The organism is Pseudomonas sp. X4, assembly GCF_040784925.1.
Taxonomy (GTDB): Bacteria; Pseudomonadota; Gammaproteobacteria; order Pseudomonadales; family Pseudomonadaceae; genus Aquipseudomonas; species Aquipseudomonas putida_Z.
The window spans coordinates 230,687-288,357 of the sequence record NZ_CP160798.1; the positions used below are offsets into that span (position 1 = coordinate 230,687).

49 protein-coding genes and 1 tRNA gene (2 of these 50 running past the window's edge) are annotated in these 57,671 nt (G+C 60.9%); 32 read left to right on the forward strand and 18 right to left on the reverse strand.

Annotated elements, in window-relative coordinates:
* From ABX298_RS01025 to ABX298_RS01040, 4 genes are all read left to right on the forward strand, one after another.
* On the forward strand, positions 1-1,301 hold the 3' portion of the coding sequence (locus tag ABX298_RS01025; RefSeq protein WP_367393949.1) for a TonB-dependent receptor family protein. The gene continues 811 nt to the left of window position 1, outside the view; only the last 1,301 of its 2,112 coding nucleotides appear in the window; its start codon lies beyond the left edge, outside the window; its stop codon occupies positions 1,299-1,301.
* Positions 1,302-1,500: 199 nt separating this feature from the next.
* Complete coding sequence (locus ABX298_RS01030; protein WP_025339888.1) at positions 1,501-1,812, forward strand: hypothetical protein; 312 nt, start codon at positions 1,501-1,503, stop codon at positions 1,810-1,812.
* Between the two features lie 171 nt (positions 1,813-1,983).
* Positions 1,984-4,230, forward strand: coding sequence for a putative bifunctional diguanylate cyclase/phosphodiesterase (locus tag ABX298_RS01035; protein WP_367393950.1), 2,247 nt, complete (start codon positions 1,984-1,986; stop codon positions 4,228-4,230).
* Positions 4,227-5,816, forward strand: coding sequence for a methyl-accepting chemotaxis protein (locus tag ABX298_RS01040; RefSeq protein WP_367393951.1), 1,590 nt, complete (start codon positions 4,227-4,229; stop codon positions 5,814-5,816). Before ABX298_RS01035 ends, ABX298_RS01040 begins: the two co-directional genes overlap by 4 nt.
* Before the next feature lie 43 nt (positions 5,817-5,859).
* Here ABX298_RS01040 and tssM read toward each other — a convergent pair whose 3' ends face one another.
* The 3 genes from tssM to vasI are packed head-to-tail and all read right to left on the reverse strand — an operon-like array spanning position 5,860 to position 11,553.
* On the reverse strand, positions 5,860-9,468 hold the full coding sequence (gene tssM / locus ABX298_RS01045; protein ID WP_367393952.1) for a type VI secretion system membrane subunit TssM: 3,609 nt from the start codon (positions 9,466-9,468) through the stop codon (positions 5,860-5,862).
* The gene (tssA, locus tag ABX298_RS01050) at positions 9,443-10,933 is read right to left on the reverse strand and encodes a type VI secretion system protein TssA (RefSeq protein WP_350012573.1); all 1,491 of its coding nucleotides are present in this window, start codon (positions 10,931-10,933) and stop codon (positions 9,443-9,445) included. Before tssA ends, tssM begins: the two co-directional genes overlap by 26 nt.
* Positions 10,921-11,553 carry a type VI secretion system-associated protein VasI gene (gene vasI / locus ABX298_RS01055; protein WP_367393953.1) on the reverse strand — a complete coding sequence of 211 codons (633 nt, stop codon included), beginning with the start codon at positions 11,551-11,553 and terminating at the stop codon, positions 10,921-10,923. The genes tssA and vasI overlap by 13 nt, the downstream gene beginning before the upstream one ends.
* A gap of 298 nt (positions 11,554-11,851) precedes the next feature.
* On the opposite strand from vasI, the gene tssB reads away from it, so the two are divergent.
* The 15 genes from tssB to ABX298_RS01130 all read left to right on the forward strand — a co-directional run bounded on the left by tssB (position 11,852) and on the right by ABX298_RS01130 (position 29,885).
* On the forward strand, positions 11,852-12,355 hold the full coding sequence (gene tssB, locus ABX298_RS01060; RefSeq protein WP_085590459.1) for a type VI secretion system contractile sheath small subunit: 504 nt from the start codon (positions 11,852-11,854) through the stop codon (positions 12,353-12,355).
* 17 nt (positions 12,356-12,372) lie between these two features.
* The gene (tssC, locus tag ABX298_RS01065; RefSeq protein WP_025339894.1) at positions 12,373-13,863 is read left to right on the forward strand and encodes a type VI secretion system contractile sheath large subunit; all 1,491 of its coding nucleotides are present in this window, start codon (positions 12,373-12,375) and stop codon (positions 13,861-13,863) included.
* A complete protein-coding gene (gene tssE / locus ABX298_RS01070; protein WP_025339895.1) occupies positions 13,860-14,270 on the forward strand; it encodes a type VI secretion system baseplate subunit TssE in 411 nt (136 codons plus the stop codon). Before tssC ends, tssE begins: the two co-directional genes overlap by 4 nt.
* 3 nt (positions 14,271-14,273) lie before the next feature.
* Positions 14,274-16,040, forward strand: a complete 1,767-nt coding sequence (gene tssF / locus ABX298_RS01075) for a type VI secretion system baseplate subunit TssF (RefSeq protein ID WP_367393954.1) — start codon at positions 14,274-14,276, stop codon at positions 16,038-16,040.
* A complete protein-coding gene (tssG, locus tag ABX298_RS01080) occupies positions 16,004-17,020 on the forward strand; it encodes a type VI secretion system baseplate subunit TssG (protein ID WP_075045712.1) in 1,017 nt (338 codons plus the stop codon). The genes tssF and tssG overlap by 37 nt, the downstream gene beginning before the upstream one ends.
* The gene (locus ABX298_RS01085) at positions 17,017-17,574 is read left to right on the forward strand and encodes an FHA domain-containing protein (protein WP_350012577.1); all 558 of its coding nucleotides are present in this window, start codon (positions 17,017-17,019) and stop codon (positions 17,572-17,574) included. The genes tssG and ABX298_RS01085 overlap by 4 nt, the downstream gene beginning before the upstream one ends.
* Positions 17,571-18,365 (forward strand): type VI secretion system lipoprotein TssJ, encoded by a 795-nt coding sequence (gene tssJ, locus ABX298_RS01090; RefSeq protein ID WP_367393955.1) that lies wholly within the window; start codon positions 17,571-17,573, stop codon positions 18,363-18,365. The genes ABX298_RS01085 and tssJ overlap by 4 nt, the downstream gene beginning before the upstream one ends.
* Positions 18,366-18,417: 52 nt before the next feature.
* A complete protein-coding gene (gene tssK / locus ABX298_RS01095; RefSeq protein WP_025339900.1) occupies positions 18,418-19,755 on the forward strand; it encodes a type VI secretion system baseplate subunit TssK in 1,338 nt (445 codons plus the stop codon).
* 1 nt (position 19,756) lies between these two features.
* A complete protein-coding gene (gene icmH, locus ABX298_RS01100) occupies positions 19,757-20,626 on the forward strand; it encodes a type IVB secretion system protein IcmH/DotU (protein ID WP_367393956.1) in 870 nt (289 codons plus the stop codon).
* Positions 20,627-20,760: 134 nt separating this feature from the next.
* Entirely contained in the window at positions 20,761-21,276 is a 516-nt protein-coding gene (locus ABX298_RS01105) for an Hcp family type VI secretion system effector (RefSeq protein ID WP_025339902.1), read from the forward strand.
* A 73-nt stretch (positions 21,277-21,349) separates the two neighbouring features.
* Positions 21,350-23,335 carry a type VI secretion system Vgr family protein gene (locus tag ABX298_RS01110; protein WP_367393957.1) on the forward strand — a complete coding sequence of 662 codons (1,986 nt, stop codon included), beginning with the start codon at positions 21,350-21,352 and terminating at the stop codon, positions 23,333-23,335.
* 48 nt (positions 23,336-23,383) lie between these two features.
* Entirely contained in the window at positions 23,384-23,815 is a 432-nt protein-coding gene (locus ABX298_RS01115; protein WP_367393958.1) for a DcrB-related protein, read from the forward strand.
* Between the two features lie 52 nt (positions 23,816-23,867).
* Complete coding sequence (locus tag ABX298_RS01120; RefSeq protein ID WP_367393959.1) at positions 23,868-28,496, forward strand: RHS repeat-associated core domain-containing protein; 4,629 nt, start codon at positions 23,868-23,870, stop codon at positions 28,494-28,496.
* A 6-nt stretch (positions 28,497-28,502) separates the two neighbouring features.
* A complete protein-coding gene (locus tag ABX298_RS01125; protein ID WP_139833460.1) occupies positions 28,503-29,108 on the forward strand; it encodes a hypothetical protein in 606 nt (201 codons plus the stop codon).
* A 345-nt stretch (positions 29,109-29,453) separates the two neighbouring features.
* Entirely contained in the window at positions 29,454-29,885 is a 432-nt protein-coding gene (locus ABX298_RS01130) for a hypothetical protein (RefSeq protein WP_317409953.1), read from the forward strand.
* 440 nt (positions 29,886-30,325) lie between these two features.
* On the opposite strand, the gene ABX298_RS01135 is transcribed toward ABX298_RS01130, so the two are convergent.
* The 7 genes from ABX298_RS01135 to ABX298_RS01165 all read right to left on the reverse strand — a co-directional run bounded on the left by ABX298_RS01135 (position 30,326) and on the right by ABX298_RS01165 (position 35,058).
* Positions 30,326-30,401 (reverse strand) — tRNA-Gly (locus ABX298_RS01135).
* Between the two features lie 64 nt (positions 30,402-30,465).
* On the reverse strand, positions 30,466-31,026 hold the full coding sequence (gene pgsA, locus ABX298_RS01140; RefSeq protein WP_025339908.1) for a CDP-diacylglycerol--glycerol-3-phosphate 3-phosphatidyltransferase: 561 nt from the start codon (positions 31,024-31,026) through the stop codon (positions 30,466-30,468).
* A 32-nt stretch (positions 31,027-31,058) separates the two neighbouring features.
* Positions 31,059-32,882 carry an excinuclease ABC subunit UvrC gene (uvrC, locus tag ABX298_RS01145; RefSeq protein WP_013973365.1) on the reverse strand — a complete coding sequence of 608 codons (1,824 nt, stop codon included), beginning with the start codon at positions 32,880-32,882 and terminating at the stop codon, positions 31,059-31,061.
* Positions 32,883-32,888: 6 nt separating this feature from the next.
* Complete coding sequence (gene uvrY / locus ABX298_RS01150; protein ID WP_015271036.1) at positions 32,889-33,527, reverse strand: UvrY/SirA/GacA family response regulator transcription factor; 639 nt, start codon at positions 33,525-33,527, stop codon at positions 32,889-32,891.
* 63 nt (positions 33,528-33,590) lie between these two features.
* Positions 33,591-33,980: a helix-turn-helix domain-containing protein gene (locus tag ABX298_RS01155; protein WP_025339909.1), complete on the reverse strand. Its 390-nt coding sequence runs from the start codon at positions 33,978-33,980 to the stop codon at positions 33,591-33,593.
* A gap of 117 nt (positions 33,981-34,097) precedes the next feature.
* A complete protein-coding gene (locus ABX298_RS01160) occupies positions 34,098-34,529 on the reverse strand; it encodes a GNAT family N-acetyltransferase (protein ID WP_075045798.1) in 432 nt (143 codons plus the stop codon).
* 142 nt (positions 34,530-34,671) lie between these two features.
* On the reverse strand, positions 34,672-35,058 hold the full coding sequence (locus tag ABX298_RS01165; protein WP_286100211.1) for a DUF488 domain-containing protein: 387 nt from the start codon (positions 35,056-35,058) through the stop codon (positions 34,672-34,674).
* Positions 35,059-35,183: 125 nt separating this feature from the next.
* Between ABX298_RS01165 and ABX298_RS01170 the strand changes: the two genes are divergently transcribed.
* Entirely contained in the window at positions 35,184-36,800 is a 1,617-nt protein-coding gene (locus ABX298_RS01170; RefSeq protein WP_367393960.1) for an inorganic phosphate transporter, read from the forward strand.
* A 132-nt stretch (positions 36,801-36,932) separates the two neighbouring features.
* Here ABX298_RS01170 and ABX298_RS01175 read toward each other — a convergent pair whose 3' ends face one another.
* From ABX298_RS01175 to ABX298_RS01185, 3 genes are all read right to left on the reverse strand, one after another.
* Positions 36,933-37,628: a glutathione S-transferase N-terminal domain-containing protein gene (locus ABX298_RS01175; RefSeq protein ID WP_317409951.1), complete on the reverse strand. Its 696-nt coding sequence runs from the start codon at positions 37,626-37,628 to the stop codon at positions 36,933-36,935.
* 87 nt (positions 37,629-37,715) lie between these two features.
* Positions 37,716-38,213 (reverse strand): PaaI family thioesterase, encoded by a 498-nt coding sequence (locus ABX298_RS01180; RefSeq protein WP_015271042.1) that lies wholly within the window; start codon positions 38,211-38,213, stop codon positions 37,716-37,718.
* A 60-nt stretch (positions 38,214-38,273) separates the two neighbouring features.
* Positions 38,274-39,656: an amino acid permease gene (locus tag ABX298_RS01185; RefSeq protein ID WP_286100214.1), complete on the reverse strand. Its 1,383-nt coding sequence runs from the start codon at positions 39,654-39,656 to the stop codon at positions 38,274-38,276.
* A 255-nt stretch (positions 39,657-39,911) separates the two neighbouring features.
* Here ABX298_RS01185 and gcvA point away from each other — a divergent pair, with 255 nt between their 5' ends.
* Both gcvA and ABX298_RS01195 read left to right on the forward strand, forming a co-directional pair.
* Positions 39,912-40,808: a transcriptional regulator GcvA gene (gene gcvA, locus ABX298_RS01190; RefSeq protein ID WP_367393961.1), complete on the forward strand. Its 897-nt coding sequence runs from the start codon at positions 39,912-39,914 to the stop codon at positions 40,806-40,808.
* Between the two features lie 235 nt (positions 40,809-41,043).
* Entirely contained in the window at positions 41,044-42,297 is a 1,254-nt protein-coding gene (locus tag ABX298_RS01195) for an aspartate aminotransferase family protein (RefSeq protein ID WP_075045802.1), read from the forward strand.
* A 13-nt stretch (positions 42,298-42,310) separates the two neighbouring features.
* Here the strand turns inward: ABX298_RS01195 and ABX298_RS01200 are convergent, their stop codons facing one another.
* On the reverse strand, positions 42,311-42,613 hold the full coding sequence (locus ABX298_RS01200; RefSeq protein WP_013973376.1) for a hypothetical protein: 303 nt from the start codon (positions 42,611-42,613) through the stop codon (positions 42,311-42,313).
* 244 nt (positions 42,614-42,857) lie between these two features.
* Between ABX298_RS01200 and ABX298_RS01205 the strand changes: the two genes are divergently transcribed.
* Complete coding sequence (locus ABX298_RS01205; protein WP_367393962.1) at positions 42,858-43,283, forward strand: hypothetical protein; 426 nt, start codon at positions 42,858-42,860, stop codon at positions 43,281-43,283.
* A 73-nt stretch (positions 43,284-43,356) separates the two neighbouring features.
* A complete protein-coding gene (fusA, locus tag ABX298_RS01210) occupies positions 43,357-45,468 on the forward strand; it encodes an elongation factor G (protein ID WP_075045804.1) in 2,112 nt (703 codons plus the stop codon).
* Between the two features lie 112 nt (positions 45,469-45,580).
* On the opposite strand, the gene ABX298_RS01215 is transcribed toward fusA, so the two are convergent.
* Entirely contained in the window at positions 45,581-47,023 is a 1,443-nt protein-coding gene (locus ABX298_RS01215) for a SulP family inorganic anion transporter (RefSeq protein WP_286100215.1), read from the reverse strand.
* 84 nt (positions 47,024-47,107) lie between these two features.
* Positions 47,108-48,814 carry a S8/S53 family peptidase gene (locus tag ABX298_RS01220; protein ID WP_367393963.1) on the reverse strand — a complete coding sequence of 569 codons (1,707 nt, stop codon included), beginning with the start codon at positions 48,812-48,814 and terminating at the stop codon, positions 47,108-47,110.
* 155 nt (positions 48,815-48,969) lie between these two features.
* Here ABX298_RS01220 and ABX298_RS01225 point away from each other — a divergent pair, with 155 nt between their 5' ends.
* Both ABX298_RS01225 and aceA read left to right on the forward strand, forming a co-directional pair.
* A complete protein-coding gene (locus ABX298_RS01225; RefSeq protein WP_367393964.1) occupies positions 48,970-49,734 on the forward strand; it encodes a secretin N-terminal domain-containing protein in 765 nt (254 codons plus the stop codon).
* Between the two features lie 489 nt (positions 49,735-50,223).
* On the forward strand, positions 50,224-51,549 hold the full coding sequence (gene aceA / locus ABX298_RS01230) for an isocitrate lyase (RefSeq protein ID WP_013973380.1): 1,326 nt from the start codon (positions 50,224-50,226) through the stop codon (positions 51,547-51,549).
* Positions 51,550-51,795: 246 nt separating this feature from the next.
* On the opposite strand, the gene ABX298_RS01235 is transcribed toward aceA, so the two are convergent.
* Entirely contained in the window at positions 51,796-52,059 is a 264-nt protein-coding gene (locus ABX298_RS01235) for a DUF3077 domain-containing protein (RefSeq protein ID WP_023660664.1), read from the reverse strand.
* A 156-nt stretch (positions 52,060-52,215) separates the two neighbouring features.
* On the reverse strand, positions 52,216-52,458 hold the full coding sequence (locus ABX298_RS01240) for a hypothetical protein (protein WP_286100219.1): 243 nt from the start codon (positions 52,456-52,458) through the stop codon (positions 52,216-52,218).
* A gap of 494 nt (positions 52,459-52,952) precedes the next feature.
* Here ABX298_RS01240 and ABX298_RS01245 point away from each other — a divergent pair, with 494 nt between their 5' ends.
* From ABX298_RS01245 to nuoF, 6 genes are all read left to right on the forward strand, one after another.
* Positions 52,953-53,615, forward strand: coding sequence for a lysoplasmalogenase (locus ABX298_RS01245; protein ID WP_286100220.1), 663 nt, complete (start codon positions 52,953-52,955; stop codon positions 53,613-53,615).
* A 383-nt stretch (positions 53,616-53,998) separates the two neighbouring features.
* Complete coding sequence (locus tag ABX298_RS01250; RefSeq protein WP_003251427.1) at positions 53,999-54,412, forward strand: NADH-quinone oxidoreductase subunit A; 414 nt, start codon at positions 53,999-54,001, stop codon at positions 54,410-54,412.
* Between the two features lie 9 nt (positions 54,413-54,421).
* Entirely contained in the window at positions 54,422-55,099 is a 678-nt protein-coding gene (locus ABX298_RS01255) for an NADH-quinone oxidoreductase subunit B family protein (protein ID WP_003251429.1), read from the forward strand.
* Positions 55,100-55,177: 78 nt separating this feature from the next.
* Positions 55,178-56,959 (forward strand): NADH-quinone oxidoreductase subunit C/D, encoded by a 1,782-nt coding sequence (gene nuoC / locus ABX298_RS01260; RefSeq protein WP_013973384.1) that lies wholly within the window; start codon positions 55,178-55,180, stop codon positions 56,957-56,959.
* 2 nt (positions 56,960-56,961) lie between these two features.
* Positions 56,962-57,459: an NADH-quinone oxidoreductase subunit NuoE gene (gene nuoE / locus ABX298_RS01265; RefSeq protein WP_003251433.1), complete on the forward strand. Its 498-nt coding sequence runs from the start codon at positions 56,962-56,964 to the stop codon at positions 57,457-57,459.
* Positions 57,456-57,671: the beginning of an NADH-quinone oxidoreductase subunit NuoF gene (nuoF, locus tag ABX298_RS01270; protein WP_085602199.1), read on the forward strand. Its footprint extends 1,149 nt past the window's final position; only the first 216 of its 1,365 coding nucleotides appear in the window; the start codon lies at positions 57,456-57,458; its stop codon lies off the right edge, out of view. The genes nuoE and nuoF overlap by 4 nt, the downstream gene beginning before the upstream one ends.

The window sequence follows — 57,671 nt, forward strand, 5'->3', positions numbered from 1 at the left end:
ACCACCCGCGCCGCGCCAGCGCCACTGCCGAGAGCAGCGGTGCCGGTGCACGCCGCCCGGGCAGCATCTGGGTGGGCAGCAAGACCACTTATACCTTTGACGACGATGCACGGCTGACCTTCGGCCTGTCGTATCACGACTATCGCCACACCAACAGCCCGCGCAGCCCGAGCAATCCCAGTTACTGGGACTGGCACGACCTCGGCCTGCTGCTGGGCTACGACCGGGTCGACTACCTGTTCGGCCACGAAAGCCGCAGCAGCATCGCCTTCACCTCCACCCAGCACCTGCGTGGCGGGGTGAACTCGGCCAACGACGACAAGCTGTCGCTCAAGCAGGTCAACTACAAGGATTCGTTCGACCGGGTGATCGCACTGGGCAACGATATCAACCTGGTCGACAACCTCTGGCTTACCAGCGGCGTGTCGTTCATCAACGTGCGGCGCAAGATCAACATCGACCACGCGGTGAACCCCAACACCACCAACTTCCCGCAGCACGTGGACTACGACAACTGGAGCGTCGCCCCGCGCATCGGCCTGCGCTACGAGTTCAGCCCGAACCTGCAGGTATTCACCAACTTCAGCCGCAGCATCGATCCGCCTGCTTCCTGGGAATACTCGGGCTCCGGGCCGACCCTGCCTTACATCCGCCCGTTGGTGGAGCAGAAGGCCAACACCTTCGAGGTCGGTATCAAGGGCTCGCACGGCATCTTCGATGGCAGCCTGGCACTGTACCGCTCGTGGATCCACGACGAGCTGCTGAATGTGCAGATCATCCCCGCCACATCATCGTCGGCAGCGGTCACCGGTGCCTTCAACGCCTCACCGACCATCCACCAGGGGGTCGAGGCCGGCCTCAACACCCGTCTCTGGGAAAACCCGCAGGGCGACCTGGTACGCTGGCGCCAGGTGTACACCTATAACGACTTCTACTACCGGCATGACGACACCTTCGGCGACAACCAGTTGCCGGGCGTGCCCAAGCACATCTACCAGGGCGAGCTGCAGTATCAGGACCACAGCGGCTGGTACACCGGAATCAACGTGCAGTCGGCCTCGCGCACGGCAGTGGACTATGCCAATACCCTGTATGCGCCGTCGTACACCATCTGGGGGGCGAACCTGGGGTATGAGGCACCGAAGGGCAACTGGAAGGTGTCGCTGGACCTGAAGAACCTGGCGAACAAGGCGTACGTGACGGCGGTGACGCCGGTGTACAACGCGCGCGGGCAGGATACTGCGTCGTTCTGGCCGGGGGATGGGATTGGCGCGTACGTGGGGGTCGAGTTCAGGTACTGACCACGCAGCAACGTGTTTGATGGCGCGTCCATTACGCATTCGAAATCGAGCGCCGCCCCACGGCGCTCGGTTTCCAGGAGCGCCATTCGCACCGAAGGGCTTCACAGGGCAAGTGGAAGGTTTCAGCATTGACCTGAATCAATCAAACGCCATAGGCGGTGTTGTAAACAGCACACCAAACATATGGGAATGCAGTTTGATGAGCGAGTCCAACCCGGCAACCAGAATTATCTGCAACAATCTTGAACTGGCCGATCAATTGCGCCAGCTGTTGGCGCCTATAGCACCTGATTGCGAGGTACTGAGTACGCCTGGCAATTGCAGCGCCGTACCGCTTTGCCGCTGGCTCGGTGAAGCAAAGTTGGGCTCGGCTGGGCAGGTACAGGCCGCTTTGCTGGATGCCACCGAGGTTCTCGAACAAACCCGACACGCCTTCAAATCCCGCGAACTGGGGCTGCTGCGGCGACGCTTGGTTGCATTGCTGGATAAATTGTCGGAAGATCCTCAATGATGTGAATGTGCCATCACCAGGTTCCGCCCTGCGGGAACCGGCTTTGCCGAGCAGGATAATAGGCCTGAAAGACGAAGCGCCGTGGCAACAAGTTCTTGAACAGAACTTGTTGCCACGGCGCTTTTTTTTGGTTCAGCGGAAAGGAATCTTCAACAACACCGGGGGATGCGAATGAAGGTGACAAAAGACCTCGAGGAATTGCTCAAGCGTATCCGTCTCGATCACGCAGAGATTGCCGAACGCTTTCGCTTTCTCGACTGGAGCGCCGAAGACGCCAGGCGACTAGGTGCGGCAGCTCAGTACATGGCCCCGTCCCAGCAGGCTTTCGTCGACCATCTGTACCGTCACCTGGCGGAATTCTCCACGCCGTCTGCATTGCTTCGCACACCGGAGGTCACCGCCCGTTTGAAGCAGAGCCAGGCCGAGTACTACCAGTGCCTGTGGGGCGGCCCCTACGATGAAACCTACGTCAACGGCCGCCTGCGTATCGGCGTGATCCACCAGCAGATCGGCCTGGAACTGAAGTGGTACCTCGGCAGCTATCGGCTGTACCTCGACGACATGCTGGAAAGCGTGTTTGGCAACAGCCCGGATGCCACGCTCTATTCAAGCCTGTTGAAGGCGGTGTTCTTCGACATGACGCTGGCCATCGATACCTATAGTGCGGCCCAGCACAAGGCGCTGGAAGACAGCGAGGCTCGCTTCGCCCGCGCGCTACGCGGTGCCAACGACGGGCTGTGGGACTGGCACGTCGACCAGGATCGGCTTTACGTCTCGGAGCGCTGGGCCAGCATGCTCGGCCTCAGCCGCGATAGCATCGGCGAGAGCAGTTCCAGTTGGTTCGGCCGCGTGCACCCGGATGACCTGCCGGATTTTCGCCATGCCATCGATGCCCATCTACAAGGGCAGACATCGTCCGTTCACCATGAGTACCGTATCCGCAAGCACAACGGTGACTACATCTGGGTCCTCGTGCGGGGGGTCGCCGAAATGACCACCCCTGGCGAGCTACGCATGGCTGGCTCGCAGTCCGATATCAGTGCACGCAAGGATGCCGAGCAGCGCCTCCAACATACCGCCCAGCACGACCCGTTGACCGGCCTGGCCAACCGCATCCGGCTTGACGAGCAGATGCAGAAGACCTTCAGGAAGCAGCGCAAGGGCGGTGACTACGAGGCGTTGCTGTTCATCGACCTGGACCGCTTCAAGCTGATCAACGATAGCCTCGGCCACAACGTCGGTGATCGCGTGCTGGTGGAAGTGGCTGTGCGCTTGAAAGAATCCCTGCGCCCCACTGACCAACTGTTCCGCTTCGGCGGCGACGAATTCATCGTCCTGCTTCACGACCTCACCTGCGACCGCGACGCCGAGCAGATATCCCAGCGCATCCTCGACAACCTGCATCAACCGCTGCACATGGACGGTCGTACCCTGGTGGTCAGCGCCAGCATCGGCATCGCTCCATTGCACGACAATGGCAAAGCCCTGGATGTGCTGCAGGCTGCCGACCTTGCCCTCTACCGAGCCAAGTCTGCCGGCAAGGCGCGCTTCGCCCACTACGACGAAACATTGCAAGACACCGCACAGCAGCATCTGGAACTGGAGTCCGCGCTAGGCCAGGCACTGCAACAGAATGAATTCGAACTGTACTACCAACCGATCTATCGCCTGGACCAAGGGACACCGCTGGTGACCGGGGTCGAAGCGCTGCTGCGGTGGCGCCATGGCGAACGCTTGATCTCGCCACTGGAGTTCATCCCTGCGCTGGAGGAGTCGGGAGAGATCATCCGCGTCGGCGAATGGGTACTGCGCCAGGCTTGCCAGCAAACCCGAGCCTGGCAACTGGCCGGGCATGAGCGCCTGCGCTGTTCGGTGAACATTTCCAGCACCCAATTGCAACAAGCCGACTTCACCCTCCGGCTGATCGATATCCTGCAAGAAAGCGGCCTGCCTCCCGCCAGCCTGATCCTGGAGATCACCGAAAGCCAACTGATGCATGACGACATGGACACATTGGCCTGCCTGCATGAGTTGACCAGCCTTGGTGTTCTGCTGGCGCTGGACGACTTCGGCACGGGTTACTCCTCGCTTGGCTACCTCACACGCTTTCCGCTGCACATCCTCAAGCTCGACAAGAGCTTCATCACCGGCGTTCCTTACGACAACAAACAGAGCGCGATCAGCCAGGCGATCATCGTTCTCGGCCGTAGCCTTGGCCTGGAAGTAGTGGCCGAAGGCATCGAGAGTTCGGCACAGCTCGAATTCGTGGTGGGTGAAGGCTGCCATTACGCCCAAGGCTACTGGTTCAGTCGGCCACAACCTGCCGCCCAGATACAACATCTGCTCAGCACAGAAGACCGTTTCGAGGGGAGCGCAGTTACCCGGCGGGTACCCATCAGTTCAGGAGAAAAACAATGAAAACCAATCTTCCGGTCAGTGGTCGTGCCGTCGAATTCAGCGCAAACGCGAACATTCTTTCAACAACCAACCCAAAGGGCGCCATCACCTATGTCAATCCCGACTTCATCAACATCAGCGGGTTCAGTGAAGCCGAATTGCTCGGCGTCAATCACAACATCGTGCGCCACCCGGACATGCCCCCAGAAGCTTTTGCGCATATGTGGCAGACACTCAAGGATGGGCGCTCGTGGATGGGGCTGGTAAAGAATCGCTGCAAGAATGGTGACCACTACTGGGTCAGCGCCTACGTCACGCCGATGCAGCGCAATGGCGAAACAGTGGAATACCAATCGGTTCGCACGCTACCCGCCAAAGCGCTGGTGGAGGCTGCTGAACATCTCTATGCACAGTTGCGTAGTGGTAGAAAGACCAACTGCCTGCGTATGTCACGGCTGTCCGTCGGCATGCGCCTGGCACTTGTCAGCACTGGCGTGAACTTGCTGTGCTTTGCGGCCTTGGGCTTGCTGGGCGCGTTGTCCTGGAGCCATGCTGCCCTCTCCATGCTGCTATCGAGCTTGCTGCTCGGCGGCCTGTTGCGCTTCAGCCTGCGCCCCCTCGACGCCCTTGCCCGAAAAGCCAGGAATATCGCCGAAAACCCTCTGAGCCAGATACTCTACAGTGGCCGCCGCGACCAATTTGGCCAGATCGATTTCACCCTGCAAATGCTAGAAGCCGAGACCCGGGCAATAGTCGGACGCATTGCCGATTCGTCCCGCCAGTTGAGCAAGGAAGCCGAAGAGCTCGTGTCTGCTGTGGACAACAACAATTGCGCGACACTCCGCCAGCAGGGGGAAACTGCCCAGGTAGCCAGCGCCATAACCCAGATGGCCAGCAGTGTGCAGGAGGTGGCGCGCAACGCTCAGCTCACTGCCAGCGCCGCGAACCTGGCCAACCAGGAATCCGACCGCGGCCACCAACTGGTCGAGCAGACCCGCCAGCACATTGATAGCCTCGCCAGCGAGGTGCAACAGACCAGCATGGTGATTCATCAACTGGAACAGCATGGCAATGAAATTGACCGCGTACTCGAGGTGATTCAAAGCATCGCCGAACAGACCAACCTGCTTGCCCTCAATGCCGCCATCGAGGCTGCCCGCGCCGGCGAGGCCGGCCGCGGTTTTGCAGTGGTCGCCGACGAGGTGCGCGGGCTGGCTTCGCGAACCCAGCAATCTACCGCGCACATCCAGGGCACCATCGATACCTTGCGACGCTCCACCGGGGATGCCGTACTTGCGATGCAGCGCAGCCACAGCAAGGCCGGCGTCAGCGTCGAGCAGGCACTGCTGGCCGCCCGGGCGCTGGACGGGATCACCCAGCGCGTCGATGAGATAAGCGGCATGAGTGTGCAGATCGCTGCCGCTGTAGAGGAGCAGAGCGCGGTGGGTGACAGCATCCAGTGCAACCTGGCCGGTATCAGTCAAACCACCCAGAAAAGCGTGCTTGCCAGCAACCAGAGTCGCACCACTGCCGCCCACGTCGCCAAGCTGGCCGAACGCCTTCAACTGCTGTCGACGCAGCTTTGGCGGCGCCAGCGCAATGGGTGACGGGTTCGCACCGTACTCCCAAGCCAACCTCCCAAGCCAACCCTCACAAGCCGGCCTGCGTGGTCGGCCCCAACTTGGGCGACTTCTGCAACAACCCTCGTGGCAACTGGAAACCTTTGAAAGGCTCTTGCGTGATAGGGTTGAAGGCTTTCTGCGCGTTAAGCCTGTAGCGCATCACACCATCGCCGGCCCTGAAGCTCAGGTCCACGCTGGTCGCCGTGCGCCCATTGAGCGAGCCACGGCTGAGCAAGCGGAACATCGACCAGGGGCCACGGTACTCAAGGCTGCTGCTGTTCCCGTTCTGCCGGAGCAAGGTCAGGTTACTGCGCACCTGCTGCCCCAAGGTATTGGGCCAGACGATACCGGTGATCTGGCTCGGGCCATGGGTGTAGGGAATCAATTGACCGTCCAGGTCCAGCAAGCTTGTACGCTGGTTGGCACTCAGGCCCAACGGCTCGATGCTGAACTGCACACTGAGGTTGCCGCGCTGATCGAAGAAGGTCTCACGGATACGATCTGCCCGCTCCAGCTGTTCGAGCACATCACTGCGGATCAGCGACTGCCCCTGCTGGCCGGCCTGCAGGGCTTCGAGGTTATCCCTCAGGAAGACCTTCAGGTATTGATCATGGAACTGCTGCAGCCGCCCCTTCGGCCCGAAGAAGGCTTCAAAGTCGTCCAGCGAAGCGTCGGGAGCTTTCACGACGAAGGGGTAGCGCCCTGCCAGGCGCTGCTGGAAGAAGCTGTACACCTCGGCGTCCCAGCGTCGCTCCAATTCGCGCAGGGCTTCGACATTCAGCACTTGTGCTGTTTGATCGGCCATTTTTCTGACCTGGTGGTTGATCGGTTCCGGTAAGCCGGTGGCCACCCGCTGCAGGGTGCCGATGGGGTCTTGCCCTGTCATCGAGAATCGCTGATGCACGGCCTGCAGCGCGGCCTTGCCTCGGTCGGGGCTGTCCTGCACCGCCTTGGCGTAGTCGTGCACGGCCGCGATGGCAGCAAGAGTCTCGTCGTAGTAGCTGGGTTTCTCACCGGTTGCCTGCAGCATGGCACTCAGCCCGGCAAAGGCCCGCTGAATGGCCCAGGCCTGTTGTTGATCAGGCCTGCCACTTGTCGGCTGCAACGCTTCGACCTCCCCGGCTGCCTCAGCGACAACGGCTGATGAAAGCGAAGTGTTGTCCCTCACTGTGTCCAGCAACCGATGCAGGGGCGCTGCTGACCCGGTCAACTGCTGCAGGATTGCGACACCATGATCCAGGTCGCGGAAGTCGGCCACCGAGAAGGCGTTCAAGGCACGCCGCCAACTGTCAATGAAATCGGCGCTGTACAGGTTACGTAGCCGCTCGCCCAGCGCCTCCCGGTCGGCATCCGAGTAATCGAGCTGGTCGCGCTCGCCCAGTGCCCACTGGTCGATCATCGCCATCTCTGCAAACCGCTGGCTACGTGGCTCGAAGTACTCTTTGAAGCCCTTGGCGGTGAGCATTGGCGCTATCAGGACACCCTCCCCCTGCCTGAAGCCGGGTGAGGACTGATACACCAAATCGAATGCTGGCCCCACCTGATGACGCAGGTCCAGGCCGGCATTCAACTGCTCGCCAGCCTGCTGTTTCAGGCTCGCGTAGACCCGCTCTGGCAGTGGTACCTTGCGCAGCACCTGCTGCACCTGTGCCATACGCTGGCTGTACTGCGGAAGTTCGGTATCGGCATAGGCCAAGGCATACTTCAGGTGCCGCATGAGATCGCGTTGCAATTGCCCCTGCCCGGGGAACTTCTGTTGCCACTGGCGGGCCATCCAGTCCTCGACCCATTCGGGGCGGCGGCTCTGGCGGTCCTCCAGCATTCGATAAACCCGAAGCGCAGCCATCTGCTGTTCGCTGCCCGGCGGCGCGGCGTCCATGGCATCGATCACACCGCTGGCCAAGGCTGGCAGAAAGCGCCTGGAGAGCAGGCTCAGGTAGGCCTCGTCGACGCGTGGGCCAATGGCGCGCCCCTGATACAAACCAAGGTCGGAAACACCCGGCCACGCGGCACGATAGTTGCCAAACACCGACACGGCATCGCGTATCTGGTCCAGCGGTTCCAGCAGGTTGCGCCCGGAGGGGTCCAGACGCTGGTCCACCTCGTGATGACTGTACTCTCTGCTCTTGGCGAGCACATTGGCGGCCTTGGCGCCATTGATGTCAAAGTAGCGTTGCCAACTGGCGGTGGCGACACTGAAGGCCAGAACGCCTACTGCAGAACCCACCCAGAGCAACCGACGTTTGCTGCGCGCTACCTTGATGTTGTCCCCGGCAAGGCCGGCCTCCTGGTAGATGACTCGCCGGAAGGCGTGCTGAATGAAGTAGACCAGCGCCTGCCCCTGCGCCTTGCCTTCACGCAGCGGAAACTCGGTCTTGTACGGCTGTGCCGCCTCACGCACGAACGCATTGAGCATGTCGCCCTGCTGCAAGACCGAAGACCAGTACACGCCGCGTACCAAGGCAGGCGTGGTGAAGCGGTCACTTGCGAGGGTTTCTTTCAGGAAGGCCAACAGTATCGGACGCAGCCCGATCAACTGGGCATGCAACGAGAACAAGCGAACTCGCAATGGCGCACCGCCCAATACATCGAGCCGGTCCACTACCTGTTCAAACAATCGCCTGATCAACCGATCGTAATGATCGCCATATTCGTCCAGCCAGGCATCGAACGTGCCGACCGCATCCAGTTTGAAGGTGAAGCCCAGCATGTTTTCCCGCATGGCGGCGGGAAGCCCAGCGTAAAGCTGGTCGAAACCGTCCAGCAGATCGAATTTGGCCAGTACCACATACAGCGGCAAGCGCGAGCCCGACTGACTGCTCACTTCATACAGCCGCGTGCGTAGCACATGCGCCAAGGCGACACGTTGCTCAGGCGTGCCATGCAATAGCGCAGGCAGGTCAACGACCAACAGCAAGCCGTTGAGTGCTCTCTGGCTTCGGTTACGCACCAGCCAGCCCAGCATGTGTTCCCACAACCTGGCCGAGGTGGCGGGTGGTGCTTTCGACGTGTCCGACTCCTCGGCTGATGACCCTGCCAACGATTCCTGACGGACGAAAGCGCCCGGCGGGTCGATGATCACCGCATCGTTGCTGACCCACCAGCCTATCGGATAAGCCAGCACTTGCGCTTGCCTGCCTCGCGCTTGTGCCTTGTCGATACGTGTCAGGGAAAAACTCTGTTCGGTACGGTCGATGAAGCTGGTCTTGCCGGCCTGTTGGTCGCCCACCACCAGGTACCACGGCAGTCGGTACAAGGCACGCCTGCCACCCGCATTGTCCAGATAGCGTGCCAGCCCTTGGTCCAAGGCTTTCTCCTGTGCCTGGACGAAAGGCAACACGTTGTCCAGTTCAGCGTCCACCGCCTGCTTGCGTTCGGCCTGCAAACGGCGAAAACGCCTGCGCAGCACCAAAAGCCAGCAGAGTAGCGGCACCAATACAAGCGCCAGGCTGGCCAAGCCGCGATGCGCCACGCTAGCCAGCGGCTGCTGCTCGCGCCAGACCCATTGCGGGCCGAGCCACCAGATTGCAACCAGCATCAATGCGGCACCCAGCCCGAGCAGCAGCGGCATGGCCAGGCCGATGCGGGCCAGCAGGGGCAAGCCCCAACGTTTAAGATGCTTCCACAGTTGATTCATCCTGACTCCCGTTCCTTGTTCCAATCAGCCCGTGATGGACCGTGCACGCGTACTGCTGAAGGCGTTGAAACACCTCAGGCTCCCAGGCGCTGGCGGTGGTTTCCTGCATCGTTCGGGCAACGCCTGCGCACAAGTCCTGGGCTAACCAGGACACGCCCCGAGCAGCCAGCAGGTCAGCCGCGATCACCGTGGTATGGCAGCGCTCACGCAGGCTGCGGAAGCCTGCCTGCATGCCCTGCAGCCTGAGCAACACCGCTTCCACGCCGCTGGTTTCCAGTTGGCAGGCCAGCTCCTCTCGCAACGTGGCGAACTCCTGAGAGGCTGCGTCCGAATCGGATTGCCCTTGTGCGCCCCTGAGCCACGCCAGACATTGGTCATCGACAAATACCTTGCCGTCGCTGAAGCACAACTGCTGCAGCGCGGGCATGCGCTGCACGAACCGCGCGGTCGCAGCGCGAATGGCCTCAGCCACCTCGCCCATCGCCAGCCGCGTGGCAGCGCTCGCTGCCAGAAAGCTGCCGCGAATCCAGTAGGGGCAAGCCGTCACGCTCTTTTCGATCCGCTGCAGCAGGGCCGCGTCGATTGCAGTAGCGGCAATGGCATCTTCATAGTCCCCGGCAATGTCCTGCGGCACCGCCATCAGTTCCGTGCGGTTGCCCTGCCTGGTTTGAGGCGGCGTCTGGATGTGCGCCCACAAGCCGAACCGACGCAATTGGTAGCCAGCAGGATCGTAAGGGTCCTGTTGGTTGATCAGCTCGGCCATGGTCAGCATGGCCCTTCGTGATTCCCGCTCGTTGCCCAACGACACACGGGGCATTGGTGTGGCGATGACCTCGGCCAGTGGCGCAGCCTTGATGCCTTTTGCAGGGGGCTTGTCCGTGGTGGGCTCGGCAAGGCCGTTTGAAAGTTCCGTGTGCTTGCGTAGCAGGCGCTCCAGTTCGCCAAGGGCCGCTTCATCGAGCTGCGCTGCTTCCCGCTGCTGTTGCAGGCGTTGCAACGCGCCCTGAGCCGCCGCGGCGTACGCGGGGCTGAACGTGAAACGGTCCAGGCGCGGCAACGCCACGAGCAAACGGTTGATCATCAGGCCAACCAGCTTGCGCTTGCCGAGGAACCCTTTGGGGCCCGGTTTCGGGTATGCGCTTTCCCAATAGGCTTCGACCATGCCGGCCAGCAGTGCGAGGGTAAAACCCCAGCGCTCCCAGCATTGGCTGCGCAGCCAAGCGACACCCAGGTGGGCGGCGATGCGCAGGTGCTTGCACTCTTGGCCCAGGTACTGGCGGGACGCTTCTTCGATATACGCCCAGTCGATGGAAGGCTCCTGCAACCCACCCAGCTTGACCATTTCCTGGTCGATGGCCTGGTAGGTTTCGTTCTCCGCATCGAACAGGCCGGCAGGGTTCTGCGCGTCGATGGGCGCAAGCAACCGGGCAATTTCCTGTGCGGTGACCTCTGCTACCAGCGACATGCCTTGCGCGCCTCATCGATGAGTGGGTCCAGCCCCTGAGCGTCGAAAACCAGCCCATCAACGGCTGGGTTGTCGCTCTCGACCTGAATGCGATGGGCCCCGATCAGTGGCTTGATCTGCTCGATGCCCGGCAAGCCCCTGCCAGCGTCAAGCACCTGGCCGTTCTCCGTCACCTGCCAGGGGGTAGCGAGAGTGGAGCCACGCTCCCCCTGCAATCGCACCATCACCCGGCCGGCATCGATGGGTTGTGCGGTAACCAGTTGCAACCTGGAAATGTTCTGCACACAACTGATCACCAGGTAGGGGTACGGTGCGACCGAAGCGATTGCGGGCGCCGAGATCATCAGCCCGTCATCCCCTTTTTCGAGGCGAAACGTCAGCTCTTCCGGCGACCGCCCCGCCTCATGGGTCATCACACGGCGCAGCGTGGGCGAATCCTGCTCCGGCGCGGACCATTGCAGTTTCGTCACATGCGCCGGGGTGCCAGCGGCCTGGTCGAAACAAGCCAGACGTTCGACGTTGGAAACGATCTGCGGGCAGTCCCTGGCCTGGCTTGCCAAACTTGGCGCCAGGGAGAGCAACATCGAAAGCCCAACGCCATATGCATAGCGGACAATCATTGGTTTCACTCACTCATCAAATACGGCAACAGCGCTACCCGACTGGCCAGTCACGCTTCAACAGTAGTCATCAAATACAATTACTGGATAGTGGAGCATCGAAACGAAACAAAGGCTAGTACAGACAAAACAATATTCACAACCAAATATTTCCTTACACTTTCACGCTCGACGCACAATATTTTTTCGGTGCATGGTTTTTTACACGCACATAGCGAGAAGCCAATTACGTTTAATTTAAACATAACTTTGTAGGACGCTTCCTACATATATTAAAACTTCACGAAGGCTGAAACTCATGAGTAAACGCTCAGGCTCCGTTGCACCCAAAGAACGCATAAACATCAAGTACGTACCGGCCACCGACGGCGAACAAGCCGAGGTAGAGCTGCCGCACAAGATGTTGGTCCTAGGCGATTTCGGCCTGGATGATGCCCGCGCGCTGGAAGACCGTTCGATCATGCGAATCGACAAACACAGTTTCAACAATGTGTTGAACGACGCCGATGTCAGCCTCGCCATGTCCGTGCCATCCATGCTCAGCACTGCCCCCGACGCAGAGCTGGCGGTCAACCTGCAGTTCAAGTCCATCAACGATTTCGGGCCAGACAGCATCGCCCGCCAGGTACCGGAGCTGAACAAGCTGCTGGAGCTTCGCGAGGCATTGGTCGCACTGAAAGGCCCACTGGGCAACGTGCCCACGTTCCGCAAGCAACTGCAGCACCTGCTGAACAACGAACAGGCACGCAAACAACTGGCAGAAGAACTTGACCTGGTGCTCGAGGCGCCAAAAGAAGACTGAGACAACGGAGCGTCCCCATGCCAAAGCAAAACAGCACGACCGTCGCGGTTGAAACAACAACCGAAACACTGAGCAACGCCACCCTGCTCGACCAGATCATGGCAGAAACCAAGTTGGTACCTACTCAAGAGGGCTATCAAGTCGCTCGCCAGGGTGTATCTGCTTTTATCGCCGAAATCCTTAAAAGCCATGACCCTGATCAACTCATCAACAAACATCGCGTCGACCAGATGATCGCTGAACTGGATCGGGTGCTCAGCAGGCAGATGGATGCAATCCTGCATCAGCCCGAGTTCCAGCAACTTGAATCCGCGTGGCGCAGCCTCAAACTTTTGGTCGACCGAACCGACTTCCGCGAGAACATCAAGCTTGAAGTCTTGCATGTCAGCAAAGATGACTTGCTCGATGACTTCGAGAATGCCGCCGATATCACTTGCAGCGGCATCTACAAGCATGTTTACACCGCAGGTTATGGCCAATTTGGTGGTGAACCCGTTGCTGCGATGGTTGGCAACTACAGCTTCGGCCCCTCTTCTCCCGATATAAAACTGCTGAGTTACATGGCCTCGGTCGGTGCCATGGCACACGCACCTTTTCTCGCGGCGCCCTCTCCTGAGTTCTTCAACCTGAGCAGCTTTGAAGAGCTGCCCAATCTGAAGGAGATCAAGGACATTTTCGCCGGCCCCCGGCATGCCAAGTGGCGTGCGTTCCGTGAAAGCGAGGATGCCCGTCATACCGGGCTGACCGGGCCGCGATTCATGCTCCGCTCTGCCTATCACCCGCAAGAAAACCCGGTCCAGAGCTTCACCTACGACGAGGACATCGCCGGGCGGCACGACAACTATCTGTGGGGCAACTCCGCCTTCCTGCTGGCCAGCTGCATCAATGACAGCTTTGCCCGCTACCGCTGGTGCCCGAACATCATAGGCCCGCAGTCGGGTGGTGCCGTCGAGGACCTGCCGGTGCACCTGTACGAGTCACTGGGTCAGCTGCAGGCCAAGATTCCGACCGAAGTCCTGATCTCCGACCGCAAGGAGTTCGAGCTGGCCGAAGAGGGCTTCATCGCCCTGACCATGCGCAAGGACAGCGACAACGCCGCGTTCTTCTCGGCCAACTCGGTACAGAAGCCGAAGAACTTTCCCAAGACCCCGGAAGGCCTGCAAGCGCAAACCAACTACAAGCTCGGCACCCAGCTGCCCTACCTGTTCATCGTCAACCGGCTGGCCCACTACATCAAGGTGCTGCAGCGCGAGCAGATCGGTAGCTGGAAAGAGCGCAAGGACCTTGAGTCCGAACTGAACAAATGGATCCGGCAGTACGTCGCCGACCAGGAGAACCCGTCAGCCGATGTGCGCAGCCGTCGCCCATTGCGTGCGGCAAGGGTCGAGGTGTCGGACGTTGCCGGTGACCCGGGCTGGTATCAGGTCTCGCTCGCCGTGCGCCCGCACTTCAAGTACATGGGGGCGAATTTCGAGATCTCCCTGGTCGGTCGGCTTGATACCCAATGAGTGGATTTTTCGACCGTTTGGTGACGGATCAACTCGCAAGCCGGGTGCCCTCCAGGCAAGAGAACGCTACCCAGAAGTTCGCCGCCATCAAGCGCCACCTGGAAACGCTGCTCAATGCTCGCCAGGGTTGCTCGCAAAGCAGCCCTGAGCTGGGCCTGAGTGACTTCAACGGGCACGACGCAAGCAGTGGCGACCTGCTGAAACAGGTGAGCGCGGACATCCGCCGCACCATTCAGCGCTTTGAGCCGCGTGTGCACGTGCGCGCGCTCAAGGCCGTCCCCGATTGCCATGCCCCGCTGGAACTGCATTTCAGGCTGGACTGCCACGTGCAGGTCAACAACCACACGGAGCAGCTGCAACTGGAGCTGCTGGTCAATGGCCATAACCGCCACACCCGAGTGAGGTGACCTATGTCACTCAAGGACCGATTCAGCGAAGAGTTGCGTTACCTCCATGAACTGGGGAACGACTTCGCCCAGGACAACCCACAACTTGCCCGCCTGCTCGGCAAGGGTGGCAGCGACCCGGATGTCGAACGCCTGATGGAAGCCTTTGCATTCCTCACGGCCAAACTGCGGCTCAAGCTGGAGGACGACCTGCCCGAGCTGACGCACCCCATGCTGCAGTTGCTGTGGCCCAACTACCTGCGGCCCCTGCCGAGCGCCACGATCATCCAGTTCACGCCGCGCAAGCAAGCGCTCAGCCAGTCGCAACCCATCGCCAAAGGCTCGCGGTTGTTCTCCAGCCCCGTGGATGGGGTGCCCTGCGAGTTCCGCACCTGCACGGCGGTGGACATTCACCCGTTCGAGATCGAGTCGGTGAATGCAACCCAGACACTCGACAGTTCGGTGGTTCGCATCGGCCTGCAAACCTTGGTCGAGCGGCCGCTGAACACCCTGGGCTGCGCCAGCCTCGACTTTCACCTGAGCGGTGACACCCAAACTGCCCGCACGCTGTACCTGTGGATCGCTCAATACCTCAAGCATGTCTGCGTGACAGTCAATGGTGGGGTACGCCGGCTGCCGGCCAGCAGCATCGTGTTCCCAGGCTTCAGCCCGGACGAAGCGCTGCTGCCTTACCCACAGAACGTCTTTGACGGTTACCGGATCCTGCAGGAGTACTTCGTATTTCCCGAGCGTTTCCACTTCGTCAGCATCACCGGCCTGGAGAAAATCTGGCCTGATCAAGCGACTCAGCGGGTCGGCCTCGAATTTCACTTCACCCGACAGTTACCGGATTCGCTGCGTGTCGGCAAAGCAGACTTCAGCCTGTTCTGCACCCCGGCAGTGAACCTGCTCAGCCACAGCGCCGAGCCCATCGACCTGTCCAACCGGCCCGCCCAGGTCGAGCTTGTGCCCAGAGGCAAGGAGCGGCACGCCTATGAAATCTTCAGTGTCGATCGGGTCATCAGCACCCGCACCACGACTGACGGAAGTACCGGTGAGCACCTGAGAACCTTCCGCCCCTTCGAGTCGTTCGCCCATGAGATCGAGCATGTGCAAGGGCGCACGGCGCTGTACTACCGCTACACACTCGAGGACTCCCTGCGCGGTGATGGCGTCACCCACCGCATCGCTTTCGTGCGCGCCGATGCCAACGCCTACATCGGCGAGCTGGAAACAGCGTCCATCGACCTGACCTGCACCAACCGCGACCTGCCGCTGGCGTTGGGTATCGATGACATCAACGTGCTCACCGAGATCACGCCGCCCCTGACCACCTATACCAACATCCGTGCCCCCACCCGCCCCTACCGGCCGGTGCTGGATGGCCAGTTGCAGTGGGCCCTGATCTCCAACATGTCGCTCAACTACCTGTCGCTGCTCTCGGCCGAGCCACTGAAAGCGGTCATCCGCGCTTACGACTTCGCGGCCTTGCACGACATCCAGCAGACACGCACCACCCGCAAACGCCTCGATGGCATCCGTGATGTGCAAACAGAGCCGCTGGACTGGCTGATCAAGGGCCAGCCCATTCGTGGCTTGCGCACGCGGCTGAAGCTGGATCAAAGCGCATTCCTCTGCGAAGGCGACCTGTACCTGTTCGGTTGCGTGCTCGCGCACTTCTTCGCCCTGTACGCCAGCATCAATTCCTTCCACCAACTGGAAGTGATCAACACCACCAACAACGAGCACTACACATGGCCAATCCAGACCGGCAAACAACCGCTGATCTAGCCGACAAGCTGTTCGCCGAGGCGCACCAGTACAACTTCTTCCAGTTGCTGGAGCGCCTGCACGGCTTGCACGGGGATGACCTGGAACCACGCTGGCCAGATCAGGCCACCCGGCTGAGGGTGCGGCTTGCCAGTGACCCGCGGCTGAGCTTCCCGGTTTCCGACATATACAAGGTCGAACGCATGCCCGGGGAAGCTGACCGCTATCGCGTGTGCACCACCTTCATGGGCTTGCATGGCACCGACTCGCCGTTGCCCACCTATTACCTGGAGCAGGTGGCATACGAGCATGCACAGGGCATCGGTGTGCGGCCGGCGTTCTTCGATTTCTTCAACCACTACCTGCTCAGCCTGCTGCATCGCATCTGGCGTAAATATCGCTACTACATCCGCTTTCAGCCGGGAGCTACCGATGGGTTCTCCCAGTACATCTTTGCCCTGCTCGGGTTGAATGACAGACAGTTGCGCGGGGACACGGCACTGCCGTGGAGCCGGCTGCTCAGTTTCGCCGGCGTCATTGCCAGCCGCAGCCGTGCGCCGGGCACGGTCGCCGGCATCATCGCCCACTGCTTCGACTTGAAGCAGGTACAGATCCGCGAGTTCGAAACCCGCTCGGTCCCCACTGCCGCCAGGCAACTGGTCAGCCTTGGCCGCAGCAACGGCGAACTGGGCAGCACTTTCATGGTGGGCAGCCGCACGCGAACACGCAGCAGCAAGTTCACCATCGTGATCAGCGAACTCGACCCAGCGCAATTGCGTGACCTGCTGCCCAGCGGCATCAACTTCGGCCGGTTACGGGCATTGATCGACTTCCTGCTGCGTGATGGCCTGGCCTACGACCTGGAGCTGCGCCTGAAGCAGAACGCACTGCCGCCCTTCTGCCTGCACCGTAGCCTGGGTGCCTACCTGGGCTGGACCAGCTTCGTCGATGACCGTCACGGCCAGAGCAGCCCTGTGGTGCGGTTCCGGGGGCGCTCATGAGCATTTTGACCTTGAGCATCACCAACCTGGATCAGTTGCAACACAACGTCACTGCCCGACATCAGTTCGATCGCACAGGCGGCACCATCGGCAGCGCGACGGCCACCTGGCAGATCAACGACCGTGACCAGACCGTTGCACCGATCCATTGCGAGATCCGCTGGATCGAGGGCAGCTTCTGCGTCATCGATCGCTGTCAGCGCACCTACCTGAACGACAGCCTCCACAGCCTGGGGTCGCTTACCGCCAGGCGGCTGCTCGAGGGTGACCAGTTGCGCATTGGCGCCTATCGGCTGCAGGCCCAGCTTGCGCAGGCCGACGCACGCTCACTGGAGGACCTGTTCAGCCCTGAACAGAGAACCCTTGATCACTGGTTGCTGGATGTTCCACCCGAGGCTTGTCATGCCGCTGCAACCGCCCCCCAGACTGTCGCGGACATCTGCTCGGCATTCGAACCGGGCATGGGCAACGACCCCTTGGCGGCACTGGACACAGAGGCAGCGCCAGCGCAGCAGAGCCCACTGGAACACCTGATTGCAGGAGAACGACCATGATGCGTCCGACATGCGTGGCCGCCCTGCTGACGGCGCTGATCGGGCTCTCGGGTTGCACGTCCCTGAGCAAGATTGGCCAGGTGGTGATGGACCCGTCATTGCCCGTCGGACCGCCCGGGGAACACCCCACCCAGGTCGCGTTCAGCATCAACGCCAGCCCAACGCTCAATGGCAACCCGAACAGCCTTGAGGTGGCGCCCGAGCCCGGGCCGGTTGTGGAGCCCAGCCCTTACGCGGTCAGCCTGAGTGCAGGCGACCCCTACGTGCTGACCGAGAAAGTCGGGGCCTTGTTCGAGTACCTGCAGGAACAATTCCCGGCCATGTCGCCCGTCGATTCGCCAGTTGACGATGGCGAGGATCCGGCGCGCTCCCCCATGGAAGAAAGTACCCCGGGCAGCTACGACGACCCGACCGTGGTGCTGACCTTGCCGCGCACCACCACCGTGGCCGCCGAGCCCGTCGCTACGCCCATGGCCGTCAAGATCCTGCAACTGCGCGACGACTCTCTCTTGCGCAACAGCGTTTACGAACTGCTGGACAAGGACCCTGCCGAGGCGCTGCGCAGCACCTACATACGCGATGACGATTACCTGCTGCGCCCTGGCCAGTTCAAGTTCATCCCCTTTGCGCCCATCGAGGCTGAAACGCGCTTCGTCGCGGTGATCGCCGACTACCGGAACCAGGAAAACGCCACCTGGAGCCAGGTGCTGCGCATTCCGCCCCGCGGGCACCAGATCATCCTGTCGGTGTTGCTCAACGACACGCAGCTCCTGCTCAAGGAGGAAGACTGATGGCGCCTGTAACCCTGCCCTTCTCGCTTACTCACGCTGACATGGAGCGCTCATGAGTTCACGTAACCCTGTCCTGTGGCCGGAAGGCCTGTTCGTCAAACCGCAGCATTTCCAACAGGCCGCCCGTGCCGCCGAAGCGGCCCTGCATCAACGTCTTGGCAGCCTGAACGCAGCCTTCTATGGCTTCAGCGAATTGCAGCTGAACGACGAGTATCTGAGCCTGGGCAAGGTCGCCATCACCCGTGCACGGGGTATCATGCCGGACGGCACGGTGTTCGATATCCCTGCAGACCTGCCACCACCGCCACCGCTGGAAATCGAAGACGACGGCGCGAAAGACAGCGAGATCTACCTGTGCCTGCCGCTGCGCACCGAAGGTGGCCGTGAAGTAAGCTGGCCCGATAACCCCGCCAACTTCCGTTACAGCGCCCAGGCCCTGGAAATCAAGGACACGCACAGCGCCGACGGTGACCTGGTGCAGGTTGACCTGGCGGTGCCCAACCTGCAGCTCAAACGCAAGGCCGACGACAGCAGCGCCTACACCCGCCTGGCCGTGACGCGCATTCTGGAACGGCGCCCCGATGGCAGCCTGCAACTGGATGAAGGCTTCTATCCCACCAGCGTTTCAGTGCGCGCCGTACCCGCGCTGCAACGGTATCTGGAAGAAATCACCAACTCCCTGCGCGAGCGTGCGCGCAATCTTGCCGCCCGCATTGGCGCCTCAGGGCAGTCCGGCATCGCCGACATTCGCGACTTCAACCTGCTGCAGGCCATGAACCGCTGGTGGCCATGCTTCCAGCATCTGGCCAGGCAAGGGCAGACCCACCCCGAACAGTTGTACCTGTGCATGAGCCAGGCCTGTGGCGAGTTCGTGACGTTTACCGACGAGAGCCGGCTGCCGCAGGAATACCCCGCCTATCACCATACCGCGCTGCGCACCTCCTTCAAGCCGCTGGAGGACACGCTACGCCGGGCACTGAGCACGGTGCTGCAACCCCGCGCCGTTTCGCTGCCGCTGGAGACGCTGGAGTACGGCTTGCTGACAACCACGCTTGAGGATCGCCGCCTGATCGACGAGGCCGACTTCATTCTGGCAGTGCGAGCCCACATGCCGCCTCAGACATTGCGTCGGATGTTCGTGCAGAAGGCAAAGGTCGTCTCGCTGGAGTCGTTGAACGAGGTAGTGCCGCTGCAGCTTCCGGGGATTCCACTGGTGCCGCTGCCCGTGGCACCTCGGGATCTGCCCTTCCATGCAGGCTTCACCTACTTCGAGCTGGACCGTCGTTCCCCGGCCTGGGCGGGCATGGAGGCATCCAGTGGCTTCGGTATCCACGTCGCGGGGGAGTTCCCGGGGCTGGAACTGCAGTTCTGGGCGATCAGGAGTGAATGAAATGAAAGAAGAAAACAGCCCCCCAACTGATGCCGAACAGGTCGAAAGCGAGCAACTGCACGCAATGCTCGAGGCGTCGTTGTCCAACGACTCATCCGCACCAACAGCGGCTGATGGCGCTGAGCGAAAGCCGAAGGCAGAGCCGGTGTATGAAGGCTACCCGGCAGACCCAGATTTCCAGCTACGTGGCGGCTACGACAACCTGATGCTGGATGCAGCCGCGCCGCTGTTCGGCCTGGTGATACGCCTGCGCACACTGGATACGCTGCCCAACATCAAGGAGGTGCACCAGCAGGTGCGCAACCAGATAGAAAACGTGCGGGAAGAGATGCGCCAGCACGGCTACGAGCCCGCTCAGTTGCTGGCGTACTCATACGGTCTTTGCCTTTTCATCGATGAAGCTGTCATGGACAGGCCTTGGGGTAAAACCAGCTGCTGGAGCCAGGAACCCCTGCTCAGCATCTTCCACGACGAAACCTGGGGTGGAGAGAAAGTCTTCACCGTACTGTCGCGCCTCATGCAGGAGCCCAAACGTTACCAGGACGTGCTGGAGTTCATGTACTTCGCGCTTTGCCTCGGTTTGAAAGGCAAGTACGCCATCGCGCCGAAGGGCGAAGAATCCCTCAACGCACTGATACATCAACTGCACGGGATCATTCGCGAGCTGCGCGGCCCTACGCCGGAGACCGTCTGCGATCCGTACACCAACGTCGCCCCAAGCAACTTCCGCATGAACCGGCAATGGCCGTGGTGGAGTCCGTTGGTCATTTCCGCCCTCGCCATGGCGGTGGCCTACGGCATCTACAGCTACCGCCTGCACCTCATTACCACCGAGGTGCTGGAGTCGCTGAACGGCATCTTGCAGCAGTAGCGAGCCCACAAACGGCTCAACTGATTTCAAGGAATTAGCGAAGCGTTTGCTTCGTTGACAAGCCCATCGTTCCCGATGGCCACGCCACCCTGGGTGCGCGTGTTTATATCCACATGGACGCAGGAGAAACTGCCATGCCAACACCCGCTTACATCAAGATCATTGGTCAAACTCAAGGCAACATCACTGCTGGCGCATTCACCGCTGAATCCGTCGGCAATGTTTACCAGGAAGGCCATGAAGATGAAATCCTGGTTCAGGAAATCCAGCATGAGGTGACCACGCCTACTGATCCGCAGAACGGCCAACCCACCGGTCAGCGCGTGCACAAGCCGCTCAAGTTCACCAGTTCGCTGAACAAGGCCACGCCTCTGATGTATCAAGCGCTGGCCACTGGCGAAATGCTGCCGACCGTTGAAGTCAACTGGTACCGCACTTCAATGGAAGGCAAACAGGAGCACTTCTTCACGACCAAACTCGAAGACGCCACCATCGTCAGCATCAACACCGTGTTACCCCACGCTCAAGACAAGGAGAACGAAAACTACACGCAGCTGATCGAGGTTGCGCTGACCTATCGAAAGATCACTTGGGCGCACGATGTGGCCAATACCGAAGGGTCTGACGACTGGCGCGCACCCGCCGCCTGATATTTACGAATGCTCCGGGTGGGTATACCTGCCCGGACTTTGTATTACTTCAGACGGCGGACAAGGATTGCTTATGCCTAGCCAATCTGATTTGCGTTTCAGCTTCCAGCCCTTAGTTGGAAAAGCTGAATTCGAAGTGGTGTCGTTCGAACTCCGAGAGGGGATCAGCATGCCCTTCGAGCTGGAGCTGAAACTCATCAGCTTCGAAAACGATATCGACTTCGGCCACCTGCTCGACAAGCCCGTACTTTTTACCATCTGGGACGGCGAACGCCCGGTGCGCTACGTGCACGGCCTGGTCAGCCGATTCAGCCAGGCTGAAAGTGGCTTCTACCGCACCTACTATCACGCGCTGGTCGAGCCCCAGCTGGCCCGGGCCGACCTGCGCTCGAACTGGCGCATCTTCCAGCAAAAGACCGTTCCGCAAATTCTTGAGCTGATGCTCCAGCGCCAGGGCATCAACCAGTACGAACTGCGCGCCAGCATGGACCATCAGGTCCGCGAGTTCTGCGTTCAGGCCGGTGAGACGGACCTGGCGTTCATCGCCCGCCTGGCTGCTGAAGAAGGCTTCGTCTACCGCTTTGCGCACAGTGAAAAGCTGCACAAGCTGATCATTACCGATCGGCTGCAGTCATTCGGGCTGATCAGCCATGGGACCATCAAGGCCGAGGATGACGACGAGGGCTTCTTTGATGTCGACGAGCCTGTAGACCCTGACAGCGTGCTGTACCAAGCCACCGGCGGTGGCGACCAAGCCATGCCGTGCCTTCGCCGCTTGCGCTACAGCGAGCAGGTGCGCACCGCTCGCCAGGTTCAGCGCGACTACACCTTTACCAACCCGGCCTACCGCCAGGAACACAGAGCTGCCGGGCCCTTCCTGGAGCATCAGTCCAAAGAGTACGAATTCTTCGATTACCCAGGCCGTTACAAACGCGATGCGGTCGGCAAGCCGTTCACTGAAAACCGCATCACTGCGTTGCGCCACGATGTGCGTATTGCCGAGGTTGAGGGTGACGATGTTCGTCTGCAACCGGGCCTGAGCTTCAACCTGACAGGTCACCCACGTGACGACCTCAACGCGCATTGGCGGGTGAACACGGTTACCCACAGAGGCAAACAATTCACCAGCCTGCAGGAAGAAGCCGCTGGCGCAGATGTAAGCACGCACTACGAGCAGACCGCCGTGCTGGTCCCCGGCCGGACCGAATGGCGCCCTGCCCCACTGTCAAAACCACGCGTTGATGGCCCGCACATGGCTACCGTGGTCGGCCCGAAGGGAGAAGAGATCTATTGCGATGAGTGGGGCCGGGTGAAGGTCAGCTTTCCCTGGGACCGTGAAAGCCAGAACAACGAGTTCAGCTCCTGCTGGGTGCGTGTGTCGCAAGGCTGGGCCGGTGGCAGCTGGGGCGCGATGGCGATCCCGCGCATCGGCCAGGACGTGATCATCCAGTACGTCAACGGTGACCCCGACCAGCCGATGATTACCGGGCGTACCTATTGCGGCGATCAACTCCCGCCCTACGACCTGCCCGACCACAAGACCCGCATGACCATCAAAAGCCAGACCCACAAAGGGGATGGTTTCAATGAGCTGCGCTTTGAGGACGAACTGGGCAAGGAAGAGGTATTCATCCACGCCCAGAAGGACCAGAACACCCAGGTCAACAACAACCAGTCTCTCACCGTCGGTGTTGATCGGACCCAGAGCATTGGCCAGGACGAGTCCGTTGCCATCGGCCGCAATCACCTGCGCGTGGTGAAAGCCAACGACACCCTGAAAGTCGGCGGCGGCAAAAACGACCTCATCGCCGGCGACTACGAGATCGAAGCAGGCAACACCCTGCGCCTCAAGTGCGGCAAGACACTGATCGAGATGCAGGCCAACGGCACGCTCAATATCACCTGCGAGACCTTCAACCTCACCGGGCAACAGACCGGACAGATCAACACGCCCGCAGCGAAGCTCGACCTCAACCCTGAGGGCGGAGCGGCGGGTGCCGCAGCGGATGGACGCGATAGCAGTGCACTGAAAGCCGATGTGGATGGGCATTTCAAGTAGCTGCTTGCACTTGCCCGTACGTAAAAAACTCCTGAAAGGACTCCCGCAATGACGGAATACCTGACTCACGACCTGATCCTCAATCTAGGCGAGGAAGCACCTGAAGACCTCACGCTCAACATGCTGCGCTTTCGTGCCCGAGACACCACGTTGGTGATGGCGCGCAGCCCCGTCGCCAATGACAAGACCCTGGACCAAGCCATCGATGACCAACTGCGGATGCTGCGGAAAAAGTCCGGGGCAATGACCATCACACCCACGAAGATCGCGCGTTTGGGGGGCGGTGAAAACTCCGTCGAAGCCCGCGAAATGGCCATTGAATTCAAGGTGGGGGACAAGCCCAACTTCCAGCTCCAGGCCGCCTGCATGATTCCAGGTCAGCACCGGCTGCTGGTGATCAACTACAGCAAGCCAAGCCCTTTGAGCAGCGACGACATCGAGCACTGGCGCGCAATCAAACAAGAGCTCCGATTCACCTGACTCCTTCACCACCCAGGTCAACCTCATTCAGAACTTTTGGAGCTTGCAAGCCATGGCGCAGATCGTTCACGCCGCCCGCATGGGCGATGAAATACTGCATCCGTCCCTGATCGCCGAAATGGTCAGTGCAGTTGCAGAGGCCGTCATTTATGCCGCAGCCACCGCCGCCGTGGCTGCCGCTATCAGCCTGGCCGTTGTCGGTACTGTCGCGACGGGGGGCGCAGCTGGCATCGCCATCGCCGCCGTTGCGGGGGTGGCGGTCGGTGCGATGAGCACCCTTTCGGTCGGTGAAGACCAGACTGTCGGCGATGCCATCTCCCGCTTTTGCGACAGCCTTGGCAACAGCGTGGATGCACCCGATCCCTACGGAAAGATCGAAAGCGGGTCACACAACGTGTTCGTCAACAGCAAGCCCGCCGCTCGCGCAGCCGGTATCACAGGGCCGCCAGGAGGGGGAGCGGCCGACGCAGAGCAAGCAGAGCCTTCGATTCTGGAGAACGTGGGTTCCATGGCCATGGCGGCGGTGCCCTACCTGTTCCCGGTGGTGGGGCTGGGCATGGCGATACGCGACATCTTCAACCCGCCCGTCACTACACCAAAGGACCCTGGCGCGGAATCCAAAGAGCAGGACAAGATTTCATGCGGCCGCCACCCGCCTCTGCCCGAAAACCATATTGCGCAAGGGTCAGACAAAGTCTTCATCAACGGCCAGCCTGCAGCGCGATCGGGTGACAAGACCACCTGCGACGCCACGATCGATGTGAATGAGAAGGTATCGCCGAATGTACGCATTGGCGGCGGGACGGCGACGGTTCGGGATATTCGCAATGGCAAGAGCAAGGTTGCGATGTTTACCGGGATCATTGCGGGGATACTCATTTCACGACGTTTTGGGCGCATCAAAGATTGTAAATTGGGCAACCCCGTTGCGGTCGCCACGGGTAGCAAGTTCCAGGACGGTCCAGAGGATGTTGATTTCAACTTACCTGGCTTGCTGGGAATCCAATGGGCTCGTAGTTACGACAGTAGAGACTTACGCACCGGCGGCCTGTTCGGAAAGGGCTGGAGTGTTCCTTATGAAGTTGAACTGGTCCGCGTCCCGCATCCTGAAGGCGGCGAGTTGTGGATTTACGTCGATGAAGAAGGCAATCGCCTGGAACTCGGGCGCCTGCGCGCCGGCGATGCCTTTGTCAGTGTTGTGGACGGCTTGGCTTTCTTCCAGTTGGAGGATGGCCAAACAGTTGTCGAGGACATTCATGAGGGGCGCTACAAGGTTTTTGATGTCGACCCGCACGAGCCCAGTCGTTCAAGACTCATCAGGCTGAGCGACCGCAATCTCAATTACGTAGATGTGCTTTACGACAAACAAGGTCGCCTGCAAGCACTCTATGACAAGTACGGCCAGACGGTTGTCCAGCTTCACTATGATGCTGCGCATGCAAGGCGCGTATGCAAGGTGTCGCGGCTCTTCCTGTCAAACAACGGTGAGCCCGCTATCGAGCGGAACGAGCTGCTGGTCAGCTACGGCTATACCGCCAGTGGGCAGTTGCAGGAAGTCCTGGATGCGACAGGTCAGGCTGTGCGCCACTTCAGCTATACCAAAGAGGGCTATCTGAAGCGTCACCAATTGGCCAGCGGGGCCGTCCGCGAGTACGAATGGGCACGCTACACCATTCCTGAAAAACGTCCTACGCCAAGACGGGCGGATGGCACACCTTATCGCCTGCCGCCTTTGCTTGAGCCGCAACCTGACCACGAATGGCGGGTGGTTCGTCACTGGGGTAGCGATGGGGAGGAGTACAAGTTCGAGTACAACCTCGAAGATGGCGAAACCCTCGTAACAGACGGACTGGGACGTATAGACCGCTATTTCTGGGGCCCGCTGTACGACGTTTACAAGCACGTCGATGCACTTGGGAACTGCTGGCAAGCAGAGATCGTCGCCGGCCAGTTGGTCAAACGAACTGATCCGCAGGGCGGCGAGTGGGGATACAGCTATGACGATATCGGGCGTCTGATCGAGACACGTGACCCGCTTGGGCGAAGCGAACGCATAAGCTATCTGCGCCACTGGGCCTTGCCCGTTCAGGTCACAGACGGAGCAGGACGTACCCGGCGCTACGGCTACGATGCTCATGGCAATTTGCTGTGGGAGCAGGACCCATTGGGCCGGAGCACGCAGTATCAATACAACCCGGAAGGTCGTGTTACCCGCGTCACCGATGCCCTCGAAAAGACCAAGCACCTGGGTTGGAACACCCGTGGCCAGTTGCTCAGCTATCGCGACTGCAGCAACAACCAGACGCTGTACCACTACGACTTGCAGGGTCGTCTGAGCGAAAGCATCAATGCCCGCGGAGAGCAGACCCACTTCCGCTATGACGCTCGCGGCTACCTCATAGAAAGCGAACGGCCCGATGGTCGTATCGACCGCTACGAAGTTGATACCGCCGGCCAGCTGACGCGCTACATCGATCCCGCGCAAAAGAAGCTGCAATTTCGCTACGACCGCAGCGGGCGTATGGTCGAACGGCTGGACGCCATGGGTCACAGCGTAAGATTTCGCTATGACGCCTATGGCCGACTGCTACAGCTCACCAACGAAAACGATGAATCGTATCGCTTTGGCTGGGACAAGCTGGACCGCCTAATCGCGCAGGAAGACCTGGATGGCAGTGGTCGCATTTATGAATACGACGTGTTGGATGGGGTCACCACCCTCACCCACGTGCCCTCTCCCCATGAACAAGCGCCTTTGTCCGAGAACGCCCCGGCAACTCGAACAACGCCGATTCGCCACGACTTCGAACGTGATGCCGTCGGCCGCCTGCTGAGCAAGCGCACCGAGGATGGCATTACCGACTACTGCTACGACACCGCCGACAACCTGTTGTCCATCACTTTCACAAATAATCAGGGTGAAGAACAGCAGCTTGAATACACCTACGACCCCGCAGGGCAACTGTTGAGCGAAACTAGCAGCGCCGGGCTGTTGCAGTATCTCTACGACGAGTTGGGCAACCTGCAGACGCTCACCCTCCCCGATCAACGCAATATCAATTACCTCTACTACGGCAGTGGGCACCTGCACCAGATCAACCTGGACGGCCGGGTCATTAGTGACTTTGAGCGTGATGCCGTGCATGACGAAGTCATGCGCACCCAAGGCAGCCTGATTACGCGCACCCGTTATGACAAAAGTGGGCGCTTGAGTCGCAAGGCAATCCACTACCGCGATGCCCCCGCTGAAGTTCTTCCGTTACTGGACAAAACCTATCGTTATGACGCCAGCGACAACCTTGTCGCCGAAGTGCTGACTCAGACCCAGCGCAAAGGCATGTCCTGCGCTCCCAGTGATGAAGATGCCCACCTCGAACAGGTCATCGGTCGCTTTCACAACCAACCCCATACGGGTAGGAGCTACACAGGCAGCAATCGGTATGGCTACGATCCCAACCAACAACTTCAAACCGTCCAACAGGCACGTCTCAACTGGCAGGCGACACAGGTCGAGGATTTCAAGTACGACAAGGCAGGAAACATGTTCGACGGGCCAAAGCTCAACGGACTATTGGAGCACAACCGTGTCCTCGCCTATCAGGACAAGCGCTACCGCTACGACCGCTTTGGCCGCTTAAGTGAGAAGCGAATCGGTAGCCATCGGTTGCAGCGCTTCGAGTATGACGCCGAACATAGGCTGGTGTGCCTGGAGCAGGAGAGATATGGTGAGGTTGAACGCATTGTATTTTCCTACGACCCGCTGGGGCGACGGGTCTGCAAGGCGATCTACAAGCCAGGCGAAGCTGAGCCATTATGCCGGACGCTGTTTCACTGGCAGGGATTACGCTTGCTACAAGAAGTACAGAGCTCACTGCCCACCCTTTATATCTATGCGAGCCCTAACAGCTATGAGCCACTAGCACGTATAGACGAGAATCTGAATGAAGAAGAAATACGGCATTTCCACTCCAACTTGGCCGGGTTGCCCGAACAGTTAACGGATGAAGATGGTCATACATTGTGGCGCATCGATTATCACGGTTGGGGAGCCACACGAGATGAATGGCGCAGTCCACAGCAAGAGCGCGAGCAGAATTTGCGATACCAAGGTCAGTACCTTGACCGAGAGACGGGGTTACACTACAACACGTTCAGATTTTATGATCCAGATGTGGGAAGGTTCACCACACCGGATCCTGCAGGGTTGGCAGGTGGAATAAACCTCTACCAGTACGGCCCCAACACCGCCGCATGGATCGACCCTCTGGGGCTTTGCCGCCGGGGGAATACACTAACGAAACGTCACATGGATCAAATTAGAGATCAGTTCTTACGTGACAATAAACTCTCACCTATGTCGCATACTCAAGGGGGACGACAGACAGGGACTGGCATTGAACTTAGAGAGACATACTTAAAGCCTCTACCTGGAGGATTAGGTCGGAAGGGAGGTTCATATACAGACATGACATTCACTGATGCCAAGGGCCGAACCGTATACATTCAAACAGTGGACAAAGGAAAAATCAACGGAATGTCACAACGCGAATGGGATAATGCCATCCGAATCACGAAACAAGACCCTAGCGCTATCGTAATCACCATCGTCAAAGGGAAAATTACTAGCCCAGGATCTTTAGACACCACCAACATGCCAGTCGGGCAAATCATAATAAGGTAATCAATAATGGCCAACAAAACACCAACACTCCTAGTATTTATGACGAAAGCCGATGAACTTAGCTTCTCCAAAGAACTGCTATCTCAACTTCCCGAGATAACATTTATCGAGACAGGAAAATGGGAGGAGCGATCACCCAAAATAATGCCCACGTTAAATGAATGCCACAATGACAGCCCACAGCACTCCATATGGAACAAACTAATACTACCAGAGCACATATACAGCAAAAATTATATATTCCCCAACGAGGATAGAAACTCCTACTTCGGGGCGACGATCGGCCCTGGTCTCATCCAGTACATCAGACCCAACATAGCAGACTACGATCCCACCTGCCTTCGAAATGGAAGACTATCTGCTTCATACGACCCCAAGAAAGACCCGGCAACCGATTTGTTTGTAAAAACAGTCTTTAAGATAGCTAGGAAGGGAGCGATGCAACTTTTTTCAATTGACCGCAAAAGCGGCAACATTTCCGAAAAACCAGAAAATAATTTCCTTGCATGGCCAGACGCTGCTAGTTATTACAGCGGACAAAATGGAAAGTACCTCACGAATAACGCCTTTGCATATTTCGTAGCAAGTAAAAAGCAACCCGATATCAAATAACCCTAACGAGTCCAGGAAAAGCATCTCATGACGACAACAGTTGTCACCTCAAAGCAGCGCCTAGGGCATGTACTCACCAGTAAATATGTTCAGAGTGCGCCTAGGCCTTGCCCCAAGAATTCGAGTCAGAGAGTTTCATTTCAAAACCCAAGAGGAAAGAACTAGAAACGTCTCGATCGAGCTATACCACCGCCACTGACCTCAACGCGACGGCAAACACATTCACACCCCATACAACCTTGAAAAAGTAACAGCTTGGAAGCATGCAGCCAAAGATCCCTACAGACACCCAGGGAGTGAGTTAATTGAGGTATTGCGAGATCTAAGAATTACAAAGGATTTTAAATGAAACTTTCCGAACTTATGCAGTCCGACACCTACACAACCTTCCTTGACGACTTAGACAAGCACATCCCTGAGAAAATAGATAGAAGCTCAAAAGTTCACAAACCCATTATAAATCTAATGGAAAAATGGATGCAACATGCCTCGCTTTCTTGCGAAGATTTGCTGCACACCATATCAAACCACCAAAAACATTTAATTGCTTACATCATAAAAAAACAAGCCACCTACAGAGAGCCAAATGGAGGCAGAGACAATATAATCAATCACGCCCCCAAGGTAAATTTCCCAATCGGCCACACTATTGAATACTACATAATATCGAAGAGAAAAATCGAACTACCAGAATACATAATAAAGATCCGAATACCCTACCCCAGACAATACGCAAGGGAAATTGAAAGAATATTCACTGAAACCAAGCCCTCATGACCAAAGTTGCTGTACCGGGAAAGTTCTAACAATTTTCCCCGAGCTGCAATAAGCAACTTCTTGACGCAGCAAAGTCGATTTTCAGGCATCGATCGCCTCCAAACCAGGGCTTTGCCCTAGTTCGTGGATGCTGCAGGCGCCCCCCCACCTTCAGCCGGTAGCTGCTGGGCTTGATGAAGAAGATCGGAGACCACACCTCACACCTCGTCCGAATATTCACAACGCTTAGCCATCACAGAATGCCTTTCCGTCGATGCGGGGGGACTCTGCAAAGTTTCAGCGTTCGAGGGGCGGTGATTGGGTTATTTGGGATTTCGTACAAAGCCTGGAAAGGCCCGAATGCCATGGATCCTAATGGATCTGACTGAAACGAAAAAAGACGCCGAAGCGTCTTTTTTCAATGATTTACAGACTTCCATGAAACCCTGTAAATCTATATTTGGAGCGGGAAACGAGACTCGAACTCGCGACCCCGACCTTGGCAAGGTCGTGCTCTACCAACTGAGCTATTCCCGCGTCGTGATGGGTGCCATTCTAGCGATTTCTAAAACAGCGTCAACCCCTTGATTCAAAAAAACTTTTATTTCTGCTCCGAGCCTTCGCGCAGGTGCGGCCAGGCGGCCAGCAGGTAGTGCACCATCGACCACAGGGTCAGCCCCGCCGCCACCAGCAGCAGCGCGTAGCCGAGGATTACCCAGAAGGTCACCGCCGGCGGGTTGCCCAGCAGGATCACCAGCGCCAGCATCTGCGCCGCGGTTTTCCACTTGCCAAGGTTGGACACCGCCACATGCGCCCGCGCGCCCAGTTCGGCCATCCACTCGCGCAGCGCCGAAACCACGATCTCGCGGCCGATGATCACCGCGGCCGGCAGGGTCAGCCAGAAGTTGGCGTGGGTCTGCACCAGCAGCACCAGGGCCACCGCCACCATCAGCTTGTCGGCCACTGGGTCGAGGAAGGCACCGAACGGCGTACTCTGCTGCAGGCGGCGCGCCAGATAACCGTCCAGCCAGTCGGTGGCGGCGGCAACGGCGAACACGCTGCTGGCGGCCATGTAGCTCCAGTGATAGGGCACATAGAACAGCAGGATGAAGATCGGGATGAGCAGGACGCGTAGAACGGTGAGCAGGTTTGGAATATTCATCGGTACGACTGGCCGCAAGTTGAGCCCGCATTCTACTCGCTATGCAGGCTGGCATAAATCGACTCGGCAAGCTTTTTACTGATGCCGGGTGCTTTGGCGATTTCATCGACACTGGCGCGGTTGAGCTCCTGCAGGCCGCCGAAATGTTTCAGCAGGTCGCGCCGGCGCTTGGGCCCTACCCCGGCCACATCCTCCAGGCTGGACACCCGGCGGGCCTTGCCGCGGCGGGCGCGGTGGCCGGTGATGGCGAAACGGTGGGCCTCGTCGCGGATCTGCTGAATCAGGTGCAAGGCCGGTGAGTCGCCCTTGAGGGTGAACTCATGGTGCACGTCGTTCAGGTACAGGGTTTCGAAACCGGCCTTGCGCGTCACGCCCTTGGCCACGCCAAGCAGGGTCAGGTCGCTGAAGCCCAGCTCCTGCATCACGTCACGGGCCATGTTCAGCTGGCCCTTGCCGCCGTCCACCAGCAGCACATCGGGCAGCTTGCCCTCGCCATCCTTGATGCGCCCGTAACGGCGGGTCAGGGCCTGGTGCATGGCGGCGTAGTCGTCACCAGCGGTGACGCCTTCGATGTTGAAGCGACGGTAGTCGGACTTGAGCGGGCCTTCGGGGCCGAACACCACGCAGCTGGCCACGGTGGCTTCGCCGCTGGAATGGCTGATGTCGTAACACTCCAGGCGCTGCGGCACCTCGTCCAGGCCCAGCACCTCGGCCAAGGCCTCGAAACGTGCGGCCATGTGCTGGCGGTTGGCCAGGCGGGCATTGAGCGCCTGCTCGGCGTTGGTCACCGCCAGCTGCTGCCAGCGGGCGCGGGTACCGCGTACCCGGTGGCTGATGGTCAGCTCGCGGCCGCGCAGGGTCTGCAGGGCTTCGCTGATGGCGGCGAAGTCTTCGTGCACCACGTTGACGATCAGTTCGCCCGGCAGTTCGCGCTCGGCATTGCCCAGGTAGTACTGGGAAAGGAACGCGGCCATCACTTCGGCCACCTCCTCCTCGATGCCTACCTGCGGGAAGAAGTTCTTGCTGCCCAGCACCCGCCCGCCGCGCACGCTGATCAGGTGCACGCAGGCGCCACCGGGGTTGACGAAGGCGGCGATAACGTCGACGTCGCCGCTGCCGCCTTCGATGTACTGCTGGTCCTGGACGCGGCGCAGCAAGGCGATCTGGTCGCGCAACTCGGCGGCCTTCTCGAAATTGAGGGCCATGGCGGCCTTCTCCATCTCGGCATTGAGTTCGTTGCCCAGTTGCTGGCTACGCCCTTCGAGGAACATCACCGAGTGGCGCACGTCCTCGGCATATTCCTCGGCGGTCACCAGGCCCGTGCAGGGCCCTTTGCAGCGTTTGATCTGGTACTGCAGGCATGGCCGGGTGCGGTTGGCGTAGTAGCTGTCTTCGCACTGGCGCACCGAAAATGCCTTTTGCAGCAGGCTGAGGCTTTCGCGAATGGCGCCGGCGCTGGGGTACGGGCCAAAGTAGCGGCCCTTGGCCTTCTTCGCCCCACGGTGAATGCCCAGCCGCGGGAACTCGCCGTCGGAAAGGAACACGTAGGGGTAGGATTTGTCATCGCGCAGCAGGATGTTGTACGGCGGCCGCCACTCCTTGATCAGGTTCTGCTCCAGCAGCAGCGCCTCGGTTTCGTTGGCGGTGATGGTGGTTTCGACCTGTGCGATGCGGGCCACCAGCGCGGCGGTCTTGGGCGCCAGGCCGGTCTTGCGGAAATAGCTGGCCAGGCGCTTCTTGAGGTTCTTGGCCTTGCCCACGTAAAGCAGCCGGGCTTCGCCGTCGAACATCCGGTAGACGCCCGGGCGACCACTGCAGGTAGCCAGGAATGCGCTGGCATCGAAAACTTGGGACATGAGGTTTTACAGGCTTGCGTCGACCATACCGTGGCGAACGGCCAGCAAGGTCAGTTCGACGTCGCTGGTGACCGAGAGTTTTTCAAAGATCCGATAACGGTAAGTATTGACGGTCTTGGGCGAGAGGCACAACTTGTCGGAGATGATCTGCACTTTCTGGCAGCCGACGATCATCAGGGCAATCTGGATTTCCCGTTCCGACAAGGCATCGAACGGCGAGCCCTGTGGCTGGAATGGCTTCAGCGCCATCTGCTGGGCAATCTGGGGGCTGATGTAGCGCTGGCCGGCGAAGGCCAGGCGGATGGCCTGGACCATTTCGTCAAGGCCGGCGCCCTTGGTCAGGTAGCCAGCAGCGCCGGCCTGCAGCAGGCGCGTGGGGAACGGGTCTTCCTCGCACACGGTCACGGCAACCACCTTGATGTCCGGGTGGCTGCGCAGCAGCTTGCGGGTGGCCTCCAGGCCGCCGATACCGGGCATTTTCACGTCCATCAGCACCACATCCGGCTTCAGTTCACGGGCCAGCCTGAGCGCCGACTCGCCCGAATCGCCCTCACCCACCACCTGCAGGCCATCGATGTCGGCCAGCATGCGTGTAATACCGGTTCGTACCAGATCGTGATCGTCGACCACTAAGACCCTAATCAAGCACACACCTCGTCAGCAGGGCGATTGGATCCCGCCACCTTAACAAAATTTTTCACGGCGGACCTAACGCATTCCTTCTGTCAGAAACACCTGACGTTCAACCGTAAGCGGCCTCACTGTCTGCCGGGATTTGTCGTTGTTGGTCAAACGACGCAACAAGTGCCAGAGTGCCGCCTGATCGTCGCACGACAACTGCCGGAAAGCCCCCAGCAAACCGGACTCATCGGCGCTCAGCCCCTCGAGCGGTGCCGGGGTGCGGATACCGCTGAGCACATAGAGTGCATCCACGCCCCGGGTTGCCAATGCCGCCAGGTAATCGACCCGCGGCGAGCGTTCACCACTCTCGTATTTGCCCTGGGCATTGGGTTCGACCCCGCCGATATCGCCAAACACGCGCTGGGTCATCCCCAGACGCTCACGCTCTTCCCGCAGCCGCGGACCGATTCCATTCATGGGGGTCTCCTTATCCCTGATCACACTCATGTACGGCCTACCCACCTGCAGGCGGCCGTGAACGCCTGAGGTCACTATGCCGATGCTCACCAGTCGCGACAAGCCATCATTGAGCTATTAGTCGATCGTGCGCTGCATGCGCACAAAGCATTCGTCCTCACCCATTTCGACAAAGCCGTGGCGCTGGTAGAGCACACGCGCCGGGTTGCTGCGAAACACCATCAGCCGCAGCAGCGGCAGGTGCCGCTGGCGGGCCCACAGTGCCAACTGCTCCAGCACCCAGCTGCCGACCCCACGCCCACGGTGTTCGGGTAGCAGGTGCAACTCGCGGATGAACAGCGCCTGGCGGTCCTGGCTGAGGCTGCAGAAGCCGAGTACCGCGTCGCCTTCGGTCACCAGCCACTGCTCGCGCCAGCCCCAGGCTTCGTCGAAGGCTTCCTCTAGCCACAGCAGGTCGTATTCGCGGTAGTACGGCAGCATGGCGCGGCGCGTGAGGTCGCGGGCGAAGGTGCGGTGGGTGTCGTTGGCGGGGGTCAGTTTCAGGGACATCACATTTCGGACTCTTCGGTTTGCCAGGCCCGGCCCTATCGCCGGCAAGCCAGCTCCCACAGGTACAGCGATAGCCTGGAGGGCAGCACCGTACCTGTGGGAGCTGGCTTGCCGGCGATAGGGCCAGCACAACGAATATCAATCATGGGGCATAGCACACGGGCGAACTACCAGGCCCACGCCGGTCCAGTTCGTCCTCCAGCCATTCAGCCAACACCCGGGCATTGTTGTGCTCGGTATCCTTGCCCGCATAAAGCAATGTCAGCGTGCCCTTTCCGGCCAGGTCCAGCAGCGGGTACCAGTGCTCGGGGTGGGCTGCCAGCTCCTGCTGGTAACGCTGGGTGAAGCCGGCGAAATCCACTTCACCCTGGTGAAACGCCTTGCGCAACTCATCCGAGGGTGCAACTTCGCGCAACCACTGCCCGTGCAGGTCGTCCTTGCGCTTGTTACGCGGCCACAGGCGATCGACCAGCACGCGCTGACCGTCGTCTTGCTCAACCGCATCGTAGACACGCTTGCAGCGAATCATGGGTTTCTCCTGCCACTACCGTCCGTCTTGAGCCTAGATAAATCATTGATCGAGGTCACGGCCGGGTTACGAATTGTTTCTATGCTCAAGGCCTTCGGCACCCTTGCCCCCCGACCGGAGCCACCATGGCAACCCCTTCACTGGCCAGCCTGCCGCAACTGGCCCAACGCGATGCCCGCCCGCAACTTGCCCACAAGCCCGGGCGAGCCACCCTGGTGTTGTTCTTCGGCCTGCTGCTGGCCGGTATCGCCTACACCGCCTGGAGCCTGAAGCAGGATGTGACGGCCAGCGGCACGGTAATCACCACGGTCACGCCATTCCTGCTGCTGGGCCTGGCGTTGCTGATTGCCCTGGGCTTCGAGTTCGTCAATGGCTTCCATGACACCGCCAACGCAGTGGCCACCGTCATCTACACCCACTCGTTGCCTGCCCCCGTCGCCGTGGTCTGGTCCGGGCTGTGCAACTTCCTCGGCGTGCTGCTTTCCAGTGGCGCGGTGGCGTTCGGCATCATCGCCCTGCTGCCGGTAGAGCTGATTCTGCAGGTCGGCTCCTCGGCCGGCTTCGCCATGGTCTTCGCCCTGCTGCTGGCGGCGATCATCTGGAACCTCGGCACCTGGTGGCTGGGCCTGCCGGCCTCATCCTCGCACACCCTGATCGGTTCGATCATCGGGGTGGGCGTGGCCAACGCGCTGATGCACGGGCGCGACGGTACCAGCGGTGTGGACTGGGCCCAGGCCAGCAAGGTCGGTTATGCCCTGCTGTTTTCGCCACTGATCGGCTTTGCCTGTGCCGCCCTGTTGCTGCTGGCCCTGCGCGCGCTGGTCAAGCGCAAGGCGCTGTACCAGGCGCCGGAAGGCCAGACACCACCACCGTGGTGGATTCGCGGCGTACTGATCCTGACCTGCACCGGGGTGTCCTTTGCCCACGGCTCCAACGACGGCCAGAAAGGCATGGGCCTGATCATGCTGATTCTGGTTGGCACCCTGCCGATGGCTTACGCATTGAACAAGACCATGCCCAATGAACAGGCCATGCAGTTTTCCGCGGTCGCCGAGGTAACCCGCCAGGCACTGGTGCGCGGCGCCCCGCAAGCAGCACCGGCCGACCCACGCCAGGTGCTTACCACGTTCATTGCCGAGCCCAGGGCCAACCCGCAACTGATACCGGCGCTGGCGGCACTGACCGGCATGATCGGCGAAGAGGTCAAAGGTTATGGCTCGCTCAAGCGGGTACCGGCCGAAGCCATGGCCAACGTGCGCAACGACATGTACCTGACCAGCGAAGCCATCCGCCTGATCGAGAAGAACCAGCTGGTGGCGTTCGATGCAGGCACGCGCAGCCAGGTGCTGTTGTTCAAGACCCAGCTGGACGACGCCACCCGCTACATCCCGCTGTGGGTGAAAGTGGCCGTGGCCATCGCACTGGGGCTGGGCACAATGGTCGGCTGGCGGCGCATCGTGGTGACGGTAGGCGAGAAGATCGGCAAGACCCACCTCAGCTATGCCCAAGGGGCTTCGGCCGAAGTGGTGGCAATGTGCACCATTGGTGCGGCGGACATGTTCGGGTTGCCGGTGTCGACCACCCACGTGCTGAGTTCCGGGGTGGCCGGGACCATGGTGGCCAACGGGTCGGGGATACAGAAGCGCACGCTGGTCAACCTGCTGATGGCCTGGGTGCTGACCTTGCCGGCAGCGATGCTGTTGGCCGGCAGCCTGTACTGGCTGCTGCACCACATCTTCTGAGCCTGAAGACAGTTTCGCCTTCACTGGCCCTATCGCCGGCAAGCCAGCTCCCACAGGACCACCACAGGCCTCAAGCCCTGTGCATTACCTGTGGGAGCCGGCTTGCCGGAGATAGGGCCCTTTCAGCCAACCTCAACCTGGGATTTTCAGGCCCTGTTGCACGGCCGGGCGCTCGAGGAACGCCGCCAGCACCCGCTGCACCTCCTTGAACTGATCGAAGCCAACCAGGTCTCGGGCGTTGTAACGCTCAACCAGGTTACGCACCCACGGGAAGATCGCGATATCGGCAATGCTGTACTCGTCGACCATCCATTCCCGGCCTTGCAGATGCCGGTCCAGAACACCGAGCAGGCGCTTGGACTCGTTGACATAACGATCACGCGGGCGCTTGTCCTCGTATTCCTTGCCAGCAAAGAAATGGAAGAACCCGACCTGGCCGAACATCGGCCCGATGCCACCCATCTGGAACATCAGCCACTGCAAGGTCTGGTAACGCTGGGCCGGGTCCTGGCTGAGCAACTGGCCGCTCTTCTCCGCCAGGTACTGCAGGATCGCCCCCGACTCGAACAGCGGCAGCGGCTGGCCGCCCGGGCCATTGGGGTCGAGGATGGCGGGGATCTTGTTGTTGGCGCTGAGCGAGATGAACTCCGGGCTCAGCTGGTCATCGTTGTCGAAGCTGACCTTGTGCGGCTCATAGGCCAGGCCGATCTCTTCGAGCATGATCGACACCTTGACGCCGTTGGGCGTCGGCAGCGAATACAGCTGCAGGCGCTCGGGGTGTCTGGCGGGCCACTTGCGGGTAATGGGGAAAGCACTGAGATCGGTCATGATCAACCTTGCCTGGGGAATGAACCTCTCACTCTAGAGACATCCCCGGCCGCTGACCATCACCGACCACTCATCAGCACCGGCGGCTCACGCCTGGCCGTGGGCCTTGAGCTTGAGCTTTTCGGTATCGACGCGAACGAACACCGAGTCGGCAGTCACTGTCAGCACATCGTCGGCCCAGACTTCGCAGAGCACCCGGGTCTTGCGCCCTACCTCACCTTCCACACGCGCCTTGAGCAACAATTCGACGCCCATGGGCGTGGGCTTGAGGTAGTTCAGGCCAAGGCTGCCAGTGACACAGTCGATGCGCGGCAGGCTGCCCGCTTCGCGACCTTCGTTGCGGTAGTGGTAAGCCATTGCCGTCCAGTTGGAGTGGCAGTCGACCAGCATCGCCAGCAGCCCGCCGTAGACCAGGCCGGGCCAGCCGATGAAGGTGCTGTCGGGCGCGTGCCGGCACACCAGGTGGATGCCGTCGGCGTCCCAGTGGCTTTGCAGGTGCAGGCCGCTGGGGTGGGAGCAACCGCAGCCGTAGCAAGTGCCGTCGGGTGCGGCGAGGGCCTGGAGGGAAAGGGAGTGGTCGTTCATACGCTTCCTGTGCTTATTGATATGGGGGGCGCGCAACGCCCCCACATTAAAGCAGAAACATCAGGCCGTCTGGGCAACCGCCCTGGCGCGCCGCTGGGTCAGCGAAACCAGCAGGATAAACGCGGTCACCCCAGCGGTCATCAGCGTCTCGTAGCGGTAGGCATCGCTGAACAGCATGTAGCCCAGCACCATGACGATGGTGCCGATCACCAGCCAGGTCAGCCATGGGAACAGCCACATCTTCAGTTCCAGCGGCCGCCCTTCACGCTCGGCACGGGCCCGCATGCGCAGCTGCGACACGGCAATCACCAGGTACACCAGCAAGGCGATGGCGCCGGTGGTGGACAGCAGGAAGCCGAATACCTTGCCCGGGAACACATAGTTGACGAAGCACCCGGCAAAGCCGGCCAGGGTCGAGAAGATGACCGCCACGGTCGGTACGCCAGAGCCGGAGATACGCTTGGTCACACTCAGCGCCTGGCCGCGGGCACCCAGCGAATAGAGCATGCGCGACGCGGTGTACAGGCCCGAGTTCATGCAGCTGGTCACGGCCACCAGCACCACGATATCCACCAGCAGCTTGGCGCCAGGCACGTTCAGCACCTCCAGCACGCGCTGGAACGAACCCACTGCTTTCAGGCCCGGGTCGTTCCACGCCACCAGCGATACCACCAGGAAGATCGACGCCAGGTAGAAGATGGCGATGCGGTACACCACCAGGTTGGTAGCGCGGCGGATCTTGTCTTTCGGGTTGGCGGTTTCGTCAGCGGCAATGGTGACGATTTCGGCACCGAAGAACGAGAAGATGGTGATCAGCACGCCACCGAGCACGGTGCCGAAACCGTTGGGCATGAAGCCGCCGTTGTCCCACAACCGGCTGACCCCGGACACCTCGGCCAGCGGCCAGACGCCGAACACCGCCAGGCTGCAGACCACGATGAAGGCGATGATCGCCACCACCTTGACCAGCGCGAACCAGTACTCGAAGGCACCGAAGTTCTTCACGCTGATCAGGTTGGTACCCGACAGCACCAGCATGATCAGGAAGGCGAACAGCCACGACGGCACGCCAGGGAAGTAGGCATGCAGGATGTCGGCGCCGGCAATGGCCTCGACCGGAATGATCAGTACCCAGAACCACCAGTACAGCCAGCCGATGGTAAAGCCCGCCCAAGGGCCGATGGCTTCGGAGGCATAGGTGGAAAACGAGCCGCTGTTGGGGTTGGCGATGGCCATTTCGCCCAGCATGCGCATCACCAGCAAGACCAGCAGCCCGGTCATGGCGTAGGAGATGAGGATGGCCGGGCCGGCGGTGGCGATGGCGTTGGAGGAGCCGATGAACAGGCCGGCGCCGATGATGCCGGCGATGGAGATCATGGATACCTGACGGGACGTCAGACCGTGCTGCAGGGAGCGCTGTTTGTTGTTGTGTAGCGAAGCCATGAAGAACCCTCGAATGGGTCGGCCGCAGCGGGGCGGCTGAAGACTGGAGCAGAATTCTTATAAATTTCTGATGTTCGTTGTTGTTGTTTTGCAGATGCCGGAAGCGGGTACTGACCTCCTCTTCACACGACCGGTTGTAATCGTTGATCCAGGTCAGTATTAATCTATAGGCCGGGGTCAACAAACGACCTTTTCGAAACACATGATTCCGTTATGGAATGAACTCCTTCCTTTTTTGCTCGGTATTTGCCCGTCATGTCCAAACGCCTGATGCCTTCGACCACCGCCCTTCAGTGCTTCGAAGCGGCCGCCCGCCACCTCAGCTTCACCCGCGCGGCCCAGGAACTGCACCTGACCCAGAGCGCCGTCAGCAAGCAGGTGGCGCAGCTCGAGGACATGCTGTCGCACTCGCTGTTCCAGCGCATTCGCCGGCGCCTGCACCTGACCCCGGCCGGCGCGCTGTACCTCACCGAAGTGAACAAGATCCTCACCCAGATCGACATTTCCAGCCGCTACATCCTCAGCTACGGCGACGAGACCGAAGTGCTGCGCATCGCCACCCAGCCCACCTTCGGCGCGCGCTGGCTGATACCCCGGCTGAAGGGTTTTGGCGACCGCTACCCGCGCATTCACCTGGATATCCGCAATGAGCTGGAGCCGTTCGACCTGGTGCAGGCCAAGGCCGACATTGCGTTTTTCTTCGGCCAGGGCACCTGGCCCGGGGCAACCTGCATCGAGCTGTTCAGCGAGGAAGTGGTGCCGGTGTGCAGCCCGCAGCTGCTGGCCAACCACCGGTTCGACAGCGCCCAGGCGCTGACCGAACACCGCCTGCTGCAGTGCGTGTCGCGCCCGGAGGCCTGGCACGAATGGTTCCTGGGGCTGGGGCTGCATAGCCAGAACAGCTACCACGGGCCCCGCTTCGACACGTTCTACCTGTGCATCCGCGCAGCCATTGCCGGCTGCGGTATCGCCCTGATTCCGCGCTACCTGGTGGCCGAAGAGCTGAGCGAGGGCAAACTGGTGGTGGCCTGGGACCACCCGGTGGCGAGCAATGGCCGGCACTTCATCGCCCATGCCGAGCATGCGGCCGAAGTGCCCAAGGTCAGGGCCTTCGTGCAGTGGATTCGGGAGCGGGTGGCCGAGGGGGATTGATATCACCTGGGCGGGCCTCTTCGCGGGTAAACCCGCTCCCACAGGGATCGCACACCTTTCAAGCGTGGCGCCGTACCTGTGGGAGCGGGTTCACCCGCGAAGAGGCCAGTGCCAGCAATACAAAATCAGCCAAGATCAAGAATCCAGGGAATGACCGCAATCGAATAATTCGTTTGCGGAATAACCTGCCAACACGCTTGGATAATAAGAAATTCGAACAAAGGTCCGCGTGCCCATGAACCAGGAAAGTATCAGCCAATCCATTGCCATCGTTCACCCGATCACACTTTCCCATGGCCGTAATGCCGAAGTCTGGGACACTGACGGCAAACGTTACATCGACTTAGTCGGCGGTATCGGTGTACTCAACCTGGGCCACTGCAACCCGGCCGTGGTCGAGGCGATCCAGGCCCAGGCCGCTCGCCTGACCCACTACGCCTTCAACGCAGCCCCCCACGGCCCATACCTGGCGCTGATGGAACAACTGAGCCAATTCGTACCGGTCAGCTACCCATTGGCCGGCATGCTCACCAACAGCGGCGCGGAAGCTGCGGAAAACGCCCTGAAAGTGGCCCGTGGTGCCACCGGCAAACGCGCCATCATCGCCTTCGACGGCGGCTTCCACGGTCGCACCCTGGCCACCCTGAACCTCAACGGCAAGGTCGCCCCGTACAAGCAGCGGGTCGGTGAGCTGCCGGGGCCGGTGTACCACCTGCCCTACCCCAGCGCCGACACCGGGGTTACCTGCGAACAGGCCCTCAAGGCCATGGACCGCCTGTTCAGCGTCGAGCTGGCAGTGGAGGACGTCGCGGCGTTCATCTTCGAGCCGGTGCAGGGCGAAGGCGGCTTCCTCGCCCTTGACCCAGCCTTCGCCCAGGCCCTGCGCCGCTTCTGCGACGAGCGCGGCATCCTGATCATCATCGACGAGATCCAGTCGGGCTTCGGCCGCACCGGCCAGCGCTTCGCCTTCCCGCGTCTGGGCATCGAGCCCGACCTGCTGCTGCTGGCCAAGAGCATTGCCGGCGGCATGCCGCTGGGAGCGGTGGTCGGGCGCAAGGAGTTGATGGCAGCGCTGCCCAAGGGCGGCCTGGGTGGAACCTACTCAGGCAACCCGATCGCCTGCGCAGCGGCCCTGGCCAGCCTGGCGCAGATGACCGACGAGAACATCGCTACCTGGGGTGAGCGCCAGGAGCAGGCAATCGTGCGCCGTTTCGAGCATTGGAAGGCCTCGGGTCTGAGCCCGTTCATCGGCCGCCTGACCGGCGTCGGCGCCATGCGCGGGATCGAGTTCGTCAACGCCGACGGCAGCCCGGCACCGGCGCAACTGGCCAAGGTGATGGAAGCGGCGCGGGCCAAGGGCCTGTTGCTGATGCCCAGCGGCAAGGCGCGGCACATCATCCGCCTGCTGGCACCGCTGACCATCGAGGCCGAAGTGCTCGAGGAAGGCCTGGATATCCTCGAGCAGTGCCTGGCGGAGCTGGGCGCCTGAGAGGAACGGGGGCTTAAAGACCCAGTTCCTGCGGGGTGAGCATGTCGGACTCGAAGGCAATCCAGCCGCCTTCGAGTTCGGCGTGGCCGTTGACGATCGGGCCGTAGTAGGTCAGGCCGTTCTCCAGGGTCACGCAGATGTGCGTGGCGTTCTTTTCGGGGGCTGCGAGCGTACCGACGAAATGCACCTTCTTCAGCGTTTCGGTCACCGCTTCCAGGCCAACGCGCATGTTGGGGTTTTCCGAGGCCTCGGCGTCGCCGCCGCGGTCTTCGGCGCTGACGGTGATGGTGGCGATGTACGGGTACTTGGTGCTCAAGCGGGTTACCTCTGTGGGTGTGTAGGCGTATGGGCGCGTAGAGTACGGCAGGTGATCTCCATTGTCTCTACCGGCCTCTTCGCGGGCACGCCCGCTCCCACAGGTACTGCGCACGCCTTGGGCAATGTGCGGTCCCTGTGGGAGCGGGCGAGCCCGCGAAGAGGCCGGGCCTGCAAAAGGTGATCTGAAGGGCCCGATCTGTTAGGGTGCCCGCCGATGCACGCCAACCACACGAGGATCCCGAGTGAGCGCCGAAGAACCCCTGATCGCCGACCTGTTCGAGGTCGACAAACGCCTGTCCCTCAAGCCCGTGGTGGACTTCAACAGCTACCTGCGCAACGCCTTCGGCGAAGGCCCGTGCCGTTGCCATCGCTGCACCGAAGGTGGCGACCAAGGCACCTACAGCCACGCCCACACCTTCACCTTCGACGGCCGCCAATGGCACCGCCGCTTTGCCAGCACCTCCGGCAGCGACGTCGCCCAGGCCCTGAAAAAGGCCTGGCTTTCGTACACCAAGGCCGATCTCAACCTGATCGGCGCACTGGACCTGGCCACCCTCAAGACCTTCACCGAAGCCGCCCTGCACACGCGCCTGCTGGCCCTGCTGCGTGCCAGCGGCCTGGCCCGCGAAGTGGATGGCCAGTGGCTGCTGCAAGCCCAGGCCGACTGACGGCCCGGCGGTAAAGCAGGATTCTCCCGTTCTGCTACCGTGGGAGAATCCGCTCATCCGCAGGTAGTCCGCCATGGCCCGTACAACGCCCATCGAGCTGTACCGCAATATCGGTATCGTCGCCCACGTGGACGCCGGCAAGACCACGACCACCGAGCGGATCCTGTTCTACACCGGGGTCAACCACAAGATGGGCGAAGTGCACGATGGTGCCGCGACCATGGACTGGATGGCCCAGGAGCAGGAGCGCGGCATCACCATCACCTCGGCGGCGACCACTGCCTTCTGGCAGGGCTCGACCAAGCAGTTCGCCCACAAGTACCGCTTCAACATCATCGACACCCCGGGCCACGTCGACTTCACCATCGAGGTGGAGCGCTCGCTGCGCGTGCTCGATGGCGCGGTAGTGGTGTTCAGCGGCGCGGACGGGGTCGAACCGCAGTCCGAGACCGTATGGCGCCAGGCCAACAAGTACCACGTGCCGCGCCTGGCCTACATCAACAAGATGGACCGCCAGGGCGCCGACTTCCTGCGCGTGGTCAAGCAGATCGACCAGCGCCTGGGCCACCACCCGGTGCCGATCCAGCTGGCCATCGGCAGCGAAGAGAACTTCATCGGCCAGATCGACCTGGTGAAGATGAAGGCCATCTACTGGAACGATGCCGACCAGGGCACCAGCTACCGCGAAGAAGACATACCCGCCGAGCTGCAGGCACTGGCCGACGAATGGCGCGCGCACATGATCGAGGCCGCCGCCGAAGCCAATGACGAGCTCACCATGAAGTTTCTCGATGGCGAGGAACTGAGCATCGACGAGATCAAGGCCGCACTGCGCCAACGCACCATCGCCAATGAAATCGTGCCGACCATCCTCGGCTCGTCGTTCAAGAACAAGGGCGTGCCGCTGATGCTCGACGCAGTCATCGACTACCTGCCAGCCCCGTCGGAGATTCCGGCCATCAAGGGCACCGACCCGGATGACGAAGAAAAGCACCTGGAGCGACACGCCAACGACAGCGAGCCGTTCTCGGCCCTGGCATTCAAGATCGCCACCGACCCGTTCGTCGGCACCCTGACCTTCGCCCGGGTCTACTCCGGCGTGCTCAGCTCCGGCAACGCGGTACTCAACTCGGTAAAGGGCAAGAAGGAACGCATCGGCCGCATGGTGCAGATGCATGCCAACCAGCGGGCTGAAATCAAGGATGTGTGCGCCGGCGACATCGCCGCGCTGATCGGCATGAAGGACGTGACCACCGGCGACACCCTGTGCGACATGGACAAGCCGATCATCCTCGAACGCATGGACTTCCCCGACCCGGTAATTTCCGTGGCAGTGGAGCCCAAGACCAAGGCCGACCAGGAAAAAATGGGCATCGCCCTGGGCAAACTGGCCCAGGAAGACCCGTCATTCCGCGTGCGCACCGACGAGGAAACCGGCCAGACCATTATCTCGGGCATGGGCGAGTTGCACCTGGACATCATCGTCGACCGCATGCGCCGCGAGTTCAACGTCGAGGCCAACATCGGCAAGCCGCAGGTGGCCTACCGCGAGAAAATCCGCAACACCTGCGAGATCGAGGGCCGTTTCGTCCGCCAGTCCGGCGGCCGAGGTCAGTACGGCCACTGCTGGATCCGCTTCGCCCCCGGCGACGAGGGCAAGGAGGGCCTGGAGTTCATCAACGAGATCGTTGGCGGCGTGGTACCACGCGAATACATCCCGGCTATCCAGAAAGGCATCGAGGAGCAGATGAAGAACGGCGTGCTGGCCGGCTACCCGCTGATCAACCTGAAGGCGGCGGTGTTCGATGGCTCGTACCACGATGTCGACTCGAACGAAATGGCCTACAAGATCGCCGCCTCTATGGCCACCAAGCAGCTGTCGCAGAAAGGTGGGGCGGTGTTGCTGGAACCGGTGATGAAGGTGGAAGTGGTGACCCCGGAGGAATACCAGGGTGACATCCTCGGCGACCTGAGCCGGCGCCGCGGGATGATCCAGGACGGTGACGAAACGCCGGCCGGCAAGGTGATCCGTGCCGAGGTGCCGCTGGGCGAGATGTTCGGCTACGCCACCTCGATGCGCTCCATGACCCAGGGCCGGGCCAGCTTCTCGATGGAGTTCACCCGTTATGCCGAGGCACCGGCGAGCATTGCCGATGCCATCGTCAAGAAGAACCGCGGGGAGTGATTCGTTCGCCTGTGCTGGCCTCTTCGCGGCTAAAGCCGCTCCCACAGGGAATGCATAACCCCTGTAGGAGCGGCTTTAGCCGCGAAGAGGCCGGCACAGGCAACAACCTTTCTCAATGCTGCTCCCCAGCCCGCTTCAGCAGCTTCTTGCAGCGCTCGGACAGATGCACCACCCGCAACTGCTTGCCCGCCCTCGCATACCGCTCCCGCAAGGTCTTCAACGCGGCAATCGCCGAATAATCGACAAAGCTTAAATGCTGGCAATCCAGGGTCACCTTGGCCGGGTCGTTAGCCGGGTCGAACTGGTTCAGGAACACCGTAGTCGAGGCAAAGAACAGCGTGCCATGCACCTGGTAATGCTTGCCCTCCTCTGCATCCTCATGGCTGTCGGCATACAGCTCCCGTGCATGCTGCCAGGCAAAGTTCACCGCCGCGATGACGATGCCGAACAGCACTGCCACCGCCAGGTCGGTGAGCACCGTTACCACGGTCACGGCAATGATCGCCAGCACATCGCTCAGCGGCACCTTGTGCAGCACCCGCAACGACGCCCAGGCAAAGGTCTGCTGCGCCACCACGAACATCACCCCGACCAGCGCCGCCAGCGGAATACGCTCGATCAGCGGCGACAGGAATAGCACGAACAGCAAGACCATCACCCCGGCCACCACACCCGACAGCCGGCCACGGCCATTGGAGCTGAGGTTGATCACCGTCTGGCCGATCATCGCGCAACCACCCATGCCACCGCACAGGCCGGAAACCATGTTGGCCGCGCCCAGCGCCACGCACTCGCGGTCCGGGTAGCCGCGGCTCTCGGTGATTTCATCGGTCAGGTTGAGCGTGAGCAGGGTTTCCAGCAGGCCGACCATGGCCATCAGCACCGCGTAGGGGGCGATGATCTTCAGGGTATCGAGGTTCCACGGCACGTCCGGCAGGGCCAGCTGCGGCAGGCCACCGGCGATGCGCGCCATGTCGCCCAGGGTGCGTGTGGGCAGGCCGAGCAGGTACACCAGCAAACCAACGCCAAGGATCGCCACCAGCGCTGGCGGCACCGCACGGGTCAACTTCGGCAGCACGTAGACCACCGCCATGGTCAGCGCCACCAGGCCGATCATCAGGTACAGCGGCGTGCCGCCGAGCCAGTGCCCGCCCTCCTTGAAGTGCTCCAGCTGGGCCATGGCAATGACGATCGCCAGGCCGTTGACGAAGCCGAGCATCACCGGGTACGGCACCAACCGCACCAGCTTGCCCAGGCGCAGCAAGCCGAACAGGATCATCACCACGCCGCCCAGCAAAACCGTGGCCAGCAGGTACTGCGCACCGTGCTGCACCACCAGCGCAACGATCACCACCGCCATCGAGCCGGCGGCACCGGAAATCATCCCCGGCCGACCACCGAACAGCGCCGTCAGGGTGCAGATGATGAAGGCGCCATACAGGCCCATCAGCGGGTTGAGGTGAGCCACCAGGGCAAAGGCGATGCACTCGGGCACCAGGGCGAATGAGGTGGTCAGGCCGGCGAGCACGTCGGCGCGAAGTCGGGCGGGTTTCATGGGCATCCTGTGGTGCAGTCCGGATGGACGGATCGAAAACAAGCGGGCGCGATGTTACGGAATTTGTCTGGCAGCGGCCACCGTTCAGCGCACCCGCTCCCGGCTTTGCACGGCCAGGTCCAGAGCGCGCTGCATGTCCAGGCGCGCCGAACGCCCCAGGTCGGGGTGGTTCAGTTGGCCGCCACGCTCAGACGGCAGGATCGGCGCCGTCAGGTCCTCGGCGTCCATCGCTTCGAAATCCTGCTCTGCGCCCAGGGTCAAGGCGCTGCGCCGCAACAGCATGCGCACCTGTTCGGGGGTCAGCGCCGGGTTGATCGACAGCATCGTCGCCACGGTTGCGGTCACCAGCGGTGTTGCGTACGACGTGCCACAATGCGCAGCGCCCGCACCCGGGCGAATGCAGGCCGCCGCACTGACATCCACGCGCATGTCGATGTTGGAGCTATGACGCTTGCGCACATGGCCAGGGTGTTCGACCGCCACTGACCTGTCACTGCGCTGGTGCCCGCCCACCACCAGCAATTGTTCGGTGATGAACGACGATGGCAGGCGATATTCATCGGTACCCGACCAGGACGCACCATTACCCGCCGAGTTGACCACCACCACATCAGGGTGCTCGGCGCGCAGCCACAGGAAGAACTCCTCGAGCAGTTCCTCATAGCCACTCATGGCCAGCCCGGAACGCACCAGCGAATCGACTTCGTCACCTTTGACATCGCGCGCCCCTACCCGATGGATGCCCCAGCTCCAGTTCAACACCCGCACCCCATCCTCGACCAGGTTCACCGATGCAGCGATGTTGGCGGTGATACCGGCATCCGAGTTGCGCTCGACAATCACCTCGAAGCCAGGACTGTGCTTGCCCAGCCTTGGCAAAAAGCCTTCATCCGGGTTCGCCAGGATACCGGCCACATGGTTGCCGTGACTGCCTGGGCGGTCACCGTCGCGCGCATACAGGCACGTCTGCGCCTGCTCGCAGCGCCCTTGATAATGGCTGAAGCCTGGCGCGTCGAAGTCCACCTCTCGCTCGATCACCCCGACCCGCACCGGTTGCACCGGCAAGCTGGAAGCGGCAATTCGCCGCTGGTAGTAGTACAGCGCGTCCATGAAGCGGTTGGAGGCCCACTCATCCGCCTGATCGATGGCCAGGGCGTCACGCCCGCTGCCTTCCTCGCCACGCTCCGGGGCAGACTCCTCGACAATCACTGCATCCACGCTGACTTCACTGCCCATGCGCAGGATCATCGCGTCGCGCTGCACCAGGTCGCCCACCGGCAAGCGCAACTGGTAGACATTCAGCGGCGGTATGGCACCCACGACCTGGGCGCCGTACTTCCCGGCGATCCGTCGGGCTTCGCCGAGGCCATCATGTTTTTCCTCGATCAAAAGGCTTACCAGGTCCACATAGGTGGTGAGGCCATCCATGTTCTTCGCCACTTCATCAGGCCCGGCGGCCACAACATGGCTGCGCTGGCGGGTCAGCCAAACCGGGTTGCTGGTGCGCTCGCCGTCCTCCAGCCACAGCGGAGCACTGCGCAGGGCTTGTTCGGCCAATTTCAGCGTAAGCCGGTCACCTTGCCGCTCGAAATCGGCTGTCGACAGCCGCACACCACCGAGCCAGACCGTCGGCGGCTGCGCCCCGAGCCCCTCGGCGCGCAGGCACCATTGCTGCTGGCCATCGCCAAACAGGTCGCCGCAACGCTGCAGCTGTTTGATGCGCAACGCATCAGCTGCAGCCTGGGCACCAAGGCTGCAAAGCCACAACAACAGGATCAGACCACGCTTCATGCCATCAGCCCCATTCACTCCCTGTGAATGCGACTGACGGGAAAGATCAAAGGTTCAGCTATGGCGGACAGCCGTCTCGCCCCAGGTGCTTTCGTAGCCACTTCCCCATCATCGACATGATCCAGACCCGGCAGGAAGTCAGTAAATTTGCCATCATGTCCATTCCACCTGCGGAGATCATGGACATGCCGCTACGCCCCCTATTCGCCGCCTTGCTGCTGGCCGCCAGCCTCACCGCCCAGGCCGCCACCGAGGTATTGCCGCTACAACACCGCAGCAGCGCCGAACTGCTGCCCGCCGCCCAGGCCTTCATCGGCAAGGATGGCACGGTCAGCGCCTTCGAGAACAAGCTGATCGTCAACGCCAGCCCCGAGCGCATCGACGACCTGCGCACCCTGCTGCAACAGCTGGACACCGCACCCAAGCGCCTGTTGATCAGCGTCGACAACAACGACAGCAACTTCCAGGACAACCGTGGCAACGCACGTGTCATCCACTACGGCACCAGCAACCGTGACGGCGGCATGCAGCAGATTCAGGCCAGCGAAGGCCAGCCGGCGCTGATCCAGGTCGGCCAGAGCATCCCGATCACCAGCACCAGCACCGACGGCTACGGGAGCATCCAGAGCAATACCGAATACCGCAACGTGACCCAGGGTTTCTACGTCACGCCCAGCTTGAGCGGCGATACGGTTCGTCTGCAAATAAGCACCAATAATGACCGCATCAGCCAGGAACGTGCTGATGTAGTGAAAGTGCAAAGCACCGACACGACAATCACCGGCAAGCTCGGAGAATGGATCACCCTGGCCGGCTACAACCAGCAGAGCCAAGCCGACCGTAGCGCGTCAAGCCACAGTTACAGCACCCAACGGGGTGAAAACATGACTTTGCGTGTCAAAGTCGACCTTCTCGACTGATCCCAGGCAATTCAAGGCCTCGACCAAAGGCCTTGAAACTGACTGCCAAGTCGCATTAGACCAAAGATGTAGTAAGTGAAAAAAACCACTACAAAACATTTGACAGGGTCTTTTTCCCAAGGGCATGATGGCCTCGCTCCCGCTAATCAGGGGCCCTGGCAAGGGCCTTCGAGGCGCACTCCTCCCACCCCTGGAGGCGTCTCGTGTCTATACGGCCCACAAGGCGGTTCGACGGGATTGCGACTGCAACGAAGAAGTTGTCCCGAGGGACGGAAGCGCATCACCGCAGTACTGGCAATCGCGTAGCACCGCAGCAAGGCAACCACGAGCCAACCTGCCGGAGCACCCTTTCGCCTGGCCTGCACACCCTTCCCCTTCGAGCCTTCGCGTTCGCCGCCGCACTCCTGCGAACAGGACAGCCGCCAGCTCCTGATCTGCTCCGAGCATCAGCACAATTACCCCAAGATCGATGCGACGAGGTTTATTTCCATGGCACTGACACGCGAACAGCAAATTGCAGCCCTCGAGAAAGACTGGGCCGAGAACCCGCGCTGGAAAGGCGTGACCCGTACCTACACCGCCGCTGATGTCGTTCGCCTGCGTGGCTCCCTGCAGCCGGAGCACACCCTGGCCCGCCTGGGTGCAGAAAAACTGTGGAAGCTGGTCACCGAAGGTGCCCACCCGTCCTTCCGCCCAGAAAAAGATTTCGTCAACTGCATGGGCGCCCTGACCGGCGGCCAGGCAGTGCAGCAGGTCAAGGCCGGCATCCAGGCCATCTACCTGTCCGGCTGGCAGGTTGCCGCCGACAACAACTCGGCCGAGTCCATGTACCCTGACCAGTCGCTGTACCCGGTCGACTCGGTACCGACCGTGGTCAAGCGCATCAACAACGCCTTCCGCCGCGCCGACCAGATCCAGTGGAAAGCTGGCAAGAACCCGGGCGACGATGGCTACATCGACTACTTCGCACCGATCGTGGCCGACGCCGAAGCCGGTTTCGGTGGCGTACTGAACGCCTACGAGCTGATGAAGAACATGATCGAAGCAGGCGCCGCCGGCGTGCACTTCGAAGACCAGCTGGCCTCGGTGAAAAAATGCGGCCACATGGGTGGCAAGGTGCTGGTACCGACCCAGGAAGCCGTGCAAAAGCTGGTGGCCGCGCGCCTGGCAGCTGACGTATCGGGCGTGCCGACCATCATCCTGGCCCGTACCGACGCCAACGCCGCCGACCTGCTGACCAGCGACTGCGACCCGTACGACCAGCCGTTCGTGATTGGCGAGCGCACCCGTGAAGGCTTCTACAAGGTACGCGCCGGCCTCGACCAGGCCATCGCCCGCGGCCTGGCCTACGCACCGTACGCTGACCTGATCTGGTGTGAAACCGCCAAGCCGGACCTGGACGAAGCCCGCCGCTTCGCCGAAGCGATCAAGAAGGAGTACCCGGACCAGATCCTGTCGTACAACTGCTCGCCTTCCTTCAACTGGAAGAAGAACCTGGACGACGCGACCATCGCCAAGTTCCAGCGCGAACTGTCGGCCATGGGCTACAAGCACCAGTTCATCACCCTGGCCGGCATCCACAACATGTGGCACGGCATGTTCAACCTGGCGCACGACTACGCCCGCAACGACATGACCGCCTACGTGAAGCTGCAGGAGCAGGAGTTCGCTGACGCCAACAAAGGCTACACCTTCGTGGCGCACCAGCAGGAAGTGGGCACTGGCTACTTCGACGACATGACCACCGTGATTCAGGGTGGCGCATCGTCGGTGACTGCACTGACCGGTTCGACCGAGGAAGAGCAGTTCCACTGATAGTGGGTTGCTGTTGAAGAAAGGCCCGAGCCTTGCTGAAGCCCCGGGCCTTTCTTTTTGGTCTGTACCACACCCTTCAAGGACAACAGGTTAGCGCCGAACATGTGGGAGCGGCCTTGCGTCGCGAAAGGGCCGCAAAGCGGCCCCGGCAATCTTGCGATGATGCACAAATCCCGGGGGCGCTTCGCACCCCAATCGCGACGCAAGGCCGCTCCCACAGGAGAAATCGCGCCTGTCGGTAGTACCTCAGTGCTTCATGCCCAGCTCCGCATCATCCATCAGCGCCTTGGCCATCGCGCTCAGATAGTGGGCGGCCCAGATCATCATCGGTTTCTCATCCATCAGGCCGGTGATGGTCAGTTCGCGCACGTAACCCATCAATTCCGAGGACTGCTCGCGGGCGTCTCGACAGGGAATGCCTGGTTCGATGCGGAACAGTGGGTGGGTGCCGTTTTCGCCTTGGTAGAACGTGGTCTTGCCGACAGTGAATTGGGTGTCTTCTGTGGTCATTTTTGAATCCCCTGAAAATTCTCGACTGCCTGGACGGGCCCTTTCGCGGGTAAACCCGCTCCCACAGGGACTGTGCAAGCCTTGAAGACTGAGGTGATCCTGTGGGAGCGGGTTCACCCGCGAAGAGGCCCGCCCAGACAACACATCACTCAAGCCTCAGTGCAAAGTCCGAGGCTCTGCGGGCATCTGCACCTGGATCACTGCCGACTCAAGCAAAGCCCGCAGCGCCTCAAGCTCATGCATCGAGGTCATCATCAGGATCGACGCCGGTGATTTGGGCTGCAGCAGCAAGGCCTGATGCACCACGGTCGCCGCGCACAGCGCGTAGTCGGCGGCCTGGATCAGGGTGTCTTCGAGGGAATGGGGGTTGTGGGGTGGATCGGGGACAACTTTCAGCATGACTCGCTCCTTTCTTTCCTGTTTGGCTACCATCCGCCCGCTGTCAAACGGTTGGGTGGCAGCTATGCGCGGGTTGACAGACCGGTGGAAAGAAAGAAAGACCGGCGCACGCGAGCGTGCCCACACGCACAGCCGCCATTGAGGCAAAGCGAGTGCACCTTCTTTCAATTCCGGCCTGTCAAAGCCGTGTCGTTGATGTGCAACGACACGCCGAGACTAGAGCGCTGCCACAACAGCCGCAACGGAAAAAAGGCGACAGGAGTATGTTTGGGAAATGGCCTACATGGAAGGGGACAAATCTGTTTTATGCCGCACTTCGACAGCGCCTGCACCGGCCTATTCGCGGGTAAACCCGCTCCCACAGGGCCTGTGTAAGTCTTGATGACTGTGGTGATCCTGTGGGAGCGGGCATGCCCGCGAAAGGGCCGGTACAGGAGGAAGCAAAACCCACGATCAGGTCTATGCTTGAGGCTACACAGCCGCAAGGACCGCCCATGCTTCGTCCAAGCCACCTGATGATTCTCGCCCTGGTCGCCGCCGCCCTCTATATATATGCACTGGCCAGCGACAACACCCTGCTCGCCCTGCTGGCCAAACCGATCCCGGTACTGGCCCTGATCGCCTGGCTGCGCAGTGCTCCCGCCACACCTTATCGCCGCTGGATCACCCTCGGCCTGGCATTCTCGGTACTCGGCGACATCCTGCTGGCCATCCCCGCCGACCTGTTCGTGTTCGGCCTGGCCGCCTTCCTCTGCGCCCACCTGGCCTACCTGCGCGCCTATTGCAGCCAGACCCTGCGCCCAGCCCTGCCCGCACTGCTGCTGAGCGCCATCACCGGTATCACTTTGCTCGGCGTACTGGCCAGCCACGGCCTCGGCCCGCTACTGATCCCGGTCGTGCTCTATGCCTTGGCCATCAGCGCCATGCTCTGGCGCGCCCTGGCCTGCGGCGGGCTCGCCGCGCTCGGCGCCTGCCTGTTCGTGCTCTCCGACAGCCTGATCGGTATCGACCGCTTCGTCAGCCCGCTCGCCGCCGCGCCGTACCTGATCATCCTCACCTACTGGCTCGGCCAGTGGGCGATCGCTTCATCAGCCAGTCATCGCTCAATCGATAAAGTATTGACCCAGGGCGGGGCAAGCGGTGTCGAAAGCTGCTAGAACAGGCGTTTTTCGCATTTGCAAGTAGGGGGAATCGCCAGATGAACTTTACAAGACGCAGAACAGGGGAAATATCAGGCATCAGGTCAAATGATATCAATTATCATTACGAAACTTGCAATTCGTTACCCGTCGCAAGAAACATAATTAACAAAACCGCACGCAATGCCCGAATCTCAAGGCTTTCAGCCAGTTACAAGCGGCTTTTGTACTTAATCCTACGAATAAATTTGCGACAGAAATTTTACTTGCACGGGGTTTACCCATAAAATCAGCGCGATTGATTCAGCTGCGACATTTGGTCACTGCATGTGCGACACCAAGTCGCCGCTCTACACTTATTTCAGACTGCAGAGCTGGGTCTCTGTATAAGGATCTCTAGCATGTCCGATTCGGCAGGACTCATCGCCCACAACTGGGGCTTTGCCATCTTCCTCCTGGGTGTCGTCGGCCTGTGCGCCTTCATGCTCGGCCTGTCCAGCCTGCTCGGTAGCAAGGCCTGGGGCCGCGCCAAGAACGAACCCTTCGAATCCGGCATGCTGCCCGTCGGCAGCGCCCGCCTGCGCCTGTCCGCCAAATTCTATCTGGTCGCGATGCTGTTCGTGATCTTCGATATCGAAGCCCTCTTTCTCTTTGCATGGTCTGTGTCCGTCCGCGAAAGCGGCTGGACCGGATTCGTCGAAGCACTCGTTTTCATAGCAATTCTGTTGGCTGGTCTTGTCTACCTATGGCGCGTCGGGGCTCTTGATTGGGCTCCCGAAGGTCGCCGCAAGCGGCAAGCGAAGCTGAAACAATGAGGCTTTGGCATGCAATACAATCTCACCAGAATCGATCCGGATGCGCCCAACGAGCAGTACCCGGTCGGTGAACGGGAAACCGTCACCGATCAACTGCTGGAGGACCAGGTCCACAAGAACATCTTCATGGGCAAGCTTGAAGATGTGCTGCGTGGCGCGGTCAACTGGGGCCGCAAGAACTCCCTCTGGCCGTACAACTTCGGCCTGTCCTGCTGCTACGTGGAAATGACCACGGCCTTCACGGCACCCCACGACATCGCCCGCTTCGGCGCCGAAGTCATCCGGGCATCGCCGCGTCAGGCCGACTTCATGGTCATCGCCGGTACCTGCTTCGTGAAGATGGCGCCGATCATCCAGCGCCTGTACGAGCAGATGCTCGAGCCGAAATGGGTCATCTCCATGGGTTCGTGCGCCAACTCCGGCGGCATGTACGACATCTACTCGGTCGTTCAGGGGGTCGACAAGTTCCTCCCCGTGGACGTCTATGTGCCTGGCTGCCCGCCACGCCCTGAGGCTTTCCTGCAAGGCTTGATGCTGCTGCAGGAGTCGATCGGCCAAGAACGACGCCCGCTTTCCTGGGTTGTTGGTGATCAAGGTATTTACCGTGCCGAGATGCCAGCCCAGAAAGACCTGCGTCGTGAGCAGCGCATTGCAGTAACCAACCTGCGCAGCCCCGACGAAGTCTGATCCAGCGACCTGCCGCCCGCTCCCCTGGAGCCGGCGGCCTGGCTTCATTCTTAACGTTGACCCAAAGCGACCGAGACCATGACAGCGGACAACGCTATTTTCATTCCGCCCTACAAGGCTGACGACCAGGATGTGGTCGTCGAACTGCACAACCGTTTTGGCGCCGAAGCATTCGTCGCCCAGGAAACCCGCACCGGCATGCCCGTGCTGTGGGTCAAGCGCGAGCAGCTCAAGGAAGTGCTCAGCTTCCTGCGCGGCGTGGCCAAACCGTACAGCATGCTGTATGACCTGCACGGCGTCGACGAGCGCCTGCGCACCCAGCGCCGCGGCCTGCCAGCCGCCGACTTCAGCGTGTTCTACCACCTGCTGTCGATCGAGCGTAACAGCGATGTAATGATCAAGGTGTCGCTCAGCGAAGGTGACCTGAACCTGCCGACCGTGACCGGTATCTGGCCGAACGCCAACTGGTACGAGCGCGAAGTCTGGGACATGTTCGGCATCGACTTTGCCGGCCACCCGCACCTCAGCCGCATCATGATGCCGCCCACCTGGGAAGGCCACCCGCTACGCAAGGACTACCCGGCCCGCGCCACCGAGTTCGATCCCTACAGCCTGACCCTGGCCAAGCAGCAGCTTGAAGAGGAATCGGCACGCTTCAACCCGGAAGCCTGGGGCATGAAGCGCCAGGGCGCCAACGAGGACTACATGTTCCTCAACCTCGGCCCCAACCACCCTTCCGCGCACGGTGCCTTCCGTATCGTCCTGCAGCTGGACGGTGAAGAGATCGTCGACTGCGTACCGGACATCGGCTACCACCACCGTGGCGCCGAGAAAATGGCCGAGCGCCAGTCCTGGCACAGCTTCATCCCCTACACCGACCGTATCGACTACCTCGGCGGGGTAATGAACAACCTGCCGTACGTGCTCGCGGTCGAGAAGCTGGCCGGCATCAAGGTGCCACAGAAGGTCGACACCATCCGCGTGATGCTGGCCGAGTTCTTCCGTATCACCAGCCACCTGCTGTTCCTGGGTACCTACATCCAGGACGTCGGCGCCATGACCCCGGTGTTCTTCACCTTCACCGACCGCCAGCGCGCGTACACCGTGATCGAAGCGATCACCGGCTTCCGCCTGCACCCGGCCTGGTACCGCATCGGTGGCGTCGCCCACGACCTGCCACGCGGCTGGGACAAGCTGGTCAAGGACTTCGTCGAATGGCTGCCCAAGCGCCTCGACGAGTACGAAAAGGCTGCCCTGCAGAACAGCATCCTCAAGGGCCGTACCATCGGCGTTGCCGCGTACAACACCAAGGAAGCCCTGGCCTGGGGTACCACCGGTGCCGGCCTGCGTGCCACCGGTTGCGACTTCGACCTGCGTAAAGCCCGCCCCTACTCCGGCTACGAGAACTTCGAGTTCGAAGTACCGCTGGCCCACAACGGCGATGCCTACGATCGCTGCATGGTCCGTGTCGAAGAGATGCGCCAGAGTATCCGCATCATCGACCAGTGCCTGCGCAACATGCCGGAAGGCCCGTACAAGGCGGATCACCCGCTGACCACGCCGCCACCGAAAGAGCGCACCCTGCAGCACATCGAAACCCTGATCACGCACTTCCTGCAAGTCTCGTGGGGCCCGGTCATGCCGGCCAACGAGTCGTTCCAGATGATCGAGGCGACCAAGGGCATCAACAGTTACTACCTGACGAGCGATGGCGGCACCATGAGCTACCGCACCCGGATCCGCACCCCGAGCTACCCGCACCTGCAGCAGATCCCTTCGGTGATCAAAGGCAGCATGGTCGCCGACCTCATTGCGTACCTGGGCAGTATCGACTTCGTTATGGCTGACGTGGACCGCTAAGCATGAACAGCACGCTTATCCAGACAGACCGTTTCGCCCTGAGCGAAACCGAGCGCTCGGCCATCGAGCACGAAATGCATCACTACGAGGACCCGCGCGCGGCGTCCATCGAAGCCCTGAAGATCGTCCAGAAGGAACGTGGCTGGGTGCCGGACGGCGCCATCCACGCCATCGGCGAAGTACTGGGCATCCCGGCCAGCGACGTCGAAGGTGTCGCCACCTTCTACAGCCAGATCTTCCGTCAGCCGGTCGGCCGCCACATCATCCGCGTGTGCGACAGCATGGTCTGCTACATCGGCGGCCATGAATCCGTGGTCAGCCAGATTCAAAGCGAACTGGGCATCGGCCTGGGCCAGACCACCGCCGACGGGCGCTTCACCCTGCTGCCGGTATGCTGCCTGGGCAACTGCGACAAGGCCCCGGCGCTGATGATCGACGACGACACCTTCGGTGACGTGCAGCCGGCTGGCGTTTCCAAACTGCTGGAGGGTTACGTATGACCATTACTTCCTTCGGCCCGGCCAACCGCATCGCGCGCACGGCCGAAACCCACCCGCTGACTTGGCGCCTGCGTGACGACGGCGAGCCGGTCTGGCTTGCCGAGTACGAATCGAAGAACGGCTACGCTGCCGCCCGCAAGGCGCTGGCGCAGATGTCGGCCGACGACATCGTGCAAAGCGTCAAGGACTCCGGCCTCAAGGGCCGCGGTGGT

What these genes read in the sequence shown, in the direction of transcription:
- ABX298_RS01030 (WP_025339888.1), top strand. Translation starts at nt 1,501, where the DNA reads ATGAGCGAGTCCAACCCGGCAACCAGAATTATCTGCAACAATCTTGAA.
- ABX298_RS01035 (WP_367393950.1), top strand. Translation starts at nt 1,984, where the DNA reads ATGAAGGTGACAAAAGACCTCGAGGAATTGCTCAAGCGTATCCGTCTC.
- ABX298_RS01040 (WP_367393951.1), top strand. Translation starts at nt 4,227, where the DNA reads ATGAAAACCAATCTTCCGGTCAGTGGTCGTGCCGTCGAATTCAGCGCA.
- tssM (WP_367393952.1), bottom strand. Translation starts at nt 9,468, where the DNA reads ATGAATCAACTGTGGAAGCATCTTAAACGTTGGGGCTTGCCCCTGCTG.
- tssA (WP_350012573.1), bottom strand. Translation starts at nt 10,933, where the DNA reads ATGTCGCTGGTAGCAGAGGTCACCGCACAGGAAATTGCCCGGTTGCTT.
- vasI (WP_367393953.1), bottom strand. Translation starts at nt 11,553, where the DNA reads ATGATTGTCCGCTATGCATATGGCGTTGGGCTTTCGATGTTGCTCTCC.
- tssB (WP_085590459.1), top strand. Translation starts at nt 11,852, where the DNA reads ATGAGTAAACGCTCAGGCTCCGTTGCACCCAAAGAACGCATAAACATC.
- tssC (WP_025339894.1), top strand. Translation starts at nt 12,373, where the DNA reads ATGCCAAAGCAAAACAGCACGACCGTCGCGGTTGAAACAACAACCGAA.
- tssE (WP_025339895.1), top strand. Translation starts at nt 13,860, where the DNA reads ATGAGTGGATTTTTCGACCGTTTGGTGACGGATCAACTCGCAAGCCGG.
- tssF (WP_367393954.1), top strand. Translation starts at nt 14,274, where the DNA reads ATGTCACTCAAGGACCGATTCAGCGAAGAGTTGCGTTACCTCCATGAA.
- tssG (WP_075045712.1), top strand. Translation starts at nt 16,004, where the DNA reads ATGGCCAATCCAGACCGGCAAACAACCGCTGATCTAGCCGACAAGCTG.
- ABX298_RS01085 (WP_350012577.1), top strand. Translation starts at nt 17,017, where the DNA reads ATGAGCATTTTGACCTTGAGCATCACCAACCTGGATCAGTTGCAACAC.
- tssJ (WP_367393955.1), top strand. Translation starts at nt 17,571, where the DNA reads ATGATGCGTCCGACATGCGTGGCCGCCCTGCTGACGGCGCTGATCGGG.
- tssK (WP_025339900.1), top strand. Translation starts at nt 18,418, where the DNA reads ATGAGTTCACGTAACCCTGTCCTGTGGCCGGAAGGCCTGTTCGTCAAA.
- icmH (WP_367393956.1), top strand. Translation starts at nt 19,757, where the DNA reads ATGAAAGAAGAAAACAGCCCCCCAACTGATGCCGAACAGGTCGAAAGC.
- ABX298_RS01105 (WP_025339902.1), top strand. Translation starts at nt 20,761, where the DNA reads ATGCCAACACCCGCTTACATCAAGATCATTGGTCAAACTCAAGGCAAC.
- ABX298_RS01110 (WP_367393957.1), top strand. Translation starts at nt 21,350, where the DNA reads ATGCCTAGCCAATCTGATTTGCGTTTCAGCTTCCAGCCCTTAGTTGGA.
- ABX298_RS01115 (WP_367393958.1), top strand. Translation starts at nt 23,384, where the DNA reads ATGACGGAATACCTGACTCACGACCTGATCCTCAATCTAGGCGAGGAA.
- ABX298_RS01120 (WP_367393959.1), top strand. Translation starts at nt 23,868, where the DNA reads ATGGCGCAGATCGTTCACGCCGCCCGCATGGGCGATGAAATACTGCAT.
- ABX298_RS01125 (WP_139833460.1), top strand. Translation starts at nt 28,503, where the DNA reads ATGGCCAACAAAACACCAACACTCCTAGTATTTATGACGAAAGCCGAT.
- ABX298_RS01130 (WP_317409953.1), top strand. Translation starts at nt 29,454, where the DNA reads ATGAAACTTTCCGAACTTATGCAGTCCGACACCTACACAACCTTCCTT.
- pgsA (WP_025339908.1), bottom strand. Translation starts at nt 31,026, where the DNA reads ATGAATATTCCAAACCTGCTCACCGTTCTACGCGTCCTGCTCATCCCG.
- uvrC (WP_013973365.1), bottom strand. Translation starts at nt 32,882, where the DNA reads ATGTCCCAAGTTTTCGATGCCAGCGCATTCCTGGCTACCTGCAGTGGT.
- ABX298_RS01155 (WP_025339909.1), bottom strand. Translation starts at nt 33,980, where the DNA reads ATGAATGGAATCGGTCCGCGGCTGCGGGAAGAGCGTGAGCGTCTGGGG.
- ABX298_RS01160 (WP_075045798.1), bottom strand. Translation starts at nt 34,529, where the DNA reads ATGTCCCTGAAACTGACCCCCGCCAACGACACCCACCGCACCTTCGCC.
- ABX298_RS01165 (WP_286100211.1), bottom strand. Translation starts at nt 35,058, where the DNA reads ATGATTCGCTGCAAGCGTGTCTACGATGCGGTTGAGCAAGACGACGGT.
- ABX298_RS01170 (WP_367393960.1), top strand. Translation starts at nt 35,184, where the DNA reads ATGGCAACCCCTTCACTGGCCAGCCTGCCGCAACTGGCCCAACGCGAT.
- ABX298_RS01175 (WP_317409951.1), bottom strand. Translation starts at nt 37,628, where the DNA reads ATGACCGATCTCAGTGCTTTCCCCATTACCCGCAAGTGGCCCGCCAGA.
- ABX298_RS01180 (WP_015271042.1), bottom strand. Translation starts at nt 38,213, where the DNA reads ATGAACGACCACTCCCTTTCCCTCCAGGCCCTCGCCGCACCCGACGGC.
- ABX298_RS01185 (WP_286100214.1), bottom strand. Translation starts at nt 39,656, where the DNA reads ATGGCTTCGCTACACAACAACAAACAGCGCTCCCTGCAGCACGGTCTG.
- gcvA (WP_367393961.1), top strand. Translation starts at nt 39,912, where the DNA reads ATGTCCAAACGCCTGATGCCTTCGACCACCGCCCTTCAGTGCTTCGAA.
- ABX298_RS01195 (WP_075045802.1), top strand. Translation starts at nt 41,044, where the DNA reads ATGAACCAGGAAAGTATCAGCCAATCCATTGCCATCGTTCACCCGATC.
- fusA (WP_075045804.1), top strand. Translation starts at nt 43,357, where the DNA reads ATGGCCCGTACAACGCCCATCGAGCTGTACCGCAATATCGGTATCGTC.
- ABX298_RS01215 (WP_286100215.1), bottom strand. Translation starts at nt 47,023, where the DNA reads ATGAAACCCGCCCGACTTCGCGCCGACGTGCTCGCCGGCCTGACCACC.
- ABX298_RS01220 (WP_367393963.1), bottom strand. Translation starts at nt 48,814, where the DNA reads ATGAAGCGTGGTCTGATCCTGTTGTTGTGGCTTTGCAGCCTTGGTGCC.
- ABX298_RS01225 (WP_367393964.1), top strand. Translation starts at nt 48,970, where the DNA reads ATGTCCATTCCACCTGCGGAGATCATGGACATGCCGCTACGCCCCCTA.
- aceA (WP_013973380.1), top strand. Translation starts at nt 50,224, where the DNA reads ATGGCACTGACACGCGAACAGCAAATTGCAGCCCTCGAGAAAGACTGG.
- ABX298_RS01235 (WP_023660664.1), bottom strand. Translation starts at nt 52,059, where the DNA reads ATGACCACAGAAGACACCCAATTCACTGTCGGCAAGACCACGTTCTAC.
- ABX298_RS01240 (WP_286100219.1), bottom strand. Translation starts at nt 52,458, where the DNA reads ATGCTGAAAGTTGTCCCCGATCCACCCCACAACCCCCATTCCCTCGAA.
- ABX298_RS01245 (WP_286100220.1), top strand. Translation starts at nt 52,953, where the DNA reads ATGCTTCGTCCAAGCCACCTGATGATTCTCGCCCTGGTCGCCGCCGCC.
- ABX298_RS01250 (WP_003251427.1), top strand. Translation starts at nt 53,999, where the DNA reads ATGTCCGATTCGGCAGGACTCATCGCCCACAACTGGGGCTTTGCCATC.
- ABX298_RS01255 (WP_003251429.1), top strand. Translation starts at nt 54,422, where the DNA reads ATGCAATACAATCTCACCAGAATCGATCCGGATGCGCCCAACGAGCAG.
- nuoC (WP_013973384.1), top strand. Translation starts at nt 55,178, where the DNA reads ATGACAGCGGACAACGCTATTTTCATTCCGCCCTACAAGGCTGACGAC.
- nuoE (WP_003251433.1), top strand. Translation starts at nt 56,962, where the DNA reads ATGAACAGCACGCTTATCCAGACAGACCGTTTCGCCCTGAGCGAAACC.